Annotated in this window: 52 protein-coding genes and 3 tRNA genes (1 of these 55 cut by a window edge); 27 read left to right on the plus strand and 28 right to left on the minus strand. The window is 69.1% G+C overall.

The genetic code is table 11. The features are described from left to right. Positions 1–200: 200 nt before the first annotated feature. The 5 genes from rplI to HP507_RS16835 all read right to left on the minus strand — a co-directional run bounded on the left by rplI (position 201) and on the right by HP507_RS16835 (position 3,506). The gene (rplI, locus tag HP507_RS16815) at positions 201–653 is read right to left on the minus strand and encodes a 50S ribosomal protein L9 (RefSeq protein ID WP_175352950.1); all 453 of its coding nucleotides are present in this window, start codon (positions 651–653) and stop codon (positions 201–203) included. A gap of 14 nt (positions 654–667) precedes the next feature. Beyond that, positions 668–925, minus strand: a complete 258-nt coding sequence (gene rpsR / locus HP507_RS16820) for a 30S ribosomal protein S18 (RefSeq protein WP_017887834.1) — start codon at positions 923–925, stop codon at positions 668–670. A 47-nt stretch (positions 926–972) separates the two neighbouring features. After that, the gene (locus HP507_RS16825; RefSeq protein ID WP_175352951.1) at positions 973–1,530 is read right to left on the minus strand and encodes a single-stranded DNA-binding protein; all 558 of its coding nucleotides are present in this window, start codon (positions 1,528–1,530) and stop codon (positions 973–975) included. Positions 1,531–1,533: 3 nt separating this feature from the next. Beyond that, the gene (gene rpsF, locus HP507_RS16830) at positions 1,534–1,911 is read right to left on the minus strand and encodes a 30S ribosomal protein S6 (RefSeq protein ID WP_175352952.1); all 378 of its coding nucleotides are present in this window, start codon (positions 1,909–1,911) and stop codon (positions 1,534–1,536) included. 158 nt (positions 1,912–2,069) lie between these two features. Next, on the minus strand, positions 2,070–3,506 hold the full coding sequence (locus HP507_RS16835; RefSeq protein WP_175352953.1) for a CCA tRNA nucleotidyltransferase: 1,437 nt from the start codon (positions 3,504–3,506) through the stop codon (positions 2,070–2,072). Between the two features lie 123 nt (positions 3,507–3,629). Here HP507_RS16835 and HP507_RS18060 point away from each other — a divergent pair, with 123 nt between their 5' ends. The 8 genes from HP507_RS18060 (at position 3,630) to HP507_RS16875 (ending at position 13,588) form a co-directional block, all read left to right on the plus strand. Further along, the gene (locus HP507_RS18060; RefSeq protein ID WP_254701191.1) at positions 3,630–7,655 is read left to right on the plus strand and encodes a DUF6049 family protein; all 4,026 of its coding nucleotides are present in this window, start codon (positions 3,630–3,632) and stop codon (positions 7,653–7,655) included. A gap of 100 nt (positions 7,656–7,755) precedes the next feature. Further along, positions 7,756–8,751 carry a thioredoxin-disulfide reductase gene (trxB, locus tag HP507_RS16845; protein WP_175352954.1) on the plus strand — a complete coding sequence of 332 codons (996 nt, stop codon included), beginning with the start codon at positions 7,756–7,758 and terminating at the stop codon, positions 8,749–8,751. A gap of 65 nt (positions 8,752–8,816) precedes the next feature. Then, a complete protein-coding gene (gene trxA, locus HP507_RS16850) occupies positions 8,817–9,143 on the plus strand; it encodes a thioredoxin (protein WP_022832611.1) in 327 nt (108 codons plus the stop codon). Positions 9,144–9,294: 151 nt separating this feature from the next. Next, positions 9,295–10,599, plus strand: coding sequence for an aminotransferase-like domain-containing protein (locus tag HP507_RS16855; RefSeq protein WP_175352955.1), 1,305 nt, complete (start codon positions 9,295–9,297; stop codon positions 10,597–10,599). A 61-nt stretch (positions 10,600–10,660) separates the two neighbouring features. Further along, positions 10,661–11,623 (plus strand): D-alanine--D-alanine ligase family protein, encoded by a 963-nt coding sequence (locus HP507_RS16860; RefSeq protein WP_175352956.1) that lies wholly within the window; start codon positions 10,661–10,663, stop codon positions 11,621–11,623. A gap of 172 nt (positions 11,624–11,795) precedes the next feature. Further along, positions 11,796–12,284 carry a YdcF family protein gene (locus tag HP507_RS16865; protein WP_217508897.1) on the plus strand — a complete coding sequence of 163 codons (489 nt, stop codon included), beginning with the start codon at positions 11,796–11,798 and terminating at the stop codon, positions 12,282–12,284. 63 nt (positions 12,285–12,347) lie between these two features. Then, positions 12,348–13,001 (plus strand): ClpP family protease, encoded by a 654-nt coding sequence (locus HP507_RS16870; RefSeq protein ID WP_175352957.1) that lies wholly within the window; start codon positions 12,348–12,350, stop codon positions 12,999–13,001. Further along, positions 12,998–13,588, plus strand: a complete 591-nt coding sequence (locus tag HP507_RS16875) for a ClpP family protease (RefSeq protein WP_175352958.1) — start codon at positions 12,998–13,000, stop codon at positions 13,586–13,588. Before HP507_RS16870 ends, HP507_RS16875 begins: the two co-directional genes overlap by 4 nt. A gap of 30 nt (positions 13,589–13,618) precedes the next feature. Here the strand turns inward: HP507_RS16875 and HP507_RS16880 are convergent, their stop codons facing one another. The 9 genes from HP507_RS16880 to rpmH form a co-directional block, all read right to left on the minus strand. Next, positions 13,619–13,927: a helix-turn-helix domain-containing protein gene (locus HP507_RS16880; protein ID WP_175352959.1), complete on the minus strand. Its 309-nt coding sequence runs from the start codon at positions 13,925–13,927 to the stop codon at positions 13,619–13,621. A gap of 200 nt (positions 13,928–14,127) precedes the next feature. Then, the gene (locus HP507_RS16885) at positions 14,128–15,108 is read right to left on the minus strand and encodes a ParB/RepB/Spo0J family partition protein (protein WP_175352960.1); all 981 of its coding nucleotides are present in this window, start codon (positions 15,106–15,108) and stop codon (positions 14,128–14,130) included. After that, positions 15,108–16,001: a ParA family protein gene (locus tag HP507_RS16890; RefSeq protein WP_271207354.1), complete on the minus strand. Its 894-nt coding sequence runs from the start codon at positions 15,999–16,001 to the stop codon at positions 15,108–15,110. Before HP507_RS16890 ends, HP507_RS16885 begins: the two co-directional genes overlap by 1 nt. A gap of 81 nt (positions 16,002–16,082) precedes the next feature. Further along, positions 16,083–16,727: a 16S rRNA (guanine(527)-N(7))-methyltransferase RsmG gene (gene rsmG / locus HP507_RS16895; protein WP_175352961.1), complete on the minus strand. Its 645-nt coding sequence runs from the start codon at positions 16,725–16,727 to the stop codon at positions 16,083–16,085. Next, on the minus strand, positions 16,724–17,233 hold the full coding sequence (locus HP507_RS16900; protein ID WP_175352962.1) for a Jag family protein: 510 nt from the start codon (positions 17,231–17,233) through the stop codon (positions 16,724–16,726). The genes rsmG and HP507_RS16900 overlap by 4 nt, the downstream gene beginning before the upstream one ends. Beyond that, positions 17,234–18,196, minus strand: coding sequence for a membrane protein insertase YidC (gene yidC, locus HP507_RS16905; protein ID WP_175352963.1), 963 nt, complete (start codon positions 18,194–18,196; stop codon positions 17,234–17,236). Positions 18,197–18,204: 8 nt separating this feature from the next. Continuing rightward, positions 18,205–18,585, minus strand: coding sequence for a membrane protein insertion efficiency factor YidD (gene yidD / locus HP507_RS16910; protein ID WP_175352964.1), 381 nt, complete (start codon positions 18,583–18,585; stop codon positions 18,205–18,207). Further along, positions 18,582–18,944, minus strand: a complete 363-nt coding sequence (gene rnpA / locus HP507_RS16915) for a ribonuclease P protein component (RefSeq protein WP_175352965.1) — start codon at positions 18,942–18,944, stop codon at positions 18,582–18,584. Before rnpA ends, yidD begins: the two co-directional genes overlap by 4 nt. Before the next feature lie 61 nt (positions 18,945–19,005). Beyond that, complete coding sequence (gene rpmH, locus HP507_RS16920) at positions 19,006–19,143, minus strand: 50S ribosomal protein L34 (RefSeq protein WP_058724833.1); 138 nt, start codon at positions 19,141–19,143, stop codon at positions 19,006–19,008. Between the two features lie 520 nt (positions 19,144–19,663). Here rpmH and dnaA point away from each other — a divergent pair. The 10 genes from dnaA to HP507_RS16970 all read left to right on the plus strand — a co-directional run bounded on the left by dnaA (position 19,664) and on the right by HP507_RS16970 (position 31,020). Further along, positions 19,664–21,130, plus strand: a complete 1,467-nt coding sequence (gene dnaA / locus HP507_RS16925) for a chromosomal replication initiator protein DnaA (RefSeq protein WP_175352966.1) — start codon at positions 19,664–19,666, stop codon at positions 21,128–21,130. A 465-nt stretch (positions 21,131–21,595) separates the two neighbouring features. Then, positions 21,596–22,741 carry a DNA polymerase III subunit beta gene (gene dnaN, locus HP507_RS16930; RefSeq protein WP_175352967.1) on the plus strand — a complete coding sequence of 382 codons (1,146 nt, stop codon included), beginning with the start codon at positions 21,596–21,598 and terminating at the stop codon, positions 22,739–22,741. Positions 22,742–22,811: 70 nt separating this feature from the next. Further along, a complete protein-coding gene (gene gnd, locus HP507_RS16935) occupies positions 22,812–23,699 on the plus strand; it encodes a phosphogluconate dehydrogenase (NAD(+)-dependent, decarboxylating) (protein WP_175352968.1) in 888 nt (295 codons plus the stop codon). Positions 23,700–23,729: 30 nt separating this feature from the next. Further along, entirely contained in the window at positions 23,730–24,965 is a 1,236-nt protein-coding gene (gene recF / locus HP507_RS16940) for a DNA replication/repair protein RecF (protein ID WP_175352969.1), read from the plus strand. After that, a complete protein-coding gene (locus HP507_RS16945; protein ID WP_175352970.1) occupies positions 24,965–25,465 on the plus strand; it encodes a DciA family protein in 501 nt (166 codons plus the stop codon). Before recF ends, HP507_RS16945 begins: the two co-directional genes overlap by 1 nt. A 132-nt stretch (positions 25,466–25,597) precedes the next feature. Beyond that, a complete protein-coding gene (gene gyrB / locus HP507_RS16950) occupies positions 25,598–27,601 on the plus strand; it encodes a DNA topoisomerase (ATP-hydrolyzing) subunit B (protein ID WP_175352971.1) in 2,004 nt (667 codons plus the stop codon). 112 nt (positions 27,602–27,713) lie between these two features. Then, the gene (gyrA, locus tag HP507_RS16955) at positions 27,714–30,362 is read left to right on the plus strand and encodes a DNA gyrase subunit A (RefSeq protein ID WP_175352972.1); all 2,649 of its coding nucleotides are present in this window, start codon (positions 27,714–27,716) and stop codon (positions 30,360–30,362) included. Continuing rightward, positions 30,355–30,762, plus strand: a complete 408-nt coding sequence (locus HP507_RS16960) for a DUF3566 domain-containing protein (RefSeq protein ID WP_070417462.1) — start codon at positions 30,355–30,357, stop codon at positions 30,760–30,762. Before gyrA ends, HP507_RS16960 begins: the two co-directional genes overlap by 8 nt. Positions 30,763–30,837: 75 nt before the next feature. Beyond that, positions 30,838–30,914, plus strand: a tRNA-Ile gene (locus HP507_RS16965). Between the two features lie 33 nt (positions 30,915–30,947). Beyond that, a tRNA-Ala gene (locus tag HP507_RS16970) sits at positions 30,948–31,020 on the plus strand. Between the two features lie 455 nt (positions 31,021–31,475). Here HP507_RS16970 and HP507_RS16975 read toward each other — a convergent pair. Further along, positions 31,476–32,066 (minus strand): hypothetical protein, encoded by a 591-nt coding sequence (locus tag HP507_RS16975; protein WP_175352973.1) that lies wholly within the window; start codon positions 32,064–32,066, stop codon positions 31,476–31,478. Between the two features lie 117 nt (positions 32,067–32,183). On the opposite strand from HP507_RS16975, the gene HP507_RS16980 reads away from it, so the two are divergent. After that, on the plus strand, positions 32,184–32,723 hold the full coding sequence (locus tag HP507_RS16980) for a peptidylprolyl isomerase (RefSeq protein WP_175352974.1): 540 nt from the start codon (positions 32,184–32,186) through the stop codon (positions 32,721–32,723). An 8-nt stretch (positions 32,724–32,731) separates the two neighbouring features. Then, on the plus strand, positions 32,732–33,598 hold the full coding sequence (locus HP507_RS16985) for a rhomboid family intramembrane serine protease (protein ID WP_175352975.1): 867 nt from the start codon (positions 32,732–32,734) through the stop codon (positions 33,596–33,598). Positions 33,599–33,944: 346 nt separating this feature from the next. On the opposite strand, the gene HP507_RS16990 is transcribed toward HP507_RS16985, so the two are convergent. Further along, positions 33,945–34,199 (minus strand): cell division protein CrgA, encoded by a 255-nt coding sequence (locus tag HP507_RS16990; RefSeq protein ID WP_175352976.1) that lies wholly within the window; start codon positions 34,197–34,199, stop codon positions 33,945–33,947. A gap of 82 nt (positions 34,200–34,281) precedes the next feature. Between HP507_RS16990 and HP507_RS16995 the strand changes: the two genes are divergently transcribed. Further along, the gene (locus HP507_RS16995) at positions 34,282–34,926 is read left to right on the plus strand and encodes an anthranilate synthase component II (RefSeq protein WP_175352977.1); all 645 of its coding nucleotides are present in this window, start codon (positions 34,282–34,284) and stop codon (positions 34,924–34,926) included. A gap of 146 nt (positions 34,927–35,072) precedes the next feature. Here HP507_RS16995 and pknB read toward each other — a convergent pair whose 3' ends face one another. The 7 genes from pknB to HP507_RS17030 all read right to left on the minus strand — a co-directional run bounded on the left by pknB (position 35,073) and on the right by HP507_RS17030 (position 44,219). Further along, the gene (gene pknB / locus HP507_RS17000; RefSeq protein ID WP_271207353.1) at positions 35,073–36,878 is read right to left on the minus strand and encodes a Stk1 family PASTA domain-containing Ser/Thr kinase; all 1,806 of its coding nucleotides are present in this window, start codon (positions 36,876–36,878) and stop codon (positions 35,073–35,075) included. 121 nt (positions 36,879–36,999) lie between these two features. After that, positions 37,000–38,754, minus strand: a complete 1,755-nt coding sequence (locus HP507_RS17005) for a serine/threonine-protein kinase (RefSeq protein ID WP_175352978.1) — start codon at positions 38,752–38,754, stop codon at positions 37,000–37,002. Then, on the minus strand, positions 38,751–40,205 hold the full coding sequence (locus HP507_RS17010; RefSeq protein ID WP_175352979.1) for a peptidoglycan D,D-transpeptidase FtsI family protein: 1,455 nt from the start codon (positions 40,203–40,205) through the stop codon (positions 38,751–38,753). The genes HP507_RS17005 and HP507_RS17010 overlap by 4 nt, the downstream gene beginning before the upstream one ends. Continuing rightward, positions 40,202–41,638, minus strand: a complete 1,437-nt coding sequence (locus HP507_RS17015; protein WP_175352980.1) for an FtsW/RodA/SpoVE family cell cycle protein — start codon at positions 41,636–41,638, stop codon at positions 40,202–40,204. Before HP507_RS17015 ends, HP507_RS17010 begins: the two co-directional genes overlap by 4 nt. Beyond that, a complete protein-coding gene (locus tag HP507_RS17020) occupies positions 41,635–42,984 on the minus strand; it encodes a Stp1/IreP family PP2C-type Ser/Thr phosphatase (RefSeq protein ID WP_175352981.1) in 1,350 nt (449 codons plus the stop codon). The genes HP507_RS17015 and HP507_RS17020 overlap by 4 nt, the downstream gene beginning before the upstream one ends. Before the next feature lie 6 nt (positions 42,985–42,990). Further along, complete coding sequence (locus HP507_RS17025; protein ID WP_175352982.1) at positions 42,991–43,542, minus strand: FHA domain-containing protein FhaB/FipA; 552 nt, start codon at positions 43,540–43,542, stop codon at positions 42,991–42,993. Continuing rightward, positions 43,539–44,219, minus strand: coding sequence for an FhaA domain-containing protein (locus tag HP507_RS17030; protein WP_175352983.1), 681 nt, complete (start codon positions 44,217–44,219; stop codon positions 43,539–43,541). The genes HP507_RS17025 and HP507_RS17030 overlap by 4 nt, the downstream gene beginning before the upstream one ends. Positions 44,220–44,305: 86 nt before the next feature. Here HP507_RS17030 and HP507_RS17035 point away from each other — a divergent pair. Both HP507_RS17035 and HP507_RS17040 read left to right on the plus strand, forming a co-directional pair. Beyond that, a tRNA-Leu gene (locus HP507_RS17035) sits at positions 44,306–44,392 on the plus strand. A gap of 309 nt (positions 44,393–44,701) precedes the next feature. Then, positions 44,702–46,282 (plus strand): MFS transporter, encoded by a 1,581-nt coding sequence (locus HP507_RS17040; RefSeq protein WP_217508898.1) that lies wholly within the window; start codon positions 44,702–44,704, stop codon positions 46,280–46,282. Here HP507_RS17040 and HP507_RS17045 read toward each other — a convergent pair. Beyond that, positions 46,192–46,812, minus strand: coding sequence for a TetR/AcrR family transcriptional regulator (locus tag HP507_RS17045; RefSeq protein WP_175352984.1), 621 nt, complete (start codon positions 46,810–46,812; stop codon positions 46,192–46,194). The genes HP507_RS17040 and HP507_RS17045 overlap by 91 nt on opposite strands. Positions 46,813–46,832: 20 nt before the next feature. After that, positions 46,833–48,368 carry a PucR family transcriptional regulator gene (locus tag HP507_RS17050; protein WP_175352985.1) on the minus strand — a complete coding sequence of 512 codons (1,536 nt, stop codon included), beginning with the start codon at positions 48,366–48,368 and terminating at the stop codon, positions 46,833–46,835. A 92-nt stretch (positions 48,369–48,460) separates the two neighbouring features. Between HP507_RS17050 and gabT the strand changes: the two genes are divergently transcribed. The 4 genes from gabT to HP507_RS17070 all read left to right on the plus strand — a co-directional run bounded on the left by gabT (position 48,461) and on the right by HP507_RS17070 (position 53,095). Then, positions 48,461–49,822, plus strand: a complete 1,362-nt coding sequence (gabT, locus tag HP507_RS17055; RefSeq protein WP_175352986.1) for a 4-aminobutyrate--2-oxoglutarate transaminase — start codon at positions 48,461–48,463, stop codon at positions 49,820–49,822. After that, complete coding sequence (locus HP507_RS17060; RefSeq protein ID WP_175352987.1) at positions 49,819–51,462, plus strand: NAD-dependent succinate-semialdehyde dehydrogenase; 1,644 nt, start codon at positions 49,819–49,821, stop codon at positions 51,460–51,462. Before gabT ends, HP507_RS17060 begins: the two co-directional genes overlap by 4 nt. After that, positions 51,459–52,826, plus strand: coding sequence for a flavin monoamine oxidase family protein (locus HP507_RS17065; protein ID WP_175352988.1), 1,368 nt, complete (start codon positions 51,459–51,461; stop codon positions 52,824–52,826). The genes HP507_RS17060 and HP507_RS17065 overlap by 4 nt, the downstream gene beginning before the upstream one ends. A gap of 110 nt (positions 52,827–52,936) precedes the next feature. Next, positions 52,937–53,095 (plus strand): hypothetical protein, encoded by a 159-nt coding sequence (locus HP507_RS17070; RefSeq protein WP_175352989.1) that lies wholly within the window; start codon positions 52,937–52,939, stop codon positions 53,093–53,095. A gap of 327 nt (positions 53,096–53,422) precedes the next feature. Here the strand turns inward: HP507_RS17070 and HP507_RS17075 are convergent, their stop codons facing one another. The 3 genes from HP507_RS17075 to HP507_RS17085 all read right to left on the minus strand — a co-directional run. Next, a complete protein-coding gene (locus HP507_RS17075; protein ID WP_175352990.1) occupies positions 53,423–54,796 on the minus strand; it encodes an NAD-dependent succinate-semialdehyde dehydrogenase in 1,374 nt (457 codons plus the stop codon). Positions 54,797–54,805: 9 nt separating this feature from the next. Then, entirely contained in the window at positions 54,806–56,218 is a 1,413-nt protein-coding gene (locus HP507_RS17080) for an APC family permease (RefSeq protein ID WP_175352991.1), read from the minus strand. 145 nt (positions 56,219–56,363) lie between these two features. Continuing rightward, on the minus strand, positions 56,364–57,083 hold the 3' portion of the coding sequence (locus tag HP507_RS17085; protein ID WP_175352992.1) for an agmatine deiminase family protein. The gene runs 303 nt beyond the window's last position; the window shows 720 of its 1,023 coding nt (coding positions 304–1,023); its start codon lies beyond the right edge, outside the window — the gene reads right to left on this strand; its stop codon occupies positions 56,364–56,366.

The following is a 57,083-nucleotide window of genomic DNA, read 5'->3' on the forward strand; positions in this document are numbered from 1 at the left end:
AAAAGAGTTGACAAACGCGAACCTGAGGACAACGCTCCCAACCTGTTCCCAGCGACCGCGACCCTGTCTGAGAAGTAACCGGTCAGGTCAGAACGAGCCGCGCCTCCAGGCCGATGCGAAGCCGCGGAAGCCCACAACGCGACGACGGGCGGGCCTCCCGGAGGAGACCCGCCCGTCGTGAGCGGAGACCGCTGCCAGTGTTACTTGGCGGCGACGACCTTGAGCGAGATCACGGCAGTGATGTCCTCGCGCAGGCGCACGGTGGCCTCGTGGTCACCGACGGTCTTGATGGTCGCGGGGACCTCGACCTTGCGCTTGTCGAGCGAGCCGACGCCCTGCGCCGCAACGGCGTCGGCGACGTCCGCGGGACGCACGGAACCGAACAGGCGCCCGTCCTTGCCGGCCTTGACGGACAGCTGGATGGTCGCGTTCTCGAGCTTCATCTTGAGGTCCTGGGCCTCTTCGATGGTGGCGAGCTCGCGAGCGGCACGCGCCGCGCGGATCGACTCGACCTGCTTCTCGCCGCCCTTGGACCACGCGACAGCGAAGCCCTGCGGGATCAGGTAGTTGCGGGCGTAGCCGTTCTTGACGTCGACGACGTCACCGGCGGAACCGAGGCCGGAGACCTCGTGGGTGAGGATGAGCTTCGACATGTGAAGTCCTCCGATCAGCGGCCGGAGCCGGCGTAGGGGAGGAGCGCCATCTCACGGGCGTTCTTCACGGCACGGGCGATGAGGCGCTGCTCCTGGACGGAGACGCCGGTGATGCGACGGGCGCGGATCTTGCCACGCTCCGAGATGAACTTGCGAAGGGTCGCGACGTCCTTGTAGTCGATGACGCCGACCTTGATCGACTTCGCGGGAGCGGCGTTCTTGCCGCCCTTACCGCGAGGCTTCCGGCGGTCGCCGGTGCTCTTTCCAGCCATTGTTTGTCCTTAAGAAGAAGAAGTTGTGTCCGTTGAACCGCGGAGGATCAGAACGGGGTCTCGTCGTCGTACGTGCCGCCCGGGGTGCTCCACACGTCGTTCGACTGTGCGTTGCCACCCTGCTGGCCACCCTGCGGGGACCAGGGCGCATCCGACTGACCGCCGCCGTTGTTCCAGCCGCCGCCCTGCTGGCCGCCGCCGGCGTTGCCGCCGACCTGGCCACGACCGCCGCCGTTGCCACCCGAAGCACGGGTGACCTGGGCGGTCGCGTAGCGGAGCGAGGGGCCGATCTCGTCGACCTCGAGCTCGATGCTCGTGCGCTGCTGGCCCTCACGGTCCTGGTACGAGCGCTGACGGAGACGACCCTGCGCGATGACGCGCGAGCCCTTCGTCAGCGAGCCCGCCACGTGCTCGGCGAACTCGCGCCACACGCTCGCGCGGAGGAACAGCGCATCGCCGTCCTTCCACTCGTTCGCCTGACGGTCGAACGTGCGAGGAGTGGACGCGATGGTGAAGTTCGCCACGGCGAGCCCGTTCTGCGTGTAGCGCAGCTCCGGATCCGCGGTGAGGTTGCCCACCACCGTGATGACGGTTTCGCCGGCCACGGGTTACTCGGCGCTCGCGGTCGCGGTCGCGTTGGCAGCCTTGCGAGCCGCGCGGGCCTCGTCACGCTGCTTCTGGGCGGCGACCTGAGCGATCGCCTCCTCGGCGCGGAGGACCTTCGTGCGGAGCACGGCCTCGGAGAGACCGAGCTGACGGTCCAGCTCCTTGGCGGCCTCGGGGGAGGACGTGAAGTCCACGACGGCGTAGATGCCCTCGGACTTCTTCGCGATCTCGTACGCGAGCCGGCGACGGCCCCAGACGTCCACGTTGTCGACGGTGCCACCGTCGTTGCGGATGACCGCGAGGAACTTGTCCAGGCTGGGAGCGACGGTGCGCTCATCGATCTCGGGGTCGAGGATCGCCATCAGTTCGTACTGGTGCATGCGGAACCCACCTCCTTTGGTCTCGAACGGCTCCGGGCGGTTCCCGGAGCAGGAGGGTTGATGCATGTGTCCTGCCACACAGGTGCGTGCGGACAACCCGGCAAGCTTAGCGGACGGCCTGGAGGCGCGCCACCGGCATGTGGACGACGTCCCGTCCGTCAGGTGGTCGGGTCACGGTCGGCCCACCAGGCGCGCAGACGCGCTTCGGCGTCATCGGGGCCGAGGGGGCCCTCGTCCATGCGCACCTCGAGCAGGAATCGGTACGCCTCGCCCACGGCGCGGCCCGGGGGGATGCCCAGGATCCGCATGATGTCGTCGCCGGACAGGTCGGGGCGGATCGAGTCGAGCTTCTCCTGCTCGGACAGCTCCTTGATCCGGTCCTCGAGGTCGTCGTACGCGAAGGCGAGTCGATCGGCCTTCCGACGGTTCCGGGTGGTGACGTCGGAGCGCGTCAGCTCGTGCAGGCGCTCGAGCTGCTCGCCGGCATCGCGCACGTAGCGGCGGACGGCGGAGTCGGTCCAGGCGCCGTCGGTGTAGCCGAAGAACCGGAGGTGCAACTCGATGAGCCGGCTCACCGCGGCGATCGTGTCGTTGTCGAAGCGCAGGGCACGGAGCCGCTTCTTCGCGAGCTTCGAGCCGACGAGGTCGTGGTGGTGGAAGCTCACCGCGCCACCGGGCTCGAGCTTCCGGGTCGCGGGCTTCCCGATGTCGTGCAGGAGCGCCGCGAGTCGCAGCGTGGTGTCCGGGGCCTCGCCGGGATGCCGCTCGGCCTCGTACCCGATCGCCTGGGACAGCACGGTGAGGGAGTGCTCGTAGACGTCCTTGTGGTGGTGGTGCTCGTCGATCTCGAGCCGCATCGCGGGCAGCTCCGGCAGGAACCGCTCGGCGAGGCCGGTGTCGACGAGCAGCCGCACGCCGGGCACCGGGTCGCTCGTGTTCAGCAACTTGACGAGTTCGTCACGCACACGTTCAGCGGAGACGATGTCGATCGAGTCCACGAGGTCGCTCATGGCCTCGCGCACCTCGTCCGAGACCGCGAACCCGAGCTGGGCCGTGAAGCGTGCGGCCCGCATCATCCGCAGCGGGTCGTCACGGAACGACACCCGCGCGGCCTGCGGGGTGTGCAGCCGCTGGGCGAGCAGGTCCTCCACGCCGCCGTGCACGTCGACGAGCTCCCGTGCCGGCAGGCGGAGCGCCATCGCGTTGACCGTGAAGTCCCGGCGGAGCAGGTCGTCCTCGATGGTGTCGCCGAACGCCACCTCGGGCTTGCGGGTCTCACCGTCGTAGACGTCGCTGCGGTAGGTGGTGATCTCCACCTGCTCGCCGGCGACACGGGCGGCGATCGTGCCGAACTGGCGCCCGACGTCCCAGGTGGCGCTCGCGACGGGTTCCACGATGCGCAGGATGTCGTCCGGGCGGGCGTCCGTGGTGAAGTCGAGGTCGGTGACCGGCCGACCCAGGAACGCGTCCCGGACGGGCCCGCCGACGAGCGCCAGTTCGTGCCCGGCGTCGGCGAAGGCCCGAGCGAGGAGGGCGACGGGCTCGGTGGCGGCGAGTGCGTCGAGTCGCTCGACGGCCTGGGCAACGGACTGCATGACGGTCCTCATCCTCCCAGATCGCGTCAACGAGTTCTCCACAACCTCCGCGCGCACGGAAGCGTTCATGGTCACGCCTCATACACTCGTGGACGGCCCGAACCGACCCCGTGGCCCTCCCGCATGCAGATCTTCCGCACCACGCTCGCCGCCGCCGCGACGGCCCTCGTCGCGCTCGGCCTCGTCGTCGCGCCCGCCGCAGCCGACGGCGCGCTCGCCACGACGGCCACCACCGCGAAGACCCGGACCGCCCACCCGGCCGCCGCCGAGCAGGGGAAGACGACGATCTCGATCGCCCCGGCGAACCGCGGGATCGTCCAGCGGGACGAGGACCTCGAGCTCTCGATCACGGTGACGAACGACACCGACGCGGACGTCCCGGCGGGCACGGCCGACCTCGACGTCTTCCGCTCCGTGAGCACGCGGGACGTCCTGTCCGACTGGCTCACCGACACCAGCACGACCGGTTACCTCGGCGCCCCCATGGATTCAGTGGACATCCCGGCCGTCCCGGCGCACCGCTCCGTCACGCTCGGCTCGGTGAAGGTGGTGTCCGGCAACGTGGCGCTCGGCGGGTACTCCTCGTTCGGTGCGCGGCGGATCGCGGCCGAGTACACGGCGGGCGACACCTACGCCGTCGCCCGGTCGGCGATCACCTGGTACCCCGACTTCGACCAGACGCCCGTGAGCGTCTCGGTCGCGATGCCGATCACGGTTCCGAAGACCGGCGACGGCGTCCTCTCCTCCGGTTTCCTCGCGTCGGCCACCGCGGTCGACGGCACCCTGACGCAGCAGCTCGACGCGGCGGAGGACCACAACGTCGCCGTGGCGATCGACCCGCGCATCATCGCCTCGATCCGGCTCCTCGGCGAGAACGCCCCGTCCTCCGCCACAGCGTGGCTGAACCGCCTCGAGTCGCTCCGCAACGAGACCTTCGCACTGCCCTACGCCGACGCCGACGTGACCGGCCTGCGGCAGGCCGGTGCGAGCGGCATCCTGTCGCCGATCTCCCTCGACCAGGCGGTCGACGCGGACAACTTCCCCGGCGCATCGACCCCGACCCCGACGCCCACGCAGGACCCGGCGGACCCGACGACCGACCCCACCGCATCGGCGACATCCACCGCCTCGGCGACCCCCACCGACGACGCGACGGCCGACGCCGGAACGAAGGAGGACGAGACCCCGGCGACCCTGCCCACCACCGAATCGCTCCTCGACTTCCCGTACTCGATGGACTCGATCGCGTGGCCCTCCGACGGCACCGTCACCGCGGCGGACCTCCCCGCACTGGCCAAGGCCGGCTCGGGGACCACGATCGTGTCGAGCGGCAACACCTCCGCGGGCGCCGACACCACGATCGCGGCGTCCGAGCAGATCAGCGGCCAGCACGTCCTGGTGTCCGACCAGTCGATGTCCTCCCTCCTCCGCTCCGCCGCGACCGCGACGAACCAGCAGGAGTGGTCGACGGCGATGTCCGAGCTCACCGCGACGCTCGCGACCTCGGCCCGCGCCGGCACGGCGGACGGCCCGATCCTCCTGACCCTCGGGCGCGACTGGCCGACGAACTCGGCCCGGCTGAGCCAGGCCCTCGACGCCATCGAGAGCACCCCGTGGGTCGCTCCGGCCGACCTCTCGACGGCGTCGTCCGCGACCGCCGGTTCACTGACCCTGACCGCGGGCTCGAACGGCGACGCCCGCACCGATCAGCTCGAGCGCCTGGTCGAGGGGGAGCAGGACCTCACCGCGTTCTCCACGGCACTCGACACCCCGACCCAGCTCACCGCACCGGCACGGCTCAACCTGCTCGCGCTGTCCTCGAACGCCTGGCGGTCCGATCCGGACGCCTTCGCCACCGCGGTCGACGCACGGGTGGCGTACTGGGCGAAGGCCGTCTCCCGGGTCAGCATCCCCGACTCGAGCAGCCTCACCCTGCTGGGCGACCGCTCGTCGCTCCCCATCTCGATCCGGAACAGCTCCGACTTCCCGGTCACGGTCCGACTGTCCGTCCAGCCGTCGAACTCGGCGCTCCGCGTCGTGCGGAACGACATCGAGGTCCAGGTCCAGCCCGACTCGTCCACGCGCACCACCGTGCCGGTGCAGTCGGTCGCGAACGGCAAGGTCAACCTGACCCTGACACTCACCAGCCCGACCGGGGTCCGGATCGCCGACCCGGCGACCGTCCAGCTGAACGTCCAGGCGCAGTGGGAGACCGTGATCACGGCCGGCGCCGCGGTGGCGCTCGTCGCGATCTTCGGCTTCGGCATCTTCCGCAGCATCCGCAAGCGGATCCGCCGCCGGAACGGCGAGCTCGACGACGATGACGACGAGGACCCGAACCGTCCCCTCGAGGTCCAGCCGGCGGTCGTCGGCGCCCCGCTGCCGGACGCGACGGCGACCGGTGGACCGGCACCGCGCCTCCAGGCCGGCCCCGCACCCCGCGACGAACCGTCAGCAGCACCCGAGGAGCCGACCATCAGCGCCACCCAGCCCCAGCCGTCCGTCGATGCGGAACCCGCAGCCGAGCGCAGCCTCGGCCGGGCGAGCGCCATGCTCGCGGCCGGCACCATGGTGTCCCGCATCCTGGGCTTCGCGAAGACCTTCGTGCTCGCGTTCGCGATCGGCAACACCGGTTCGGACGCCGCGAACGCGTTCGCCATCTCGAACCAGCTGCCGAACAACATCTACGCGCTCATCGCGGGCGGTCTGCTCTCGGCCGTGCTGATCCCGCAGATCGTGCGCTCGATGAAGCAGCACCCCGACGGCGGCACCGCGTACGTCAACAAGATCGTCACGCTCGGCGGTTCGGCGTTCCTCGTCATCACGGTCGCGGCGACCCTGCTCGCGCCCGTCCTGGTCCGGATCTACAGCCAGAGCGCGGGCGACGGCGGCAAAGGCTTCAGCGCCTCCACGACGGATCTCGCGGTGGCCTTCGCGTTCTGGTGCCTGCCGCAGATCCTCTTCTACGCGATGTACTCCCTGCTCGGCGAGGTCCTCAACGCCAAGCAGGTCTTCGGGCCCTTCACGTGGGCGCCGCTGCTCAACAACGTCATCGCGATCGCCGGCCTCATCGTCTTCATCGCACTGTTCGGCGGCCGCGGCGTGAACGCGTCGCCCGACGACTGGACACCACTGAAGATCGCCGTGCTCGCCGGGAGCGCATCGCTCGGCGTCCTCGCGCAGGCCGCGTTCCTGCCGCTGTTCTGGCGTCGAGCGGGCCTGAGCTTCCGACCGGACTTCCGCTGGCGCGGTGTCGGCCTCAAGTCCACCGGTACCGCTGCGGGCTGGCTCTTCGCGATGATCCTCGTCACCCAGCTCGCCGGCATCGTGCAGGCCCGTGTCGCCTCGCTCGCGACCGGGGCCGGGAACGCGACGCTCAGCACGACCTGGCTGCTGTTCATGCTGCCGCACTCGATCATCACGGTGTCGATCGCGACCGCGTACTTCACCCGGATGAGCCACGACGCCGAACGGGGCGACCTGGCTGCCGTGCGCAGGAACCTGTCGCTGTCGCTCCGGATCGTCGGGCTGTTCACCGTGTTCGCGTCGGTGGCCCTCGTCGTCACGGCGATGCCGTTCGCCCGCATCTGGGAGAACGAGTTCGGCCACACGCAGTCGATGGCCCTCGTGCTCGTCGCCTACATGCCCGGGCTCGTGCTGTTCAGCATGCTCTTCATCATCCAGCGGGTGTTCTGGGCGATGCACGACCACCGGACGCCGTTCCTCATGCAGCTCGTGCAGTCCGGCCTGTTCGTGATCGGAGCCCTGTCCGTCGCCATGCTGCCGGGATCCGTCATCGGCGTCGGCATCGCGATCTGCACCACCGTCGCCGGGTCTGCGCAGACCATCGTCGCCCTCGTGCTCGTGCGGAAGCGTCTCGGGGGCATCGAGGGGCCGGTCGTCACCCGGTCGCACGTGCAGTTCGTCATCGCCGCCCTCATCGCCGGTGTGGCCGGACTGGTCGTCGCGAACTTCTTCGGGGCATTCTCGTCAGACGGGTTCGCGATGGCCGACGTCACCGGAGCCCTCATCACCCTCGCTCTCACGGGCGCGGTGATGATGGTCGTGTACTTCGGAGCGCTCGTCGTCGCGAAGAACGGCGAGATCAAGGGCGCGGTGGACATCCTGCGGAGCCGACTGGGGCGCTGAGCCGCCTCGCCGCCGCGGTCCCGTTCCGGTGCCTCGTGGAATGGCGCGCCGGTAGCATGTGTTGACCCGGTCAGCGATCTCTACGGAAGGGCAGCGAGGCATGCGCCAGCTCATCATCATCGGTTCCGGCCCGGCCGGGTTCACCGCCGGCATCTACGCCGCACGAGCGGAGCTCAAGCCCCTCATCGTCGCGTCCAGCGTCGAGACCGGCGGCGAGCTCACCAAGACGACCGAGGTCGAGAACTTCCCGGGCTTCCCCGAGGGGATCCAGGGCCCGGACCTGATGATCAAGATGCAGGAGCAGGCCGAGAAGTTCGGCGCGGAGGTCCTGTACGACGACGCCGTCTCCGTCGACCTCACCGGCGACGTGAAGAGGGTCACCGTGGGTTCCGGCGAGACGTACGAAGCGCTCGCGGTCATCTACGCGACCGGCTCCGCCTACCGTCACCTCGGCCTCGCCGACGAGGAGCGTCTCTCCGGCCACGGCGTGAGCTGGTGCGCGACCTGCGACGGGTTCTTCTTCCGCCAGAAGAACATCGCCGTCGTCGGTGGTGGCGACTCCGCCATGGAAGAAGCGACGTTCCTCACCCGTTTCGCCGACAAGGTCACGGTCATCCACCGCAAGGACGTCCTCCGCGCGTCGAAGATCATGCAGGACCGGGCGTTCAACGACCCGAAGATCGAGTTCGCGTGGAACAAGGAGGTCACCGGCATCACGGGTGACTCCGCGGTCGAGGGCGTCACCCTGAAGGACACGGTCACGGGCGAGGAGAGCGAACTCGCGCTCGACGGCCTGTTCATCGCGATCGGCAACGACCCGCGCACGCACCTCGTCCACGGCCAGATCGACATCGCCCCCGAGGGCACCATCGCGGTCCAGGGTCGGTCATCCAAGACGAACCTGCCCGGTGTCTTCGCGGCCGGCGACGTCGTCGACCCGACGTACCGCCAGGCGATCACCGCCGCGGGTTCGGGCACGGTCGCCGCGCTCGATGCCGAGAAGTACCTCGCCGAGCTGTCGGACGAGCTCACCGACCGGGCCGAAGGCGTGACCCCCGAGGAGCCCGTCACGGTCGACGTGACGGCCCGCGCCTGACGCAGCAGGAATACACCGGCGGCGCAGCCGTTGTACCCACAGATCGACTTCTCGAAGGAGCACACATGTCCAACGCCAAGGCAGTCACCGACGCCACCTTCTCGGACGAGGTCCTCAAGTCCGACAAGACGATCCTCGTCGACTTCTGGGCCGAGTGGTGCGGTCCGTGTCGCGCGGTCTCGCCGATCCTCGACCAGATCGCCGCTGAGCACGCCGACAAGATCGAGATCGTCAAGCTCAACGTCGACGACAACCCCCAGTCGGCGATGAACTACCAGATCACGTCGATCCCGGCGATGAAGGTCTTCAAGGGCGGCGAGGTCGTCAAGACCGTCATCGGTGCCAAGCCGAAGCCGGCGCTCGAGGCGGACCTCGCCGAGTTCCTCGCGTAGGACCGTGCCGTGAACGGCCCCGCACCCCGAAAGGGTGCGGGGCCGTTCCTCGTTACGGGCCACGCGTTCGGGATCGGCCTCGTCGCCGATCCCTGGTTTGCCGGGGCGATGTCGTAGTGTGGCGGGAATGTCCCACTGAAACGGAGCACTGATGACGAACGGCAACAGCCTCGACCCCTGGTACGACTCCTACGCCCAGCGCACCGCCGGGCTGAGCGCCTCCGAGGTCCGAGCCCTGTTCGCCGTCGCCTCGCGGCCCGAGGTGGTCTCGCTGGCTGGCGGCATGCCGTACGTCTCCGCGCTCCCCAGAGAGCTCGTCACGGGCTCCCTGGACCGCGTCATGGCCGAGGACGCCGCCATGGCACTGCAGTACGGCGGGGGACAGGGTCTGCGGTCCCTCCGCGAGCACATCGTCGACGTGATGAGCCTCGAGGGCATCCGTGCCAGCGCCGAGGACGTCGTCGTCACCACCGGTTCACAGCACGCGCTCGACCTCGTCACACGGCTCTTCATCGACCCGGGCGACGTCGTCCTCGCCGAGTCCCCGTCGTACGTCGGCGCGATCGGCGTCTTCCGCTCGTACCAGGCCGAGACGGTCCACGTGGCGACGGACGAGAACGGTCTCGTGCCCGAGGCGCTGCGTGAAGCCATCGCGAACCTGCGGACGCAGGGGAAGCGGATCAAGTTCCTGTACACGATCCCGAACTTCCACAACCCGGCCGGCGTCACGCTGAGCCGAGAGCGTCGCATCGAGATCCTCGACATCTGTCGGTCGAACAACATCCTCGTGCTCGAGGACAACCCGTACGGACTGCTCTGGTTCGACGAGCCCGCCCCGCAGGCCATCCGCTCGATCGACGAAGAGGGTGTCGTCTACCTCGGGTCCTTCTCGAAGACCCTCGCACCGGGCTTCCGCGTCGGCTGGGCACTCGCGCCGCACGCCATCCGCGAGAAGCTCGTCCTCGCGAACGAGTCTGCCGTCTTGGCGCCGAACTCCTTCGGCCAGTACGTGGTGAACGCCTACCTCGACGCTGCGGACTGGAAGGGTCAGGTCGACACCTTCCGCGGCCTCTACGCCGAGCGTCGCGACGCCATGCTGTCCGCCCTGGGGGAGTTCCTGCCGGACCTGTCGTGGACGAAGCCGAACGGTGGCTTCTTCGTCTGGCTGACGCTGCCGGAGTCCCTCGACTCGAAGGGCATGCTGCCCCGCGCGGTGAAGGAGCTCGTCGCCTACACGCCGGGCACCGCCTTCTACGCCGACGGTCGCGGTGGTGGGCACATCCGTCTGTCGTTCTGCTACCCGACGCCGGATCAGATCCGCGTGGGCGTGAAGCGCCTCGCGAACGTGGTGAACGACGAGCTCGAACTCATCGAGACCTTCGGTCCGGCGACTCGTCCGAACGCGGTGGTCCGTCCGACTTCGTCGGTGAGCGCACCGCCGCCGAACATCTCCTGATCAGCATTTTCTTCTGATCGGCACCGCCCGTCGTTCCATCGCAGTACCGGAGGTCTTCCACATGGCCGAACTGACCCGCCGTCACGTCGTCGTCGTCGCGGGAGGGATCTCGCACGAGCGCGATGTGTCGCTGCGGTCCGGTCGCCGCGTCGCGGATTCACTCACCGGCTACGGCTGGCAGGTCGACCTCCGGGACGCTGACGCATCCCTCCTCCCAGCGCTCCGGGAGACCCGCCCGGACGTCGTGTGGCCGGCACTGCACGGCGCCTCCGGGGAGGACGGCGCCCTGCGGGGCATCCTGGAGGCGCTGGACATCCCGTTCGTCGGGTCGCGTTCCACGTCGGCCCGGTTGGCCTGGGACAAGCCCACTGCCTCCGCGCTCGTCGCGCGGGCAGGCGTTCGCACGCCACGGTCGGTCACGCTGTCGCACGACGTGTTCCGTGAGCTCGGCGCAGTCGGCGTCCTCGAGAGCATCGCCGCCGAGCACCCCGTCCCGCTCGCTGTGAAGCCCGCACGGGGTGGCAGTGCTCAGGGCGTGACGCTGGTGGACGATGTCAACGACCTCCCTCGGGCCATGGTCACGGCGTACACGTACTGCGACGACGTCGTGGTCGAGCAGCTCATCCGGGGTACCGAGGTGGCGGTCGGCATCATCGACACCGGCGACGGCCCTGTTGCGCTCGCAGCGGTGGAGATCGTCCCGCGGAACGGGATCTACGGCTTCGAGGCGCGGTACAACGCGGGGGAGACGACGTTCTCCACCCCTGCGCGCCTGTCTGAGGAGCTCAGCGGGGTGGCCTCTGCAGCGGCGGTCGCGGCGCACACGGCGCTTGGCCTTCGTCACATCTCCCGCGTCGACCTCATCATCGATGCAGCAGGAACACCGTGGTTCCTCGAAGCAAACGTCCTGCCCGGCCTCACGGAGACGTCCCTGGTTCCTCAGGCACTGTCTGCGTCCGGGTTCGACCTTGGATGGACGTACGCCGAGCTTGCCGAGCAGGCCATCCGCGACCACCGGGCCTGATCCGGTGCGCGGCGGTGTTCCACGTGGAACATCCCCCGCTGTCGTCGCTGCGCTGGCGGTCGCCGCGACTTCCGCTCTCAGTTCGGCGCTCGTCTGGGGCGAGGTCGTCCACGCCCGTGCAGCCCGGCGCGCCACGGCACTCCCATCGCCTCCTCCTGGTTCGACAGTCGCCGTGGTCGTCCTCGGCTTCGGGAACCGCGGAGCCCGGATCAACTCGATCAACCGGTGGCGCGCGCGCATCGCGGTACGAACGGCGCAGCGCGCCGCCTCTCGGGGCGCTGCCGTCACGATCATCTGCAGCGGCGGATCGGTGCACGGCGCAACGCCGGAGGCCGATCTCCTAGGCGGCTACATCGCCCGTGAGCTCCACTGGCACGGTTCCGTTCTGGTGGAACGAACGAGCGTGTCGACGTGGGAGAACGTCCGAAACGTCCTCCCGCTGATCGGAGGGGCCCAGTGCGTGGTGTTCGCGTCGAACGGTCTCCACGCCGAGAAGGCTCGGAACTACCTCCGTCGTCAGCGCCCCGACCTCGCCGGTCTACTGGCCCCTGCGGATGACTATCGCCCCGGAGAGATGATCGCCGTCAAGCCGATCTTCGCCGCCGTCGGTCTCTGGAAGCTCCGCGCGATGTTCCACGTGGAACAGCCCCGGCGCTGCTGACGGCAGATCCGCTCTGAGCAGCGTGGCCGGACGTCCGGACGATCCGCGATGAGGGTGGAATGCATGACCGACGCCCCAACCCTCCCAGCATTCGACCTCACGCATCGTCGCTCGCTCCTCGAGCAGCGCGTACTCGTCCTCGACGGAGGACTCGACGACGACAACGGTGCGGTCCTCATGACCCAGCTCCTGCAACTCGCCGCTGCAGACCCGAGCACCGACATCGCGCTGTGGATCCACTCCCCGGGCGGCTCCGTGCCTGCGATGCTCGCCATCCGCGACCTCATGCGGGCCATCCCGAACGACGTAAGCACCCTCGCGCTGGGGATCGCCTGTAGCGCGGGTCAGTTCCTGCTCTCGGCGGGAACACCAGGCAAGAGGCGCGCGCTTCCCCACGCCCGGATCCTGATGCACCAAGGATCCGCGGGTATCGGCGGCTCCGCTGTCGACATCGCGCTCCAGGCGGACCACCTCCGGGACACTCGGGACACCGTGCTCCAGTTGATTGCTGACGACACCGGTCAGCCGGTCGAGCGCGTGTTCGAGGACTCCTTGCACGACCACTGGTTCTCTGCGGGCGAGGCGCTCGACTACGGATTCATCGACGAGATCGTCTCGGAGTTCTCGACGATCAGGCCTGCCGCACCCCGGGCCGGCGCGGTCGGCTTCGCAGCAGCCGAAGTGCTGCTGAATCCCGCGGGGGAGGAGGCACGATGACCAGCTACACGATACCCAACGTCATCGCGCGGGACCCTCGCGGTGAACGCGTCATGGACGTCTACTCGCACCTCTTGACCGAACGGATCATCTACCTCGGTACCCCCGTGGACGCAGGGGTCTCGAACGCCCTGATCGCGCAGTTGCTGTTCCTCGAATCGGACAACCCCGACGCCGACGTGCACCTCACGATCAACTGCGAAGGCGGGGACCCCAGCGCAATGCTCGCCGTCTACGACACCATGCAGTACATCCGCCCGGACGTGTCCACGACCTGCGTCGGACAAGCGGTTGGAGTCGGTGCAATGCTCCTCGCCGCAGGGACCGCTGGGAAGCGCTCGGCCCTGCCGCACGCTCGCGTCGTCCTTCACCAGCCTGCAGCCCAGGGTCAGGGAGCGATCCCCGAGCTGATCCTGCAGGCCGATGAGCTCGTTCGGATCCGCTCGGACATCGAAGCCGTCCTCGCCGAGCACACCGGCCGATCAGCTGGTCGACTTCGAGCCGATACGGATCACGATCGAGTGTTCACCGCACGGGAGGCGCAGGAGTACGGGCTCGTGGATCACGTGCTCGCACGTCGCCTGTGAGCGCGGCACGCCCGCCACGCGAAACCCGGGTCACGCAGCCAGCGCGAACATGCCCCGCACGGACACCGCGGGCGCGGAACTGACGACGCTCGTTCGTAGCCGCTCCGCCGCCCCGGTGGTGAGGTCCAGCAGGGATGAGTCCAGAGCTCCCGCGACAGCGGCGAGCATCTCGGACGAGGGCTCCTTGCGGCCGCGCTCGATCTCGGAGAGGTACTGCGGTGACACCCCGGCGCGGCGAGCCACGTCCTGGAGTCTGTCGCCGCGGTCCCGGCGACGCTCTCGCAGTTGTTCGCCGACGAGTTCACGCCACAGCGGCTCAGCACGGGGGGATGGGTTCATCCGCCCAGACTGGCATGTTCCACGTGGAACGTCCGCGCAGCCGCGTTCGCTGATCGCGGACAGGCGAGCGCCCGGGAGCAGCACATGACGCCTCAGAGCCGCAGGAAGGCGCTGAAGCGACGGAACCGGGTCAGGCTGGGCCGGGAGACCTGCGCGTCCGCTGCTCCCGGCAGAACCGCGCACACGGCTTCAGACGGTGCTCAGCGCGCGATGTCCTGCACACCCAGCTCACCGAGGATGCGATTGAGGTCGTCGCCGTTCGCGAAGTCGATGGTCACCGAACTCTTCCGCGCCCCCACCGCGATCTTGACTCGGGTGTTCAGGCGGTCACCGAGCCGTTCGGCGAGATCGTTGAAGTGCGCCTGACGCTTCGAGGGCTCCGCCTTCGTCTTGACCGGTGTCTTCGCTGAGAGCTGCTGAGCGATCGCCTCGGCCGCGCGGACGGACAGGTCCTCGTTCACGATCTTCTCGGCGAGGTACTCCATCGCCTCGGCGTCGGGCGCTGCGAGGATCGCGCGAGCATGGCCGGCCGAGAGCACGCCGGCAGCGACACGACGCTGCACCGGGGAGGGAAGGCGCAGGAGACGAATGGTGTTCGTGATCTGCGGACGCGATCGACCGATCCGCTGCGCGAGCTGCTCCTGCGTGATCCCGAAGTCAGCGAGCAATTGCTGGTACGCCGAGGCTTCCTCGAGCGGGTTGAGCTGGGCACGGTGCAGGTTCTCGAGCAGCGCATCCCGCAACATCGCGTCGTCGGGAGTGTCCTTCACGATCGCGGGGATCGTGCTCAGCCCAAGTTCCTTGGTGGCACGCAGACGGCGCTCACCCATGATGAGTTCGTACTGCGGCTCGGTTCCCGCAGCTCCGGCGATCGGACGGACCACGATGGGCTGCAGGACGCCGATCTCACGGATCGAGTGCACGAGCTCCTGGAGCTCCTCCTCGCGGAACTCCTTGCGAGGCTGCTGCGCGTTCGGCACGACGTCGAGCGGGTTGAGGTTCGCCAGACGGGCTCCCGGCACCGCCACGAGCTCCTCAGCGGTGAGGGAGTCACTGCTCGGCGCCGAGGCTGGCGAGCCGCCCGTGGGGAAGAAAACGTCGACGGGGCGGTCCTGCTGCTCGTTCGTTGTCGGGATGAGGGCTCCGATGCCCCGTCCGAGTCCGGTTCGCTTCGGTGCCATCAGTCCTGCGCTCCTCGTGCTGCGATCTCTGCGGCCGCCTCCAGGTAGGAGAGCGAGCCGGTGGAGTTGACGTCGTAGGCGACCACGCTCTGGCCGTAGCTCGGCGCCTCACTGACGCGAACGGATCGCGGGATCATGGCTTCGAGCACCTGGCCGCCGAAGTGCTCCCGCACGTCCGCGGCGACCTGGTTCGACAGGTTCGTCCGGCTGTCGTACATGGTCAGCAGGATGGTCGACACCCGCAGGTTCGGGTTGAGGTGGCGCTCGATCAGTTCGATGTTGCGCAGCAGCTGGCTGAGCCCTTCGAGCGCGTAGTACTCGCACTGGATCGGGATCAGCACTTCCTGCGCGGCCACGAACGCATTGATCGTGAGCAGGCCGAGCGACGGTGGGCAGTCGATGAAGACGTAGTGGTACGGCTCGTCCAGAGACTCGAGGTACTGGTCGAGTGCCGTGCGGAGCCGCTGTTCCCGTGCGACGAGGGAGACCAGTTCGATCTCCGCGCCCGCAAGGTGGATCGTCGCCGGCACGCACCAGAGCGTCTCGGACTCGGGGGACCGCTGCACGGTGTCGGCGATCGGAGCCTCGTCGACGATCACGTCGTAGATGCTCGCGACCTCGGCCTGGTGGTTGACGCCGAGCGCCGTGGACGCGTTGCCCTGCGGGTCGAGGTCGATGACGAGTACCCGGGCGCCTCCGTGCGCGAGCGCAGCGGCGAGGTTCACGGTGGTGGTCGTCTTGCCGACGCCACCCTTCTGGTTCGACACCGTGAACACGCGGGTCTTCGCCGGCAGCGGGAACTTCTGCGTCGCGATAGCACGCCGGCGCCGGTTCAGGTCAGCGATCTCACGAGCGAGCGGTGTCGACGCGTCGTAATCGGTCGATGAACTCAACGAGTGCCTCTTCCCCGGTTCGGTGTTTCACGTGGAACGCGGAGCCACTGGCGGCCGGTCGAACCGGCCCGAGCCGCAGCGTCAGTCAACTGTAGCCCGGAAGACGCGTGTGGTCTCCTCGACCACACCGACTCCGAGCTCGAGCACCTCGACGTCCGTGAGGCGCTTCCGGAGGATGACCTTCCGAGCCTTCTCCATCTCGTCCTCGACCCGTGCACCCTTCATCAAGATGAGCTGTCCACCGGAACGGACGAGCGGCACGGTCAGCGGGATGAGCTTCGACAGGGCACTCACCGCGCGAGCCGTGACCTGGTCGACGACGATGTCATCGGCTACGTCCTCCGCTCGTGCACGGACGACCTCGACATTGTCGAGCCCGAGCCGGTCCGCTTCAGCGGTGAGCCAGTCCACCCGGCGCTCCATCGGTTCGATGAGCGTGAGGTGCACGTCGGGCCGGGCGATGGCCAACACCAGGCCGGGGAGACCGGCTCCGGAACCGACGTCCGCGACGCGGCCCCGTTCCTCCAGGAGGGGAGCCAGGACGGCAGAGTTGAGGATGTGTCGTGTCCATAGCCGAGGAAGCTCGAGCGGACCGATCAGACCGAGCTCTTCCCCACGGCGTGCGAGCTCGTTCGTGAACGAGCGCGCGACGTCGATGCGGTCGCCGAACAGCATCGCGGCCGCGGCCGGCTCCGCCTCGAGCACGGGCAGCTCGGACTCAGTCATCGGGTGACGACCGTGTGGCGGTCCCGACCCTCACCCTCGGACTCCGAGTGGAAGCCCTTCTCGGCGACGAGGTCGTGGACGAGCTTGCGCTCGTAGGACGACATCGGCGGCAGGGCAGCCGACGACGATCCGGCCTCGATGCGCTCGATCGCCGTGTCGACCAGACGCTGCAGCTCGGACGCGCGAGCGTCGCGCGAACCGCCCACGTCGAGGATGAGCCGACTGAACTCGCCGGTCTCGGCCTGGACGGCGATACGGGTCAACTCCTGCAGAGCGGACACCGTGTCCGGCTTGGAGAGCACGCGGAGGGCGTCGCCCTCGTCCGCCACCGACAGGTAGACGCGACCGGCCCGCTCCTCGATCTCGATGTCACCGTCGAGGTCGCAGATGTCGAGGAGTTCCTCGATGTAGTCCGCCGCGATGTCGGCCTCGTCACGCGCGTCATCGTCGACGGCTGCGGTCTCGACGGGGGTCTCCACGGCGTCCGCGATCTCCTGCTCGGTCACTTACTTCTTCCCGTTCTTCTTGGAGCGGTTCTTGCCCACCGGCTGCTGGCGCTGCGTGGTCACGCGCACCGGCTCGATCTCAGCGGCACCGGCGCCCGCCTCGGCGAGGACCGGGGTGGCAGCTCCGCGACGCTGTGCCTTCTTCGCCAGGCGGGCCTCACGCGCGAGAGCTGCCTCGGACCCCGGCGTCGGCATGCTGCGGATGACGAAGTACTGCTGCGCCATCGTCCAGACGTTCGACGCGAGCCAGTAGAACATGACGCCGAGGGGGAAGGACAGACCCGAGATGATGAAGACCAGCGGGAGGACGTACAGCATCATCCGCTGCTGGCGGTACATCGGCGACGCCTTGGTCTCCGGCGACATGTTCTTCGCGACGAGCTGCAGCTGCGTGATGAACTGCGACGCCGTCATCACGACGATCATGAAGCCGGCGATCGCGCGGACCTCCCAGCCGGAGGCGTTCGTGAACGTCTCGTGCAGGGGAGCGCCGAAGAGCGATGCGTTGCCGAACGACGCTGCGAGGTCGTTCGTGAGCAGGCCGATGCCGGTCTTGTTGATCTGCGCCTCGTGCAGCACCGAGTACAGCGAGAAGAAGATCGGCATCTGGATCAGCAGCGGCAGGCAGGAGCTCAGCGGGTTCGTCCCGGTCTCCTTGTAGAGCGCCATGGTCTCGCGGCTCATCGCCTCACGCGAGAACTGGTCCTTCTTGCCCTTGTACTTGTCCTGGATCTTCTTGAGCTGCGGCGCCACCTCGAGCATGCGGCGCTGCGACTTGATCTGCCGCACGAAGATCGGGATGAGCGCGGCGCGGACCACGAACGTCAGGAAGATGATGGAGAGGACCCAGGTGATGCCCGCGCCGGGGTCCATGCCGAGGCTCTCGAAGATCCAGTGGAAGCCGACGAGGATGGCAGAGACCACCCACTTGAGCGGCCAGAGGATCGTTCCGATGAGGTCCATTGGGGCGGTCACGCCTTTCGAGTGCGCTGGGGGAGCAGGACCGGACGAGGTGTCCCGACCGGGGCCTGCGGCTGCTGCTGGGCCGGCGCGAGCACGAACCCGAACCGGTTGACGTCGTAGGGACGACGCCGTTCACGGACGTCGTCGATGCCCCCGGCTGCCCAGGGGTTGCACCGCGCGATGCGCCACGCCCCCATCGTCGATCCGCGGACGACGCCGTACTGCTGGATCGCTTCGAGGGCGTACCGGGAGCACGAGGGGTGGTACCGACAGACGTTGCCGTAGAGGGGGGAGATCACCGCTCGGTACGCGCGCAGCACGACGACACACGCGTTGCGCGGGAGCAACGCGATGACCCAGGCGAGCCGGGTCCACAGGTTGCGGTTCATGCTGCCTTCTCCACACCACGCGCACAGGAGCGCGAGACGTCTTCGAGCAGGGTAGGCCATCCGGCCTGCGCAGCGGCTGGCAGTGCGCGGACCACCACGTCGTACCCGACGGGGATCTCGGCGAGCAGCCCGTGCGCGATCGCCTTCAGGCGACGCCTGACGAGGTTCCGGGTCACGGCGTTGCCCACGGTCTTGGCGACGATGAACCCGAACCGTGTCGGCCCCGCGCCGGTCGACGGGTCGTCCGACGGTCGACGGACCACCGATACGACGGCGTGCGCCGTGGCGCTCCTGCGACCACGACGCACGACGGACCGGTAGTCGTCACCGCGGACGATGCGGTTGGCGCGGGCCAACACGATCGCTACCAGGTGCCCAGCGGCGAACGGACCAGACGGTGCTCGTTCAGGCGCTGCTCGTTCAGGCGCTGAGCTCGGTGCGGCCCTTGGCGCGACGCGCGGCGAGGATGGCGCGGCCGGCACGGGTGCGCATGCGGGCGCGGAAGCCGTGCTTCTTGGCGCGGCGGCGGTTGTTCGGCTGGAAGGTGCGCTTGCTCATGATGATCTCCACACGGCTGCGCCGGGGAAAAATCAGCGCGAGCCCTCACGTATGTGTCGCCGCTCGGTGCCGAACGACGCAGATGGGCGCGACCGAACGGCCGCAGTCAACTGGTTAACGGTACGTGACAGCGGCGAGCAGGTCAAACGGGGTCACGCCCACGGCCACAGGGCCTCGGCGCACGTTCATTATCCACATTGGGGAAAACGTGCGTTCGGTACCACGCGCCCCGGTCCTTTACAGTGGTGTGATCGACCCGGCTGCGGCCCGGCACGACGGGGGAGTCGCCTCGTCGTGCACCACGCGGCGGTCGTGGACAAGACTGTGGACAACCCTGTGGACCACCTCGCGGGACGACACGCGGTCCGGGCCGTCGAAGAAGCGTCCGGACACGACGACCCGCCGGGCGCATCCAGCGGTGAACGCGCTGTCCCGGCACGTCCGGCGGCAACGAGCACGCACGGCGCCACGGAGCACGCAAAGTGAAGAGCACGACACGAGACCAGGAGACGAGCGCGACATGACGATGCCGGCCGACCCCGTCGAGGACCTCTGGTCATCGGTCCTCGGACTCCTCTCGGAGGACGACCGCATCACCCCGCAGCTCCACGGCTTCCTCAACCTCGTCGAGCCGAAGGGCGTCCTCGCCGGCACGCTGTACCTCGAGGTCCCGAACGACCTCACCCGCGGCATGCTCGAGCAGCGCATCCGCATCCCGATCACCGAGGCCGTCTCCCGCATCGGTGACGACACGGTCGCGAACTTCGCCATCACGGTGAACCCGGACATGGCGTCGGAACCCCGCGTCGACCAGTCCGTGCCGACGAACGTGCCCGAGTACGCCGAGCCCGTGCAGGAAGCCGTCGAGCAGAGCGCGGCCCCCCGCCAGTACATCGAGGCACCGTTCGTCCCGAGCCAGATCGACTCCCCGGGCACCGGCGGCCGCCCCGAGTCGCGGCTCAACCCGAAGTACAACTTCGACAACTTCGTCATCGGCTCGTCGAACCGGTTCGCCCACGCCGCCGCCGTCGCGGTCGCCGAGGCGCCGGCGAAGGCCTACAACCCGCTGTTCATCTACGGCGACTCGGGTCTCGGCAAGACGCACCTCCTGCACGCGATCGGCCACTACGCCGAGAGCCTCTACCCGGGGATCCGGGTGCGGTACGTGTCCAGCGAGGAGTTCACGAACGACTTCATCAACTCGATCGCGAACAACCGGTCGAACCAGTTCCAGCAGCGCTACCGCGACATCGACATCCTGCTGATCGACGACATCCAGTTCCTCCAGGGGAAGGACTCCACGCAGGAGGCCTTCTTCCACACGTTCAACACGCTGCACGACCACAACAAGCAGGTCGTCATCACGTCGGACGTCGCGCCGAAGCACCTCACCGGGTTCGAGGACCGGATGCGCTCCCGCTTCGAGTGGGGTCTCATCACCGACGTCCAGGCGCCGGACCTCGAGACGCGCATCGCGATCCTCCGCAAGAAGGCGCAGTCCGACCACCTCCAGGTGCCGGACGACATCCTCGAGTTCATGGCCTCGAAGGTGTCGAGCAACATCCGGGAGCTCGAGGGGACGCTCATCCGCGTCACGGCCTTCGCGAGCCTCAACCGGACGGCCGTCGACATGGCCCTGGTGCAGACCGTCCTCAAGGACCTCATCACGCTCGACGACGACAACGTGATCGCGCCGACGGACATCATCAACCACACGGCGGAGTACTTCAAGCTCTCCGTGGACGACCTCTACGGGTCCTCCCGCTCGCAGGCGATCGCGACCGCACGGCAGATCGCGATGTACCTCTGCCGTGAGATGACGAGCCTGTCGCTGCCGAAGATCGGACAGCTGTTCGGCAACCGCGACCACACCACGGTCATGTACGCGAACAAGAAGATCACGGAGCTCATGAAGGAGCGACGTTCGATCTACAACCAGGTCACCGAGCTGACCTCGCGCATCAAGCAGGACCGCCGCTACCGCTGACAGGTTGCACCCCGCCGTGCACGCCTGATACGGCCTGGAGGCGCGGCCCGCGCCCGACGGATCGGCCCACTTCCGGGCGCATCCACCATCTGAGACGGTTCCATGCGCCGAACTTCCCACAGTGTGGAAAGCCTGTGGATAACTGTGGAGGACACGCCGCTCGGTTGTTCACAGCAGGAGGGTCACCTGTGGAAACTGGGGATGGAAGTGGATAGATGAGATTCCTTCATCCAGATGCCGTCAACACACGACTCACAACTCACACGCTTGTAGTTCCCTGCGGCTGAGCGGCATCAACAGGGTTATCCACAGTGTGCACAGGCGTTAACACCATTACTCCTGGTTAACGATTGATCTCAGCGGGCCAACCTTGTGGACGGCGGGATGACAAGAAATCCGGGCTCCGCCGGGCTGTGCCAGAATGGGGCGGCCGGACAGTCCAACCGATCGACAGGGGTTCCAGCTGTGAAGTTCGAGGTCAACCGGGACGTCTTCTCCGAAGCCGTCTCCTTCGCGGTGAAGCTCCTCCCACAGCGCACGACCCTCCCGATCCTCTCGGGCGTCCTCATCCACGCCGAGGGCGATCGGCTCACGCTCTCGTCGTTCGACTACGAGGTCTCGGCGCAGACGTCGATCGCCGCGCAGATCGACGATCCCGGCACCGTGCTGGTCTCGGGCCGGCTGCTGAACGACATCGCGAGCCGCCTCCCGAACGCCCCGGTCACGTTCACCACCGAGGAATCGAAGATCTCGGTCACCTGCGGATCGGCTCACTTCACGCTGCTGTCGATGCCGGTCGAGGAGTACCCGACCCTGCCGGAGATCGGCGCACAGACGGGCGTCATCCCCGGCGACGCGTTCTCCGAGGCCGTGTCCCAGGTCGCCGTCGCCGCGAGTCGTGACGACGTCACCCCGGTCATCACCGGGGTGCAGCTCGAGGTCGGCGACAACGACCTCTCGCTCATCGCCACGGACCGCTACCGCGTCGCGGTCCGTACCATCGCCTGGGACTCCGGCCGCGTCGGCTCGGACCCCCTGCACGCGCTCGTCCCGGCCCGCACCCTGCAGGAGGTCGGCCGCACGTTCGGCTCGGCGTCCACCGTGTCCGTCTCGATCAGCGGCTCGTCGGACCGCGAGCTCATCGCGTTCCACGCGGACGACAAGACGGTCACGTCCCTGCTCATCAAGGGCAACTACCCGCCGGTCCGGCGGCTCTTCCCCGAGACCGTCGAGGACCACGCGGTGATCAACACCGCGGAACTCGTCGAGGCGGTCCGACGGGTGTCCCTCGTCCTGGAGCGCGAAGCGGCGCTCCGGTTCTCCTTCACGGTCGACGGGCTCACGCTCGAAGCGATCGGTTCCGAACAAGCGCAGGCGTCAGAGTCGATCAGTGCGTTGCTGACCGGTGAGGAAACGGTGGTCTCGCTGAAGCCCGCTTTCCTCCTGGACGGGTTGAATGCGGTGCACTCCGAGTTCGTCCGGATCTCCTTCACCAAGACGGAGAACCCCAACAAGCCGGGTCCGGTGCTCATCACCGGGCAGACCTCGCAAGAGGCCCCGGCGACGGACGGATACCGGTACCTGCTGCAGCCCAATCTCCTGCTGCGGTAAGCGCAACAGCCGAACACTGCGCTGACGCGCCACCCCTGCATCAGCGCGACGACGAACAGAAGAGGAAATCATGCACATCGGTCTTGTCGGCCTCGGTCGCATGGGCAACAACATGCGTGCCCGTCTCCGCAACGCAGGCATCGAGGTCACCGGGTACGACGCCAACCCCGCCGTCTCCGATGTCGCCAGCCTCGCCGAACTCGCGAGCGCGCTCCCCGAGGGCCAGAAGCTCGTGTGGGTCATGGTCCCGCACGGCAAGATCACCGACGACGTGATCACCGAGCTCACCGACGTCCTGGGCGAGGGCGACCTCGTCATCGACGGCGGCAACTCGAAGTGGCTCGACGACACCAAGCACGCCGAGCAGCTCGCCGCGAAGGGCATCCGCTACGTCGACGCCGGTGTCTCCGGTGGCGTCTGGGGCAAGGAGAACGGGTACGGCCTCATGGTCGGCGGTGACGTCAAGGACGTCGAGTTCGCCATGCCGGTCTTCGACGCGCTCCGTCCCGAGGGCCCGCGCGAAGAGGGCTTCTCGCACGCCGGCGGCATCGGCGCGGGCCACTACGCGAAGATGGTCCACAACGGCATCGAGTACGCCATCATGCAGGCGTACGGCGAGGGGTACGAGCTCCTCGAGGCGAAGGACATCATCCACGACGTCCCCGCCGTCTTCGCCGGATGGCAGCGCGGCACGGTCGTCCGTTCCTGGCTGCTCGACCTCCTCGTCCTCGCGATCAACGAGGACCCGAAGCTCGACGAGCTCGAGGGCTACGTCGACGACTCGGGCGAGGGTCGCTGGACCCTGGAAGAGGCGATCGAGCTCGCGGTGCCGATGCCCGCGCTCTCCGCGGCGATGTTCGCGCGCTTCGTCTCGCGTCAGGGCAGCGAGTCGCCGACGATGAAGGCCGTCGCCGCGCTCCGCAACCAGTTCGGCGGCCACGCCGTCAAGAAGGCGTAGTCCCACCGGGGCAACCCGGCCACGGCCCGCGTGCACGTCGACCACCTGCAACTCACGGACTTCCGGAACTACCGGGAGGCCGAGGTCGACCTCGCACGCGGGCCGAACCTGTTCGTCGGGCGGAACGGACAGGGCAAGACGAACCTCGTCGAGGCGATCGGGTACCTGTCGACACTCGGCTCGCACCGGGTCCCGACCGACGCCGCCCTCGTGCGCCAGGGTTGCGACGCGGCGATCGTCCGCGCTCGGCTCGCTCACGAGGACCGCAGCATCCTCGCCGAGGTGCAGATCAACCGCACCGGATCGAACCGCGCCCAGGTGAACCGGGCGGCGATCAAGCCGCGCGAGCTCCCGCGGTACTGCACGAGCGTGCTCTTCGCCCCCGAGGACCTCGCCCTCGTGCGTGGCGAACCGGCGGGCCGGCGCCGGATGCTCGACGAACTCCTCGGCCAGATCGCCCCGCGCATGCAGGGGGTCCTCGCCGACTACGACAGGACGCTCCGGCAGCGGAACACCCTCCTGAAGTCCGCGCGGGCGACCGGCGCCAAGGCTGGATCGCTCGCGACGCTCGACGTCTGGGACGACCGCCTCGTGTCGTTCGGGGCCGAGATCATCGCAGCGCGCGACCACCTCACGCGCCGACTGGCGCCCTTCGTGGCGGAGTCCTACGCGACCGTCGCCGGCGAGCGGCACGAGGCCTCGATCGCCGGAGTGCTGAGCGTCCGAGGCGGTGACCCCGAGGATGCGGCGGCAACGGACGCCGTGTTCGGGACACCCGATGAGCCAGTTACAGTCGCGACAGCAGCCGATGCATTCCGTGCTGCGCTCGAGCGTCGTCGGCGCGATGAACTCGATCGCGGCTTGACGCTCGTCGGGCCGCACCGTGACGACGTGCTCTTCCAGCTGAACGGGTTACCGGCTCGCGGTTACGCCAGTCACGGCGAGTCGTGGTCGTTCGCGCTCGCGGTGCAACTGGCCAGCGCCTCGATCCTCCGGGCGGAGTCGAGCCTCGGCGACCCGATCATCATCCTCGACGACGTGTTCGCCGAACTCGACGAATCGCGACGGGAGCGCCTGGCCGGAGCGGTCGCCGACTACGAGCAGGTGCTCATCACCGCGGCGGTCTTCGGCGACGTGCCCGATCAGCTCGCGGCGCACACCGTGCGGATCGAGGCCGGCACGATCGTGACCGACGAGGCGGAGCCGAGCCGCGCCCCCCGTCCCACCGAAGCGACGGCGGACCACGAGACGGAAGTCGGCGCCTGATGCCGAAGCCGTGGAAGCCCACCGAGCCCTCCCGGGTCTACCGCCACCTCCGCGCCGTCTTCGGCGACCCGTCCAAGCGCGGTGTCGATGCCCGACGCCGTCGCGTGAACGGCCTCGACGCCGACTCGGTCCCGTACGGACGCGGCCGCGAGCCCAAGGGTCTGGGCGACGTCGTCGGCTCCCTCGCCCAGGAGCTCGGCTGGACCGAGCCCCTCGCCCGCTCCGAACTGTTCGTGGACTGGCCCGCCGTGGTCGGCGACGAGCTCGCGAAGCACTCCCGTCCGATGACCATCGACGACGGCGCACTCGTCATCCGGTGCGACTCGACGGCGTGGGCGACGCAGCTCCGGCTGATGCGCAGCACCATCACGACGACCATCGCCGAGCGGCACCCGGAGGCCGGCGTGCAGTCGATCAGGGTTTCGGGCCCGGACGCCCCCACCTGGAAACGCGGCCCCAGGACGGTCCAGGGGCGCGGTCCCCGCGACACCTACGGTTGAGCCGACGAAATCATCCTCTGGTGCCAGATTCGGCCCCTGAACGGCCGATTTCAACCCTGTACGAGGGGGTCCTGAGGTAGACTGAGAGGTGCAGTGCGCGGGTGTTCCGCGCGCAGGCAGGAGCACCCTCGAATGACATCCGGATCTGACGACGACCGACAGAACTCGTCCGGCGAGCAGACCCCGCAGAGCGAACCACAGTACGGCGCAGACCAGATCCAGGTACTCGAGGGACTCGAAGCCGTCCGGAAGCGTCCGGGCATGTACATCGGGTCGACCGGGCCCCGCGGTCTGCACCACCTCGTGCAGGAGATCGTCGACAACTCCGTCGACGAGGCCCTCGCCGGGTACTGCGACACGATCAACGTCACGATCCGTGAAGACGGTGGCGTCCGCGTGGTCGACAACGGCCGCGGCATCCCCGTCGGGATCCACGCCGCCGAAGGCGTCTCGACCGTCCAGGTCGTGCTCACCGTCCTGCACGCCGGCGGCAAGTTCGGCGGTGGCGCGTACGCGGTGTCGGGTGGTCTGCACGGCGTCGGTTCGTCGGTCGTCAACGCACTGAGCTCCGAGCTCGACGTCGAGGTGCGCCAGCAGGGCCACGTCTGGCGGCAGAGCTACACCGACGGCGTGCCCGTCGCGCCGCTGTCGAAGGACGAAGAGTCCGACGAGCACGGCACCACGATCACGTTCTGGCCGAACGCCGACATCTTCGAGACGGTCGTCTTCGACTACGAGACCCTCCGCACGCGGTTCCAGCAGATGGCCTTCCTCAACAAGGGCCTCCGGATCACGCTGCAGGACGAGCGCACGCCGGACGAGGGGGAAGAGGCCCGCAAGGACTCCTTCCTCTACGAGCGCGGGCTCGCCGACTACGTCGAGCACCTCAACGCGCAGAAGAAGGCCGACCTGGTCCACCCGGACGTCATCGGCTTCGAGGCGGAGGACCCGGAGCGCAAGATCGCGCTCGAGGTCGCGATGCAGTGGAACACCTCCTACCAGGAGAGCGTCCACACCTTCGCGAACACGATCAACACGCACGAGGGCGGCACCCACGAAGAGGGCTTCCGCGCCGCGCTGACGAGCCTCGTCAACAAGTACGCGCGCGAGGCGAAGATCATCAAGGAGAAGGACGACAACCTCACGGGTGACGACATCCGCGAAGGGCTGACGGCCGTCATCTCCGTGAAGCTCGGCGAGCCGCAGTTCGAGGGCCAGACGAAGACGAAGCTCGGCAACACCGAGGCGAAGTCGTTCGTCCAGCGCGTCGTCGGCACCGAGCTCACGCACTGGTTCGAGAGCAACCCGACCCAGGCGCGCGACGTCGTCCGCAAGGCGATCCAGGCCTCGCAGGCTCGACTCGCGGCCCGCAAGGCGCGCGAGACCACCCGTCGCAAGGGGCTGCTCGAGTCGGGCGGCATGCCCGGCAAGCTCAAGGACTGCCAGTCGAAGGACCCGACGGTCTCCGAGATCTTCATGGTCGAGGGTGACTCCGCCGGCGGTTCCGCCGTGCAGGGCCGCAACCCGATGACGCAGGCGATCCTGCCGCTGCGCGGCAAGATCCTCAACGTCGAGAAGGCCCGCCTCGACCGTGCCCTGGCGAACCAGGAGATCCAGTCGATGATCACGGCGTTCGGCGCCGGCATCGGAGAGGACTTCGACCCGGACAAGGCGCGGTACCACAAGATCGTGCTGATGGCCGATGCCGACGTCGACGGCCAGCACATCACGACGCTCCTGCTCACGCTGCTGTTCCGCTACATGCGTCCGCTGATCGAGCGCGGGTACGTGTACCTCGCCCAGCCGCCGCTGTACCGCCTGAAGTGGTCGAACGCCGCGCACGAGTACGTGTTCAGCGACCGGGAGCGCGACGCCCTCATGCAGGCCGGCCTCGCCGCCGGCAAGCGCATCCCCAAGGACAACGGGATCCAGCGCTACAAGGGTCTGGGCGAGATGGACTACAAGGAGCTGTGGGACACCACGATGAACCCGGACACCCGGACGCTCCTGCAGGTCACGCTCGAGGACGCCGCCGCGGTGGACAGCGTGTTCGCGACGCTGATGGGTGAGGACGTCGAGTCGCGTCGCCAGTTCATCCAGCAGAACGCCAAGGACGTCCGCTTCCTCGACATCTAGGCCTGGAGGCGCGGCGTGAGCTGCGCGGACCAGTCCTGACCACCTGTGGTCGCGCCCGGCGCGACTGACGGAACCACAGCCTCCAGGCTGTGCAGAAAGGGAACGAAGCCACATGGCTGACGACAACGAGAACGGCGCCGACGAGCAGCCCGAGATCGTCCACGGCGACAGCGGGGACATCGTGGTCTCCGGCGACCGCATCTCGCAGGTCGACCTGCAGCTCGAGATGCAGCGGTCGTACCTCGACTACGCGATGAGCGTCATCGTCGGTCGCGCCCTCCCCGAGGTCCGCGACGGACTGAAGCCCGTGCACCGCCGCGTGATCTACGCGATGTTCGACGGCGGCTACCGCCCGGACCGCGCGTTCTCGAAGTGCTCCCGCGTGGTCGGCGACGTCATGGGGCAGTTCCACCCGCACGGCGACACCGCGATCTACGACACGCTCGTCCGCCTCGTGCAGCCGTGGTCGCTCCGTTACCCGCTGGCGCTCGGTCAGGGCAACTTCGGTTCGCCCGGCAACGACGGCGCCGCGGCGCCGCGGTACACCGAGACCAAGATGGCGCCGCTCGCCATGGAGATGGTCCGGGACATCGACGAGGACACCGTCGACTTCCAGGACAACTACGACGGCCGCACGCAGGAGCCGGCGATCCTGCCGGCTCGCTTCCCGAACCTGCTCGTCAACGGCTCGGTCGGCATCGCGGTCGGCATGGCGACGAACATCCCGCCGCACAACCTGCGCGAGGTCGCCGACGGCGCGAAGTGGGCGCTCGAGCACCCGGACGCCACCCGCGAGGAACTCCTCGCCGCCCTCATGCAGCGGATCAAGGGCCCGGACTTCCCGACCGGCGCGCAGATCCTCGGCACGAAGGGCATCCAGGACGCGTACCGCACGGGTCGTGGCTCGGTCACCATGCGGGCGGTCGTCAACGTCGAGGAGATCCAGGGTCGCACCTGCCTCGTCGTCACCGAGCTGCCCTACCAGGTGAACCCGGACAACCTGGCGATCCGCATCGCGGAGGGCGTGAAGGACGGCAAGCTGGCCGGCATCGCGGACATCCGCGACGAGACCTCGGGTCGGACCGGCCAGCGCCTCGTCATCGTGCTGAAGCGCGACGCGGTCGCCAAGGTCGTGCTGAACAACCTGTACAAGCACACGCAGCTGCAGGAGAACTTCGGCGCGAACATGCTCGCGATCGTCGACGGCGTGCCCCGCACCCTCGCGCTCGACGGGTTCATCTCGGCGTGGGTCGACCACCAGATCGACGTGATCGTCCGTCGGACCCAGTTCCGTCTGCGAGAAGCCGAGAAGCGTGCCCACATCCTGCGCGGGTACCTCGCGGCACTCGACGCCCTCGACGAGGTCATCGCGCTCATCCGCCGGTCGCCCGACGTCGAAGAGGCCCGCACGGGTCTGATGGAGCTCCTCTCCGTCGACGAGATCCAGGCGCGCGCGATCCTCGAGCTGCAGCTCCGGCGGCTCGCCGCCCTCGAGCGGCAGAAGATCCACGACGAGGCCGAGGAACTCGAGCGCAAGATCGCCGACTTCCAGGACATCCTGGCGTCGGAGACCCGGCAGCGCACGATCATCGGTGACGAGCTCGACGAGATCGTCGACCGCTTCGGTGACGACCGGCGCACCGAGATCATGCTCGGCTACGACGGCGACATGTCGATCGAGGACCTCATCCCCGAGGAGGAGATGGTCGTCACCATCACCCGCGGCGGCTACGTCAAGCGCACCCGCAGCGACAACTACCGCTCGCAGCACCGCGGTGGTCGCGGGGTCAAGGGCGCCCAGCTGCGGGCCGACGACATCGTCGAGCACTTCTTCGTCACGACGACGCACCACTGGCTCCTGTTCCTCACCGACCAGGGCCGCGTCTACCGGGCGAAGGCGTACGAGCTGCAGGAGGGCGGCCGCGACGCCAAGGGCCAGCACGTCGCCAACCTGCTCGCGATGCAGCCCGACGAGCAGATCCAGCAGGTGCTCGACATCCGCGACTACGAGGCGGCGCAGTACCTCGTGCTCGCCACCGCACACGGTCTCGTGAAGAAGACCGCGCTCACGGAGTACGACACGAACCGCACCGGTGGGATCATCGCGATCAACCTCCGCGACGGCGACACGCTCGTGCAGGCGCTCCTCGTCGACGAGCACGACGACCTCCTGCTCGTGTCGAAGCACGGCATGTCGCTGCGCTTCACCGCGACGAACGACACGCTCCGTCCGATGGGTCGGTCGACCTCCGGCGTGAAGGGCATGTCCTTCCGCGAGGACGACTCGCTGCTCGCGGCCCGCGTGGTCTCGGACGACGGGTACGTGTGGGTCATGACCGAGGGCGGCTACGCCAAGCGCACCTCCGTCGACCAGTACCGCGTGCAGGGCCGGGGTGGTCTGGGCATCAAGGTGGCCAAGCTGGCCGCCGACCGGGGGGACCTTGTGGGTGCTCTCATCGTGGGCGAGGACGACGAGGTGCTCGTCGTGCTGCAATCGGGCAAGGTGGTAAGGTCTGCCGTGTCCGAGGTGCCCGCGAAGGGTCGCGACACGATGGGTGTGGTCTTCGCGAGGTTCGCGGAGAACGACCGGATCATCGCGGTGGCCCGGAACACAGAGCGGAACCTGGACGACCAGGACGACGCCGAGATCGAGCCTGCGGGCCCGGTGGAGACGGTCAGCCCGGACGAAGCGGCCGCCGACCCCGCCGACACAGTGCCCACGGACACCGTGGCCGGAGAGGACCAGTCAAGCAATGAGTAGTGTCGCCGAGAAGCTCCAGAAGAAGGCGAAGCGTCCCGTCGGCACCCGCCAGGTCCGACTGCGGCTCGTGTACGTCGACTTCTGGTCGATGGTGAAGCTCAGCTTCCTCATCGCCCTGGCCGGCTCGATCGTGATCGTGGTCGCCACCGCCCTGGTCTGGGTCATCCTCAACCAGACGGGTGTCTTCACCCAGATCGACGCCCTGCTGAAGGACGTCACCGGGCAGAACAACTACTCGATCATGGACCAGTTCTCGCTGGGCCAGGTGCTCGGGTTCTCCATCGTCGTGGGCATCCTCAACGTGGTCGTCGGCACCGTGCTCGGCGCCATCGTGAGCGTCCTCTACAACCTCAGTGTGCGGATCACCGGCGGCCTGCTCGTCGGCTTCACGAACAACTGACACACCCGGTCCGGATGGGCCGACCGCTCGATTTCGTTCTGCGGCATCGGTACGGTAGGCTTTCATCCGGTCTGAGGGGCTATAGCTCAGGCGGTTAGAGCGCTTCGCTGATAACGAAGAGGTCCAAGGTTCAAGTCCTTGTAGCCCCACCATCTCCCTCCGACGTCCAGTACGCTGAACGTCTCGGGGCCTTAGCTCAGTTGGTAGAGCGCCTGCTTTGCAAGCAGGATGTCAGGAGTTCGATTCTCCTAGGCTCCACTCCACTCTGGACGACCCTGCTGCGGTCGTTCCTCCCTCCGCCGGGTCGTTCCGTCGTGCTTGTCTGCGCCTTCGGCGCTCCGCTCCGCGATGGGGGCGTTCGGTAGGTCGGCGTGCCTCTGCTGGCTTTGTCCGAGGTTCGAAATCTCGGCATCTCGCGACGGGGCCGGTCCGGTTCGTGGGACCTCGGTGGACGTGAGCGGCGGGTTGTGGTGCCTCGCGGGGGGGGGGCGGGGGCGGACTGGAGGCGCGGCGCGCGGCTGGCGCGCGCCTCCCGGCCGGCGGGGCGAGACGCCGTGATCGCAGTATCTGGGGCCCTCGGTGCCACTGCGCGGCGTGTTGTGCGAACTCGGCGGATACCCGGTGGCGCGTTGTGTGAGCTCGCGTTCGCGGGAGCGCGGCGGGACGACGAAAGGCCCCGGCGGATGCCGGGGCCCTTCGTACGAACCGGGAGGTCAGGCGGCAGGCTTCTCCGCCGTGTCGGCGTCGTCCGCGACCCAGAGGTCGTCGTCGGCGCGCAGCGTCTGGTACGCCGCGTACGCGGCACCCGCGACGGCGACAACGCCGACCACGATGAGCGCGACCCCGCCGAACCCGATGCCCTTCTTCTTCTGCGCCGCGGCCGAGAAGTGCTTGGCCGCCGCCTTCTTGGCGTTCTTGCCCTTGCTGCCCTTCTTCTGGGCGTCCTTCACGATCTTCTGGACCCGGGGGTCCTTCGCGAGGTCGACCACGCTCAGCACCGAGCCAGCGGTGGACACCAGGCCCGGGACCACCTCGGACTGGAAGCGGTGCGAAGCGTTCTGCGCGGCACTCGTCGCAGCGTGCACGCCCGTGGCGACAACCGGCCGGATGCCGTTGTCGATCGCGTTCTGCACTCGCGGAGCGATGTCCTTGCGGGCGGCGTCCGCAGCGTTGGACCGGGCCTCCGCCAAGATCGCGTTCGCGTGCTCGAGGACCTTGCGCTGCTCGCCGAGGAGCGAGGCGGTCTGGCCCTTGAGCTTCTTGATCTGCTTCCGACGCTTGCGCGGGATCTCGATCGTCGTCATCTGGTACCTCCATCGGATCGGCGTGGCTCCCATCCTGCCACCCGACCGCCTGACAGGTCACGGAGCCTCACCTGTGGGATCCGTCTGACCATCAGTAGTACATGCGAGAATCGGAACATGTCTCTGCACACCGCTGTCGCAACGATCCACACGAACAAGGGCGACATCCGCGTCAACCTGTTCGGCAACCACGCCCCCAAGACCGTCAAGAACTTCGTCGACCTCGCGACGGGCAAGCAGGAGTGGACGCACCCCGGCACCGGCAAGGTCTCGACCGACAAGCTCTACGACGGTGTCATCTTCCACCGCATCATCAAGGACTTCATGATCCAGGGCGGCGACCCGCTCGGCCAGGGCATCGGCGGCCCGGGCTACCGCTTCGACGACGAGATCTCCCCGGAGCTCACCTTCCAGAACCCGTACATCTTCGCCATGGCCAATGCCGGCATCCAGGGTGGCCGCGGTACGAACGGCTCGCAGTTCTTCATCACCACGGTGGCGACGCCGTGGCTGCAGGGCAAGCACACCATCTTCGGCGAGGTCGCGGACGACGAGTCCCGCGCCGTCGTCGACGCGATCGAGGGCGTTGCCACCGACGGCCGTGACAAGCCGCTCGAGGACGTCGTCATCCAGAGCATCGACGTCGAGGACGTCTGAGCCACCACGTGAGCAACCCGGCGTACGACTCCTCCAACACCTGCTACCGACACCCCGACCGGCAGAGCTTCGTGCTGTGCCAGCGGTGCGGGCGGACGATCTGCCCGGAGTGCCAGACGCCGGCAGCGGTGGGGGTGCACTGCCCGGAGTGCGTGCGTGAGCAGCGCGCGCAGTACTCGGCGAACCGTCGAGCGGCCGGAGGCCCCAGCGGGCTGACGGTCGCCCGGCGGCGCTTCGCCATGCTCGACCAGAAGGCGACGGTGGTCATCATCGTCGTCTCGGTCGTGCTCTGGCTGCTGAACACGCTGAGCGGCGGGTACGTCAACGCGTGGCTCAGCTACTACACACCCCTGGTCGGAACCCAGCCGTGGCGCCTCGTCACGGGACTGTTCGTGCACTCGTCCTTCCTCCACATCCTGTTCAACATGTGGGCGGTGTGGATCTTCGGGCGGATACTCGAGAACATCCTCGGGACCTGGCGTTTCCTCGCGCTGTACTTCCTCGCGGGACTCGGCGGTGACCTCGCCGTCTCGTGGCTGAGCCCGGGAACCCAGGTCGTCGGCGCCTCCGGGGCGATCTTCGGCCTGTTCGCGGCCTTCTTCGTGATCCAGCGCAGCCTCGGGTACAACGCGGTGCAGCTGCTGGTCGTCATGGGCTTGAACCTCCTCGTGGGCTTCCTGCCCGGCACCGCGATCTCGTGGCAGGCGCACGTCGGCGGGATCGTGCTCGGGTTCATCACGGGGTTCGTGTACTCGAAGACCCGGAACGTCCGGCAGCGCGGGCTCCAGGCCGGGCTGCTGATCGCGGAGGCGGTCGTCGTGATCGCGGCGATCTACGCTGCGTACGCGGGTCTCCAGGTCGGCATCGGGATTTGACGCTCCCCGGTCCGCAGGGCCCCGTCGCGTGAGCGGCGGGGCCTTCGTCGTCGCCCCGGCCGGCGCTGTCGACAGGTGTGGCTTTCCACATGTGCACGAGCGAGTTGTCCACAGCTGTGGAGAAAGCGGTGAGTTACACGGGTGTGATTATCCCCATTGTGGACTCAGCTGTGGATAACTCCGGGGCGGAGGTGTGGATGGTGCTGTGGAGAGTGTGGACAAGTGTGGAGAACGGGCAGTCAGCTGGGGACAGCGCGGATTCCGCCCGCCAGACCTTGTGGAGAACGGCGGAACGACGAAGCCCGTCGTACCTTCCGGTACGACGGGCTTCGGGGATGCGCCGGGGCTACCGCCAGCGCGTGGTCATGAGGAAGCCGGCGAACATGATGCCGAAGCCGATGAGGATGTTCCACGACCCGAGGGACGGCACGGGCAGCGTCGTGTTCGAGATGTAGAAGACGATCACCCAGGCGAGGCCGACGAGCATGAAGCCGAACATGACCGGCTTGAACCACACGGGGTTCGGCTGGTCCCCCGCAGTGTCGACCGAGTCGGCTCGGGTCGTCCGGGCGGGCTTGGTGCGGTCCTTGTCCTTGGCCATGGCCGGTATCCTACCGTCAACACGTGTGTGGGAGGACTCTCAGACCGCTGCACACATCCCCCACGAGTACGGTGAACCGACCATGACCAAGATCCTCGTCGTCGACAACTACGACAGCTTCGTCTACACGCTGAACGGCTACGTGCAGCAGCTCGGCGCGGAGACCGACGTGGTCCGGAACGACGCCTTCCCCGCCGCCGAGATCGCCGAGCGCATCGCCGACTACGACGGTGTGCTGCTCTCTCCCGGCCCGGGTACCCCATCCGACGCCGGCGTCTCGATCGAGACCGTCCACGCAGCGATCGCGGCCGACAAGCCACTCCTCGGCGTGTGCCTCGGGCACCAGGCGATCGCCGAGGCTCTGGGCGCCACGGTGACCCACGCCGAGGAACTCATGCACGGCAAGACCTCCCAGGTCGACCACGACGACAGCCCCCTCTTCGCCGGCGTCCCGCACCCGTTCACGGCCACCCGCTACCACTCTCTCGCGATCGTCGACGGCACCGTCCCGGATGAACTCACCGTGACCGCGCGGACCGGTGGCGGCGTGATCATGGGCGTGCAGCACCGCGAACACCCCGTCTACGGCGTGCAGTTCCACCCCGAGTCCGTGCTCACCGAGGGCGGTTACCGCATGGTGGGCAACTGGCTCGAGACGACAGGTCTCGCCGGCGCTGCTGACCGGGCCGCCGGACTGAACCCGCTCATCGCGGGCCACCGCGCCTGATCCCGGGGCCGGCCGTCGGCACGTCGTGACGGTGCTCGGGGTGGTGGGTCGTGCCTCCAGGCGGCTTCCGTGCGCGACGTGACGGCTCTCCGGACAGGAGGCGCTGCTCAGCCCCGCCAGCAGGCGACCGTCAGGGCGCGGTCAGGTCAATGACCGTCGTCGCCGCCGTCGTTGCCACCGTCGTTGCCACCGTTGTCGTCTCCGCCGGAGGCGGGCTGCGTGGGCTGGGACGAAGCTGCGCAGTACGTGAGCACGACCGTGCTGCCCTGGGCGATGTCGCCGGCCGGGGCGCTCTGCTGCGACACGGTACCGCCGGTGCACGAGTAGGAGGGTGCGGGCGTGACCTTGAGTCCGAGGCCGGCGAGGGTCGCGTTGGCGGTCGCGAACGGCTGCTGGGTGACGTTCGGGAGTTCGACCTTGCCGTTCGACACCGTCAGGTTCACCACGGTGCCCTTGGCGTGCTGCGACGCGGCCGCGGGGTCCGTGCTCATGACGGTCCCCTCGGGGACGTCCGGCGAGTAGTCGGAGTTGATCGCGCCGAGGGTGAACCCGGCGTCCTTCAGGGTCTTCTCCGCAGCATCCTGCGCCTGACCGGCGAGGTCCGGGACCGCGACCTGCTCGGGACCGAGCGACACGACCACGCGGACGTTCTGACTGCGCCCGACGTTGGTGCCGGACCCGGGCTCGGTGCGGATGACCGTGCCCTTGTCCACGTCGTCGGAGTTCTCCTCGACCTTGACCGGCACGAGGTCGCGCTTCTCGAGCGCCGATGCGGCCGAGTCGTACGTCGCGCCGACGACGTTCGGCACGCTGACCGACGACGACACCGGCGGCTTGCCCGGCTGCAGGTTCGCGACGAAGAACACGACCGCGACGATGACCGCTGCCGTGAGGATGATCCCGACCCAGATCCACGCCACGGGTGGGCGGTTCTGGGTGCGCTGCGGGCGGTGCTCGGCGGTGTCGTCCTCGAGCTCGCGGAACGCGACGGCCGGGTTCGACGTCGTGCGCGGGTTCACCCCGAAGAGGACGGTCGAGGCGTCGTTCGCCGAGTGCTGCTGGAGCTTGCGGGTCGACGCGGGCACGTGGCCTGCCGCGGCCTGCTGCAACTCCGTGCGGAACTCGGCAGCGTTCTGGTACCGGCGCGTGCGGTCCTTGACGAGGGCGTGGAGCGTCACCGCGTCGAGCGCGGGAGAGACCCCGGGCGAGAGGGTCGACGGTGCGACCGGCTGCTCGCTGACGTGCTGGTACGCGACCGCGACGGGGGTGTCGCCGAGGAACGGCGGACGGCCGGTGAGGAGCTCGAACAGGACGACACCGGTCGAGTAGACGTCGGTACGGGCATCGACGGTCTCGCCGCGCGCCTGCTCCGGGGAGAAGTAGGAAGCGGTGCCGAGGATCGAGGTGGTCTGCGCGACCGTGGCCGAGGTGTCGGTGATGGCCCGGGCGATCCCGAAGTCCATCACCTTGACCTGGCCGGAGTGGGTCACCATGACGTTCGCGGGCTTGATGTCGCGGTGCACGACCCCGGCGCGGTGCGAGTACTCGAGCGCGGTGAGGATGCCCTCGGTGATGCGCACGGCTTCGTCCGGGGCGACTGGACCATCGCCGATGATGTCGGAGAGCGGACGGCCCTCGACGTACTCCATGACGATGAAGGGCACCTGCACCTCGGCGCCCGAGGTCTCGGTGACGGTCTCCTCGCCGGCGTCGTAGACGCGGACGATGGTCGGGTGCGCCATGCGCGCGGCCGCCTGGGCTTCCTGCCGGAAGCGCGTTCGGAACGCCGGGTCGTTCGCGAGGCTCGGCTTCAGCAGCTTCACCGCGACCTTGCGTCCGAGCCGCGTGTCGTTGCCCAGATGCACAGTGGCCATGCCGCCCCGGCCGATGACGTCACCGATCTCGTAGCGGTTGGCGAGGAGGGTGATCCCCGCGGTCACACCTTCTGGCACGTACTCCTCCGAATGTCCGTCCGGGCTAGTGTACGGCAGGCGTTGCTGGTGAGATGCTGGCTACGGGGGCTCCGACCCAACCGTTACGCAACGGTGTCGCGAGTCCCCGTCCGGGGGACGTTCAGTTGTCGTCCTGCGGGCCCTGGCTCGGGTTGTTGCCGTCGGTCGGGTCCGTGGTCGGCTCGTCGGTCGCCTGCCAGGTGTCGCTCGTGGCGGCCTCGGACGCGGCCGACGCGGGGAGGTTCCCGCAGGTCACGGTGTAGCTCAGCGAGGCGGCCTTGCCGGCCGCGTCGATCTGCACGGGGACCGAGCGGTGGTCGGCGTCGAGCGTCCCCGAGGTCTTGCTCGAGGCGTCCTTGCCACCCGTGATCGTGTACGCGTACGAGGCCACCGTGTAGCCGGTCGGGCACGTCGCGGCAGCCCAGGTGAAGGTCACCTGGCCGTCAGCGGACACCGTTCCCGGCGACGCCGAGTTGGGCTGGTTCACGGTCGGCTGCTCCGTGTACCGCTGGATCACGACGACCGAACCCACGGCGAGACTGCCGGTCGGGCTGATCGACTCGACCGTGTTCGCCTTGTCGGCGCTGGGGGCGGTGTCGCCGTCCTCCACCTGGGGCGTGAGTCCCGCCTGCGACAGCTTCGCCTGGGCATCGGCGACCGAGAGTCCCACGTAGTCCGCCGCGTTCACGAGGACACGTGTCTCCGTGGGTGTCGCGCTCGGCGTGGGCGTGTGCGAGCGCGTGGCCTTCGCGGACGACGGCGACGCGGAGGGCTCGGGCGAACCGTTCCCGTCGAGGGCGAAGGCCGCGATGAGCGCGGCGATGGCGAGCACGACGATGCCGCCGACGAGCCACCAGATCCACGCGCGCTTCTTCTTCGGCTCCTCGTCCTCGCTCGCGACCGGCGAGCCCGGGGTCCCCGGACCGCCGGCGACGACACCGGCCGACGTGCCGATGAGCGCGGTCGCGGCGTCGTTCCCCTGCGCCTGCGGGGGGTTGAACGCCACGGTGCCGCCGGCCGCCGCGATGGCCGGCACGGCGACGGTCGCCGCCGCGACGTCCCCGCGGCGGAGTGCCTGTGCCGCGCGGGCCAGGTTCGCAGCGGTGGCCGGACGATCGGCGGGCTTCTTCGCGATGCACGACATCACGAGGGCGGACACCGGCTCCGGGATGTCCCCGGGGAGCGCGGGCGGCTGCTCGTTGATGTGTGCCATCGCGATCGCGACCTGCGACTCGCCGGTGAAGGGTCGGCGACCCGCCAGGCACTCGTACGCGACGATGCCGAGCGAGTAGATGTCCGTCGACGGCGACGCCGGGTGTCCGCTCGCCTGCTCCGGCGAGAGGTACTGCACGGTGCCCATGACCTGCCCGGTCGCGGTGAGCGGGACCTGGTCGGCGATGCGCGCGATGCCGAAGTCGGTGATCTTGACGCGGCCGTCCGGCGTGATGAGCAGGTTGCCGGGCTTGATGTCGCGGTGCACGAGGCCCACGGCGTGCGCGGCCTGCAGGGCGTTCGCGGTCTGCGCGACGATGTCGAGCACCTTGTCGACCGGGAGCGTGTGCTCCCGCTCGATCATCGTCGAGAGCGCCTCGCCGGGGACGAGCTCCATCACGAGGTAGGCGCTGCCGTCCTCCTCGCCGTAGTCGAACACGTTGGCGATGCCCTCGTGGTTGACGAGCGCAGCGTGACGGGCCTCGGCGCGGAAGCGCTCGAGGAAGCCCGGGTCGCCGAGGTACTCGTCCTTCAGGATCTTGAGTGCGACGGTCCGGCCGATGACGAGGTCGGTGGCCTGCCACACCTCTCCCATGCCGCCGATGGCGACTCGGGACGAGAGCTGGTACCGCCCACCGAAGGTGAGTCCGCTGGTGGGTCTCATTTGTTCAGCACCGCCTCCATGACTTTCTTCGCGACCGGGGCCGCGACCGTGTTGCCGACTCCGGACTGCCCGAGTCCGCCGCCGTTCCCGACGACGACCGCGACGGCCACCTCGGGGTCCTTCGCCGGGGCGAAGCCCGTGAACCACAGCGTGTAGGGGTCGCCCGTGCCGCCCTCCGCCGTACCCGTCTTCCCTGCGACGTCGACACCGTCGATCTTGGCATTGGTGCCGGTCCCGGAGCTGACGACGCTCTGCATGGCCTCGGTGAGGTCGCTCGCCTCGGACGGTGAGAGCGGGTTGCTGTACTGCTTCGGGGAGAAGGACTCGACCGTCTTCAGGTCGCTCGTGGTGATCGAGTCGACCAGCGAGGGCTGCATGACCTTGCCGTCGTTCGCGATGCCGGCCGACACCATGGCCATCTGCAGCGGGGAGACCCGGACGCTCGCCTGGCCGAACGAGCTCAGCATGAGCTGCGCGGTCGAGTCGACGTCGGGGTACTGGCTGGCCGTGGCGCGCATGGGCACCTCGATCGCGTCGCCGAAGCCGTACTTGTCCGCCATGCTCTTGATCGCGTCGTACCCGAGCTTCTGCCCGAGCTCCGCGAACGGGATGTTGCACGAGTACTGGATCGCCGTGCGGAGCTTCACGGTGTCGCCGCCCCCGCAGGAGCCGCCCTCGGCGTTGTTGATGTACGTGCTGGTACCGGGGAGCTGCAGGCGCGACGGGTTCGGGAACTCGGAGTCGAGGTTGTACTTGCCGCCCTCGAGCGCCGCCGACGCGACGATGAGCTTGAAGACCGATCCCGGCGTGTAGAGGTCGCCGCCGATCGCCCGGTTCTGCAGCGGCTTCGCGGCGTTCGACTCGAGCGACTTGTACTGGTCGATGACGTTCTGCGTGTCGTGCGACGTCAGCGAGTTCGGGTCGTAGCCCTGCTTCGACACCATCGCGAGGATCTTGCCGGTCTTCGGCTGGATCGCGACGACCGCGCCGGTGTTGTCGCCGAGGGCGTCGTACGCGGCCTGCTGCACGTCCGGGTCGATGGTCAGGTTGACGTTGTCGCCCTGGACGTCCTGGCCGGTGAGGATCGCGTTGAGGTTCTGGAAGAACGAGGCGTCCGAGTTGCCGGAGAGAACGGTGTTCTCGGCGCTCTCGATGCCGGCGTTGCCCTGCCCGATCGTGAAGTACCCGGTGACGGCCGAGTACAGGTCGCCGTTCGTGTACTTCCGCTGGTACTGGTACTGGTCGTCCACCGGGGTCGACTCGGCGATCGGACTGCCGTTCACGAGGATCGCGCCGCGCTTCGTGGAGTAGCTGGCGAGGATCGTCCGGGAGTTCCGGGAGTCGGCGCGGAGCGAGTCCGCCGAGAAGAACTGGATCGAGGTCGTCGACACGAAGAGCGCGACGAACATGAGCACGATGACGGTCGAGACACCGCGGAGCTGTCGGTTCACCGGCTGCGCTCCTTCCTGGTCGTACCGCGACCGCGCGCTGCGGGGATCGCACCCTGCTGCACGCGCTGTTCGGGAGGGATGGCGTCGGTCAGCCGCAGCAGCATCGCAGCGATGATCCAGTTGGCGATGAGGGACGAACCGCCCGCCGCCATGAAGGGTGTGGTGAGACCGGTGACGGGGATGACCCGGGTGATGCCGCCGACGACGACGAACACCTGCAGGGCGATCACGAAGCCGAAACCGACGCCGAGCAGCTTGCCGAAGTCGTCCTGCGCCATGAACCCGACGCGGAGGCCGCGGGACGCCAGGATGATGAACAGGGCCAGGATCGCGAAGACGCCGATGAGCCCGAGCTCCTCGCCGAGCGAGGCGATGATGTAGTCCGCGTTCGCGACCGGGGTGATGTACGGGCGCCCCTGGCCGAGACCGGTGCCGGTGATCCCGCCGTTCGCGAAGCCGAAGAGCCCCTGGACGAGCTGGTAGCTGCCCTGCGTCTGCCGCGCGAAGATCTCCTGGTTGAACGGGTCGAGCCACTGCTCGAAGCGTCCGTGCACGTAGACGAGCGCGTTGGCCGCGATCACCGCGCCGCCGACGAACAGCACGAGTCCGATGAGCACCCAGCTGAGCCGGCCGGTCGCGACGTAGAGCATCACGAGGAACAGCCCGAAGTACAGCAGCGCGGTGCCGAGGTCGCGCTGGAAGACCAGCACGCTCATCGCGGCGCCCCACATCACGAGGATCGGGCCGAGGTCGCGGGCGCGCGGGAACGTCATCCCCAGGAACTTCCGGCCGACGATCGACAGCGAGTCCCGGGCGGTGACGAGGTACCCGGCGAAGAACAGCGCCATGGTGATCTTCGCGAGCTCACCCGGCTGGAACGAGAACGGGCCGATCTTGATCCAGACCCGCGCGCCGCCGACGTTCTCGCCGATGCCCGGCAGCATCGGCAGCAGGAGCAGCGCGATCGTCAGGAACATGAAGATGTAGCGGTACCGCTGCAGGAAGCGGTGGTTCCGGACGACGGAGACCGTGATGATCGCCAGGACCATCGCGAGCATCGTCCAGACGATCTGCTTCACGCCGATCGCCGACCACCCGGACAGGCCGTTGTGGATGTCGATCCGGTAGATCTCGGCGATGCCGATGCCGTTCAGGACGAGTGCCACCGGGAGGACGAAGGGGTCCGCGTTCTTCGCCACGATCCGCAGCACGACGTGCATGACGAGCGCCAGCCCGAGGATCCCCGAGCCGACCCACAGCACCGAGGTGTCGAACAGACGCCCCTTCGTGCCGAGCTGCACGAGGACCATCGCGCCGGCGCAGATGCCGCACGCGATGACGAGCAGCACGAGCTCGAGGTTCCGGGCGCGCGCGGGCTCCCGCAGCTTGATCGTGATCGCCTGCGTGAAGGACTGGGCCGTGGCGTTGCTCATCGCTTCGCCCCGTGCGACGAGGACGGCGTCGGCGACCCGGTCGGCGTCGGCGACGCCGACGAACCGGCGTCACCACCCGTGCCGGCCTGGTCCTGGCCCGTCTCGGCGGCCTTCCGGAGCCGGTCGACGATGTCGCGCGCGTCGTCGAGGGACTGCGCGTTGATGGTCGACCGGACGTTCTCCCGCGTGTAGTCCGGCAGCGACGACACGGTGATGTCGGTGTCCTCGTACACGTCGGACAGCGCGATCGGTCCGATGGACTGCTGCACGCCCTTGTAGATCGCGACGGTGCCGCGGTCGGTGCCGACGTAGTAGTGGTCCTGGATGATCCGCCAGCCGAGGAAGACCGCACCGACGAGGGCGGCGATCGCCACGACGAGGGCGATCGTCCACGAGATGCGACGGCGGATCCGGCGACGGCGGTCCTCGGCGATGAGCTCGGCGAAGAACTGGTCGGACTCGGGCTCGAAGTGCGAGTCCTCGGGCGCCGTCGTGACCTTGAGCGGGTGCAGCAGGATCGTGGGGAGGCGGATCGGTTTGCGGCCGGTCGACGCCTCGAAGGTCAGGGGTGCCGCGGCGGAACCGACCGTGGTCGCCGCGTCGTCGTCGTCGGCGGGCTCGGTGTCCGTGACGTCCATCACCACGACGGTCACGTTGTCGGGCGCGCCGTGGTCGAGCGTCTCCTTCACGAGGCGCTGCGTGACCTGGTTCGCGTCCATGTTCGACGCGAGCGCGTGCCGGATGCGCTCCTCGGCGAGGTACGACGAGAGGCCGTCGGAGCAGAGCAGCCAGCGGTCGCCCGGCTGGATGTCCATGATGGCGGTGTCGACCTCGGGCGCGGCGTCGACGTCGCCGAGCACGCGCATGAGCACCGAGCGCCGGGGGTGGACGGCGGCCTCTTCCGGGGTGATGCGTCCGCTGTCCACGAGGCGCTGCACGAACGTGTGGTCCGACGTGATCTGCTGCAGCTCGCCGTCCCGGTGGCGGTAGATCCGCGAGTCGCCGATGTGTGCGATCGCGACCTGGTCGCCGACCCGGATCATCGCGGACACGGTCGTGCCCATGCCGGTGAGTTCCTGGTGCTCGAACACCGTCTCGGTGATCAGCTGGTTCGCCGCGATGAGCGCCGACTGCAGCGCGAACTCCGCGTCGTGCGCCGACGGGAACTCGCGGTCGACCTCACGGATGCGGCGGATGGCGATCGCCGAGGCGACGTCACCGCCGGCGTGCCCGCCCATGCCGTCCGCGACCGCGAACAGGTGCTGCCCGGCGTAGCCGGAGTCCTGGTTGTTCGCGCGGATGCGTCCGACGTGGGACACAGCGGCGCTCAGCGTGCGAGCCGTCATCCGGGGCTACCGCCGCAGCTCGAACGTCGTCGTCCCGATCGTGATCGGCGTCCGCTCCGCGACGGTCACGGGAGCGGTCACCTTCTGACCGTTGACGAACGTGCCGTTCGTGGACTCGAGGTCGGTGAGGAGCCAGCCGTCGGCGCGCAGGTCGAGGCGGGCGTGGTTCGTCGAGGTGTAGTCGTCGCGGATGACGACGTTGGACTCGCTGGAACGGCCGATCGTGATCGGTCCGCCGCCGAGCGGCATCTCCATGCCCTCGCGCGATCCCTCGGTGATCACGAGGCGGGTGGCCACCGGCGCGGCGGACTGCTGCGCGCCTCCAGGCTGACCGATGACGTCCGTGAAGGCACCGGCCGATGCCGGGGCCGGTGCCGCTGCTGCCGGCACTGCGGGGGTCGTCGGGCCGGACGCGCCGGCCTTCGGATCGGTCGGGATGGTGCGCACGCGTTGCCCGAACAGGTCGCTCCGCAGGGCGAAGACGATCACGAACACGAACAGCCACAGCACCGCGAGGAACGCGAAGCGCAGGACGAGCAGGGTCAGCCCTGTGGTCACCTGACACCTCCGTCGTTCTCGGGGATCACCCGGAACACCATACGGGTACGACCGATCTCGATCGTGGAATCCGGCTCGACGATGGCCTGCTGGAAGCGCTCGCCGTTCAGTTTCGACCCGTTCGTCGACCCGAGGTCGTTGGCCTGGGCGTGCTTGCCGTCCCAGATCACCTCGACGTGCTTCCGGCTCGTGCCGGTGTCCGCGACGGTGATGTCGGCGTCCGTCCCGCGACCGATGACGGTCCGTCCGCGCTGCAGCTTGTGCCGCTGCGACCCGATGTCGAGGACGGCGATCCAGGAGACGTCCCGCTGCACCGTCGTCGAGTCGATCTGCAGGATGCCGGTCGAGAGCGTGCCGTCCTGCTGGAGCCGGATCGTGACCGGCCCGGAGAAGGAGTAGTTCTGCGCGACGGCGTGCTGCTGCACCCTCTGCGAGAGCTCGTCGATGAGCGGCCGCCCGACATCGTTCATGCGGGTGAAGTCCGGCGGAGCGAGCCGCACCGTGAACTCGTTCGGCACGAGGATGCGCTCGCGGGACACGACCGCAGCCTTCGTGTCGAGCTCGCGGCGGAGTGCGCTCGAGATCTCGACGGGCTGCACGCCGGAGCGGAAGGTCTTCGCGAACGCGCCGTTCACGGCGCGCTCCAGCCCTCGCTCGAAGCTGTCCAACAGGCCCATGGGTCTCCAGTGTTCTCGGTCGTCGACCTCTGCATGGTAGTGGTTGGCGTCTGGCACCGTCTGTGCATGGTAGTGTTCCAGGGCTGGCGCGAGTGGCGGAATTGGTAGACGCGCACGGTTCAGGTCCGTGTGCTGGAAACGGCGTGGGGGTTCAAGTCCCCCCTCGCGCACCAGAGGTTGTTCGGATGTCTCCCGATCGTGATCGGAGAACCGGACAGCAGAGAAGAGGGCCCTCGTCCGGAAGGACGGGGGCCCTCTTCCCGTCTGTGGGCCCTTCCGGTGATCGCTGACGAGGAGCCACGGCGCTCTGCTATCGTCGCTCTGCCTGAACCAAGGGGGTCGTCCGTCGCGCGAGTTCGCCGGACGGCTCGTGCATCGCCCCGATCGGTGTCACCCCCGCGTCCTTCGGTTCGCACCCCTCGTGCCACTCGCCGTGCGGCTTCCCGCCGGAGCACGATCCGTGTCGTCCGAAGGAGTCCCCCGTGGGCACTGCCATGCCTGGAACCCGCCGCCCCCTCCGCGGCCACCCGACCGCCACCCTGATCGCCGTGTGCTTCGGCTTGTTCATGGTCGGCCTCGACGCCACCGTCGTCTCGATCGCGAACCCCGCGATCGCCGCCGATCTCGGCACGACGTTCAGCCAACTGCAGTGGGTCACGAACGCGTACCTGCTCGCCCTCGCCGTGTTCCTCATCCTCGGCGGCAAGCTCGGTGACCGCTTCGGTCGACGCCGCATGTACTTGATCGGGATCGTCGCGTTCGCCGTCACGTCGGTCGCGATCGGACTCGTCGGCACCGCTTCCGGTGTCGTCGTGTTCCGCGCCCTGCAGGGTCTCAGCGCGGCGTTGCTCATGCCGCAGACCCTGGCGCTGCTGCGCGCCACGTTCCCGAAGGAGCGGTTCGCTCTCGCCGTCGGCGTCTGGGGAGGCGCGTCCTCGGTCGCCATCGCCGCCGGACCGATCGTCGCCGGCATCCTGATCGCACGGCTCGGATGGGAGTCCGTCTTCTTCGTCAACGCCCCCATCGCCGTCATCGGCGTGGTGCTCGGTGCCCTGGTACTGCAGGAGTCGACGGCTCCGCACCGTGGACGCTTCGACGTGATCGGCGTGGTGCTCCTGGCGCTCGGTCTGTTCGGCATCGTCCTCGCCGTCGTGCAGTCCGAGTCGTGGGGCTGGACGAGCCCGCTCACACTCGGCGTCCTCCTGGGAGGACTGGTGCTGCTCGTGGTGTTCATCGTCGTCGAGCTCCGTGTCACCGCGCCGCTGCTGCCGATGTCGCTGTTCCGTTCGTCCTCGGTGTCCATCGGCGGCCTGGCCGTCGGCGCGAACTTCTTCGCGATGCTCGGCGTCACGTTCTTCCTGTCGCTCTACATGCTCAACCTGCGAGGCGCGACCGGACTCGAAGCCGGTCTGATGCAGCTCCCGCTGAGCGGCGTGTCGATCGTCGCGTCGCCGATCGGTGCTGCACTGGTGCGCCGATGGGGTGTCCGTCGGATCCTCACGGTCGGCCTGCTCATGATCGGGGCAGCGCTGTTCGCGCTGACGGGGACGACCCAGGATTCGCCGTACATCGGGATGGCGATCCCGTTCGTCGTCTTCGCCCTCGGCGCCGGCTTCACGATGACGGCCGGGGCGGAGGCGGTCGTCGGAGGAGCGCCGGTCCACCTCGCCGGTGTCGCCGGCGGTTTCCAGGCGACGTCGCTGCAGTTGGGCGGTGCGCTGGGCACCTCGGTGCTGTCCGCCGTCGTCAGCGCTGGAGTGCTCTCCGGAACTGCGGGCCTCGGCCTCGACACCGCCGCGCGACAGGGCCTCGCGCAGGGCATCGTGCCGTCTCACCTCGGCGCGGCCGGTGCGCGCGTCGCACGCGATGCCTTCCTCGGAGGTCTCCACACCTCGTTCATCGTCGCCGGCGTCGTCGCGGTCGTGGTGGCGCTGTTGGCGGCATTGCTCGTGCGGCCCGAACCACGAGCCGGTCAGGAGATCACGAGCGCCGAGTCGTCGAGTCCGACGGAGCGGGCGATCGTCGAGCGGACCAACCCCTCGCGCGCCGGGCGGTCGAGGTAGCCCACGAGGGCGTACCCGTTCGTGGCGTCGACGAGCGCGAACAGCAGCCGGCCGACCTCCTCGGGGTCGTCGGTCCGCATCACCCCCGCGCGGACACCGTCGACGACCACCTCGGTCGCGAGCGACTGCCAGTCGTCCATGACGTCCCGCGCCGCCGCGGCGAGCACGGTGTTCGTCCGGCCGAGGCTCCACGCGTCGGCCCAGAGCGCGGCGACGTCGTCGCGGGCAGGGTCGGCGATGCAGGACAGCAGTGTGGCGAGCCGTGCGACCGGATCCGTCGCGGCGCCCACGATGGCCCGCACGTCCGCGACCTCGGCGCTCGCGACGGTGCGGAAGGTACCGCCGACCAGGTCCTCCATGCTCGGCCGGTAGTGCGCCACGAGGGACGGTGCGACGCCGATCGCGCCGGCGACCCCGCGGAGCGTGACGGCCGCGAGTCCCTCCGTCCGGGCGACCTCGATCGCGGCGGCGGCGATCTGGGACTCCCGTTCGGCCGGGCTGAGGCGCCGGCGGGCCGGTGTCGTCGGCACGTTCCCAGCGTAGGCGTGTCTCAGGCGCCCTCGACGACGAACGCCGCCCAGAGGTCGGCCCGGGTGGCGAAGACAGACAGGTCCCGTTCCAGCAGACGCCCAGCGTGTTCGACCCGTGCGCGGGCCGTGTGGCGGTGGATGCCGAGCGCCTGCGCGGTCCGGTCGTACTCGCAGTTCTGCGCCAGCCACTCCCGGACGGTGCGGGTGAGCTCGGTGCCGGCGCTGCGGTCGTGGTCGAGCAGGGGTGCGAGGAAGGCACGGGCGACGGCGCCGGCATCGACGTCCACGTGGGCGAGGTGTGCGAGGACCCCTTCGCGGGCGAGGTCGCCGAACTCGGTGATGCCGGGGCGTCCCTCGCGCCGGCGGTCGAGCGCCTGCACCGCCTCGGTGCGGGCGCGCCCGAAGTACCGGTACGAGGCCCCGTCGGAGAGTCCGGCGTGCAGGTCGTACCGCGTGACGAGTTCCTCCACGACCGCGGTGTCGTCCGCGCCGACGCAGAGGAACAGCGCGTCGTCGACGGCGAAGAAGAGGTGTCCGGGACGGTCCTGGACCCACAGTTCGAGCAGGTCGACGATGGTGTCGAGGTCCTGGTCGGGGACGTCGACGGCCGCGATCCGTACCGGCTCCGACGGGAGCGGCCCCCACACCTCGCGCGAGGTGGAGTCCACGACGGCGGGGTCGCCCACGGACAGCATCGTGAGCAGGCCGGTGCGCAGCAGACCACGGGCTCGAGCGAGCTCGCGGTTCTGCTGCAGCGCGAGACCGGCGAGGGCGATCACGGCCGTGACGACCTCGCGTCCGGCGCGGTCGAGCGCACCGCCGTTCGCGATGGCGAGCACCCCGATGAGGTGTCCGCCGCTCCCGAGCGTCTGCAGCGTGAACCCGGTGCGGTGTTCGGTGGTGACGGGCAGACTGGCCCGCTGTCCGGCCCGGAGGAGTCGCAGCGACTCCGTGCGGAGCAGCTCCAGGTCTTCCGGCGGGATCCCGTCGGCCGGGTGGACGCGGTCGAGTCGTCCGGAGACGTCGAAGAGCCCGACCCACCCGTCGAGCTGCCGGGACAGTTCGGCGATCGTGGCGCCGAGGCCGTCCGGACGCATCGCGGCGAGGGAGATCGCCCGCTGTGCCGACAGGGCCCAGGCGTTCCGCGCGTTGGCGTCCCGGGCGACGGCGTCCGCGTTCGCCTGGGCGACGGCGATGAAGGACGTCTCGTACGGGACCTCGAAGAGCGGGAGACCCTGGGCCGCGCACGCGTCGACGAGCTGCGCCGGTGTGCCGGCGCGGACCACCTGGGTGCCGAAGCCGAGCGCGACGACCCCGCGATGCCGGAGTCGTGCGACGTAGTCGGTGGCGACCGCCTCCGTCACCTCGGTGTCGACGCCGAACTGGGTGCCCGTCGTGAGCAGCCCCTGTCCGTCGGCCAGGAACGGAGTCGGGTCCTCGAGGTCCGAGCTGTGCAGCCAGGACAGTGGTTCGTCGAGGGCGGCGGCCTCGGCACCGGTCAGCAGTCGGAGGTGCAGGTCGGCGCGGTGCAGCAGGGAACGCAGGGTCGCGGGCATGGAGGAACCTTATCCGCAGAGTCGATCACCACCCCGTCCGATGTACACGGTGGACAGTGGGGGCTGCGCTCCGACGCTCCTACCATCGCCGCATGTCCTCCACCGCTGCACCCTCGATCAGCGCCGCTGCGGGCGGCCCCGCGCTTCCCCAGGAACGGCGGCTCGTCACGGCCGTCCCCGGCCCGCGCTCCCGCGAGCTGTTCGAACGGAAGTCCGCCGCCGTGGCCGCCGGTGTCGGCGTGGCCGTCCCGATCGCCGTCGTGGCCGCCGGGGGCGGTGTGGTCGTCGACGCGGACGGCAACTCCTTCGTCGACCTCGGCTCCGGGATCGCCGTGACGAGCGTCGGCAACGCGCACCCCGGCGTGGTCGCCGCCGTGCAGGAGCAGGTCGCGGCCTTCACCCACACGTGCTTCACGATCGCCGCCTACGACGGGTACGTGGCGGTCGCCGAGGCGCTCAACCGGCTCACCCCGGGCGACCACGAGAAGCGGACCGCCCTGTTCAACTCCGGTGCCGAGGCCGTCGAGAACGCGGTGAAGATCGCCCGCAAGCACACCGGTCGGCAGGCCGTCGTGGTGTTCGACCACGCCTACCACGGGCGGACGAACCTCACGATGGCACTCACCGCGAAGAACCAGCCGTACAAGAACGGCTTCGGTCCCTTCGCCCCCGAGGTCTACCGCGTCCCGATGTCCTACCCGTACCGCGACGGTCTGTCAGGCCCCGAGGCGGCGAAGCGCGCGATCACGCAGATCGAGAAGCAGGTCGGCGCCGAGAACACCGCCGCCGTGCTCATCGAGCCGATCCAGGGTGAGGGCGGCTTCGTCGAGCCCGCCCCGGGCTTCCTCGCCGCCCTGTCGGAGTGGACCACGGCGAACGGCGTCGTCTTCATCGCGGACGAGGTGCAGACGGGCTTCGCCCGCACGGGCGCGATGTTCGCGAGCGAGCACGAGGGGATCGTGCCGGATGTCGTCACCACGGCGAAGGGCATGGCCGGTGGCCTCCCGCTGTCCGCGGTGACCGGCCGAGCCGACATCATGGACTCCGTCCACGCGGGCGGCCTCGGCGGTACCTACGGCGGGAACCCCGTCGCGTGCGCCGCCGCGCTCGCCGCGATCGAGGCGTTCGAGCACGACGGGCTGATCGATCGTGCCGCGGCGATCGGTGCGGTCCTGCTCGGCCGACTCCGCGCGGCCCAGACCGCCGATCCGAGGATCGGCAACGTCCGGGGCCGCGGGGCGATGGTCGCGATCGAACTCGTCGACCCCGTCACCGGCGAACCGGACGCGGCGCTCACCGGCAGCATCGTCCGGTACGCGTACGAGCACGGCGTGATCGCCCTGACCGCGGGCACGTACGGCAACGTGGTGCGCTTCCTGCCCCCGCTCGCAATCAGTGACGACCTGCTCCGTGAGGGCCTCGACGTCGTCCTGGAAGGACTGGCCGCAGCATGACCACCCAGACGACCGCGGCGACCACCCCGACCACCCCGACCGCCCCGGCGACCGCGGCGACCGCCACCGCGACCACGGCCACCCGCGCCGCCGCCGCCGCGTGGCCCACCGTCCCCGACGCGACCGGACCCGCCGCCGAGCAGGCCGTCCTCGACCGCGTCCCCACGGGCCTCCTGATCGACGGGACCTGGCGGTCGGCGGCCGACGACGCCACGTTCCCCGTCGTCGACCCGGCCACCGGCGAGACGCTCCTGCGGGTCGCCGATGCAACCCCCGAAGACGGTGTCCGTGCGCTGGCCGCCGCCGACGCAGCACGAGCGGGCTGGGCACGCACGGCACCGCGGCAGCGCGCCGAGGTCCTGCGCCGTGCGTTCGACCTGCTGCAGGACCGCCGCGAGGACTTCGCGCTCCTCATGACGCTGGAGATGGGCAAGCCCCTCGCCGAGGCCCGCGGCGAGGTCGCGTACGGCGGCGAGTTCCTCCGCTGGTTCTCCGAGGAGGCCGTGCGCATCGGCGGCTCCTACAGCACGAACCCCGAGGGCACCGGCCGCGCGGTCGTCACCCACAAGCCGGTCGGTCCCGCGTTCCTCATCACCCCGTGGAACTTCCCGCTCGCGATGGCGACCCGCAAGATCGCCCCCGCGCTCGCCGCCGGGTGCACCGTCGTCGTGAAGCCCGCAGAGCTCACCCCGCTCACCACACTGCTGTTCGCCGACCTGCTGCTCGAGGCCGGAGTGCCGGCGGGGGTCGTCAACGTCGTCCCCACCACGAGCGCAGCAGCCCTCTCCGAGCCCGTGATCGGCGACCCGCGCCTGCGGAAGCTGTCCTTCACGGGGTCGACCCCGGTCGGTCGGACACTCCTGCGACAGGCCGCCGGCACCGTGCTCCGGACCAGCATGGAACTCGGCGGCAACGCCCCGTTCCTGGTGTTCGAGGACGCGGACCTCGAGCTCGCCGTCGAGGGGGCCCTGCTCGCCAAGTTCCGGAACACCGGGCAGGCCTGCACCGCGGCGAACCGGTTCCTCGTGCACGAGGACGTCGCCGAGGAGTTCGCGCGTCGGATCACCGAACGCGTCGCCGCGATGCCGGTCGGCCGCGGCACCGAGGACGGCATCGCCATCGGCCCGCTCATCGACTCCCGCGCCGTCGACAAGGCCCACCGCCTCGTCACCGACGCGCTCCACCGTGGTGCGACCCTCCGGACCGGCGGACACCCCGTCGACGGATCGGGCACGTTCTACGCGCCCACAGTCCTCACCGACGTGCAGCCCGGCAGCGACCTGCTGCGCGACGAGATCTTCGGCCCGGTCCTGGCGATCCGGACCTTCCGCACCGAGGACGAGGCCGTGACGGCGGCGAACGACACCGAGTACGGTCTCGTCGGCTACGCCTTCACCGAGGACCCGGCCCGCGGACAGCGCCTCATGGAGCGGCTCGAGACGGGCATGCTGGGACTCAACACCGGCGTCGTGTCGAACGCGTCCGCGCCGTTCGGCGGCGTGAAGCAGTCCGGCCTCGGGCGCGAGGGCGGTGGCGAGGGCATCGCCGAGTACCTCGAGACCATGTACACGCTGACCCCGGACCCGTTCCGGGAGCGACGGACGCCCGCCAGCAGGACCAACGAAGGAGCAGCACGATGATCGAGAGAGACGTCGTCATCATCGGAGCCGGCGTGACCGGCCTGACCGCCGCGAACCGCCTGGTCGCCGAGGGGAAGAGCGTCGCCGTGCTCGAGGCCCGGGACCGGGTCGGCGGCCGCACGTGGACGAACGACATCGAGGGCGTCACGCTCGAGATCGGCGGCCAATGGGTCTCCCCGGACCAGACCGCGCTGCTGGAGACCCTCGACGAGCTCGGTCTCGAGACGTACGACCGCTACCGCGAGGGATCGAGCGTCTACATCGATGAGCACGGCACCCGCACCGAGTACACCGGTGACATCTTCCCGCTGCCCGAGGCCAGCGCCGCCGAGATCGAACGCCTCGTCACCGTCGTCGACGAGTACGTCGCGAAGGTCGACCCGGCACGCCCGTGGGAGACACCCGGCGCCGCCGCGCTCGACGAGACGTCGTTCCGGGCCTGGCTCCACACGCTCAGCGACGACCGGGTCGCGACCGACAACGTCGAGCTGTTCATCGCGGGCGCCATGCTGACGAAGCCCGCGCACGCGTTCTCCGCCCTGCAGGCCCTGCTGATGGCCGCGTCCGCCGGGAGCTTCACCAACCTCGTCGACGCGGACTTCATCCTCGACAAGCGCGTCGTCGGCGGGATGCAGCAGGTCTCCCAGCGGCTCGCAGCACGCCTGGGCGATGACGTCCACCTCAACGCACCGGTGCGCACCCTGTGCTGGGACGACGAGGGCGTCGTGGCGCTCGCCGACGGTGGGATCGAGGTGCGCGCCCGGCAGGCGCTCGTGGCCGTCCCGCCGCCCCTCTACTCACGCATCTCCTACGAGCCGCCGCTGCCGCGCCGTCAGCACCAGCTGCACCAGCACCTGTCGATGGGGTTCGTCATCAAGGTGCACGCCGTCTACGACCGGCCGTTCTGGCGTGGCGCCGGACTGTCGGGCACCGCGTTCAGCCCGTACGAGCTCGTGCACGAGGCGTACGACAACACGTCGTACGGCGAGGAGCAGGGCACCCTCGTCGGGTTCGTCTCCGACGTGCACGCCGACGACGCCTTCGCGCTGTCCGCCGAGGAGCGCAAGGCCCGGGTCCTCGCCTCGCTCGCGCACTACTACGGCGACGAGGCGCTCCGGCCCGTCGTCTACTACGAGAGCGACTGGGGCACCGAGGAGTGGACCCGCGGTGCGTACGCGGCGAGCTTCGACCTCGGCGGCCTCGTCCGGTACGGCGCCGACCAGCGTGCGGCCGTCGGTCCGATCCGGTTCGCGTCGAGCGACCTGGCCGGGCACGGGTACCAGCACGTGGACGGGGCGGTCCGGATGGGCCGCGAAGCGGCCGCGGAGATCCTCGCCGCGCTGCCGCAGCCGGCGGTGCAGTAGACCCGCACCCGAGACGGACTGGAGGCGCGGTGCAGGCTGGTGTCGCGCCTCCAGTCCGTCATCGGGTCGCCTGTACGAACGTGGCGCTGGCCGCGCGTAGCGTCCCGGCCATGAGCGACACGACTCCCAACGGAAGCAGTGAGCCGACGGACGACGAGCGGCAGTACACCGAGGACCTCCCGGATGGGTCGCCGTCCGGGAACGCCACGGAGGACCCGGCCCAGGACAGCGACCACGACTCCGGCGGTGAGCCGGCCGACCCGCAGTAGCGGAGGGGCCGCTTCTCGGCCTAGCGGGCGGAGCGGTTCCTCGAACTCCTCAGACGATTCGTGTCTCAACAGCTATGGCAGGACTTGTTCGGCTTGCTTGTGCTCGGCGCCGGTGTGCTCGCGGGTCTGGGTCTGATCAGTTCAGGTGCGCGAGCACGAGGGCAGGTGCGGAATCAGAACCACCGCAGTACGCGCACCGAGATGGTTCTCATCTCCCTCGGGGTTCTGCTCATGATCGCGGCCTTCGTGATTGCCGGAAACAAGGCGTTCGTCTGAGAAGGCACGCCTCGCAGATGCTGGATCGCGGTGCGATCCAGGGATCCGCGGTCAGGCGCCGATGCGGATCAGCTTCTTGTTGACGAACTCGTCGGCGCCGAGCGGGCCGAGCTCGCGACCGAAGCCGCTCGCCTTCACGCCGCCGAAGGGCAGCTCGGGGCTGTCGGCACCGACGATGTTCACGTAGACCATGCCGGCCTCGATGCGGTCCGCGACCCGGAGTGCCTGCTCGGCGTCGGTGGTGAAGAGGTACGAGCCGAGGCCGTACGGGGTGTCGTTCGCGAGCTCGATCGCGGCGTCTTCGTCCTCGACGCGGTACACGGCGGCGACCGGGCCGAAGAACTCGTCGCGGTAGGCGTCGTTCTCGGGCGTGACGTCGGTCAGGACGGTCGGCGTGAAGGCGTTGCCCTCGCGCTCGCCACCGGTGACGACGGTCGCGCCCTGCGCGGTCGCGGCCGCGAGCTGCTCCTGCAGCCGGTCGGCGGCCGCCGGCGACGACAGCGGACCGAGTTCGGCACCCGGGGTGGTCGGGTCGGTCGGGGAGACCGCCGACATCCCGGCGGTGAACTTCGCAAGGAAGTCGTCGTACAGGTGGTCGGCGACGAGGAAGCGCTTCGCAGCGTTGCAGACCTGCCCGTTGCCCTCGAGGCGGGTCGCGACGGCGGATTCGACCACGGCGTCGAGGTCGTCCGTGGACAGCAGGATGAAGGGGTCGGAGCCACCGAGCTCGAGGACGACCTTCGTCAGGTTCCGACCGGCCACTTCGGCGACGGCGGCACCGGCGCGCGCCGAACCGGTGAGGGAGACGCCCTGGACGCGCGGGTCGGCGATGACGTCAGCGGCCTGGTCGTTGGTCGCGAAGACGTTCGTGTACGCGCCCTCGGGGAAGCCGGCGTCGTGGAAGACCGCCTCGATCGCGAGCGCCGACTCGGGGCACTGCGGAGCGTGCTTGAGCAGGACGGTGTTGCCGATGAGCAGGTTCGGGCCGGCGAACCGGGCGATCTGGTACGCGGGGAAGTTCCACGGCATGATGCCGAGCAGCACCCCCACCGAGGACTTCCGGATGAAGGCGCTGCCCTCGCTGCCCTCGGCCAGGGTGATCGGCTGGTCGGCGAGGAACTCCTCGGCGTGGTCGGCGTAGTAGTCGTAGATGTCGGCGCAGAAGTCGACCTCGCCGACGGCCTGGTCGATCGGCTTCGCCATCTCGCGGACGATCGTCGCGGCGAGGTCGTCCCGCCGCTCCCGGTACAGCTCGGCCACGCGGTGCAGGAGCGCGGCGCGGTCGGCGACGGTGCTGGTGCGCGACCACTCGGCGTGCGTGCGGTCGGCGCGGGCGATCACGGCGCGGAGCTCGTCGTCGGTGATCGTCGGGAACGTGCGGAGCACCTCACCCGTGGTCGGGTCGGTGACGGCGTAGTCGGTCATGCGGTCCTCTCAAACCTGGTCGGTGAGCTGCTTGTTCACACCCGTCACGGGCTGGTTCTCGTCGAAGCCCTTCGGTTGGATCCGGAACCCCTTCGTGATGACGAGCAGGTACACGAACCCGATCGCGGCCCAGACCCCGCCGGCGATGAGGGCGTCGGCGTGCAGCTGTGACCAGAGAACACCCGTGAGGAGCATCGCGACGCCGGGCAGCACGATGAAGGTGAAGCGGTCGCGAGCGGTGTGCCGGCGGCCCTCGCGCCAGGCGAAGTGCACGATGACCGTCAGGTTGACGAACGTGAACGCGATGAGGGCGCCGAAGTTGATGTACGACGAGATCGTGTCGAGCGAGAACGTCATCGCGAGGAGCGTGACGGCCCCGACGATGATGACGTTCGGGATGGGCGTGCGGGTACGGGGGCTGACGTAGCCGAACACCTTCTTCGGGAGGACGTTGTTCCGGCCCATCACGAGCAGCATGCGGGCGACGCTCGCGTGCGACGCGAGCCCCGAGGCCAGAGCGGCGACGAACCCGGCGGCGACGAGGATCGCCTGGAACACCCTGCCGCCGACGAGCAGGCCGATCTGCGGCAGCGGGTCGTCGGTGAACTCGCCGAACGGGCCGTTCGTCGGGAAGCGCAGCTGCGCGAAGTACGCGGAGACCAGGAAGATGAGTCCGCCGATGAGGACCGTCAGCAGGATCGCCTTCGGCATGATCCGGACGGACTTCGCCTCCTCCGTGTACATCGTCACGGCGTCGAAGCCGATGAACGAGAAGCAGACGACGGTCGCACCGGTCAGCAGCGCCGACATCGTCACCCCGTCGTGCACGAACGGTTCCGTGCTGACGACGGTTCCCGCCCCGGCTCCGCGGACGAGCTCGATGACGGCGAAGACCACGAACGCGATCATCGCGAGGATCGCGCCGATGAGCAGCACCATGTTGAGGTTCGAGGTGCCGCGCATCGACAGGCAGATCACGGTCGTGACGAACAGCGTGTAGACGACGACGGTCACCCACGCCGGCAGGGACGGGAAGACCTGCTCGAGGTACAGCCGGATGATGAGCGCGTTCACCATCGGCAGCAGCAGGTAGTCGAGGAGCGAGGCCCACCCGACCATGAAGCCGGCGTTCGGGTGGATCGACTCCCGCACGTACGTGTACGCGGAACCGGCCGCCGGGTAGACGCGGACCATCTTCCCGTAGCTCACGGCCGTGAGGAGCATGATCACGAGCGCGATCACGTAGGCGCTGGGGACGGCGCCGTTCGTCTCGCCGGAGACGATGCCGAAGGTGTCGAAGACGACGGTCGGGGTCATGTACCCGAGCCCGAGGCCGACGATCGCCCAGAGCCCGAGGCTCCGCTTCAGTGAACCGCCGCGCGCCGGGGCGACCGGGGCGGTGACCGCGATGGGTGATGCCATGTGCGTTGTCTTCCCTGTGGTTCGGGGCCGGGCTTCGTCGCCCGGTCCGGTTCGGAGCACCATATCCGCGTGCGTCGGGGGAGCGGACCGGACGCGGTGTACAGGGGATCAGGACGTGCTGTACACCGCGTCAGGTGCGGAGTCGCTACCGCCCGGCGGCCGGCTGCTGCTGGGTGATGCAGTGCAGGCCGCCGCCGCGGGCGAACACCTCGCGCGCGTCGACCGTGCGTACCTCGCGCCCCGGGTACGCGTCCGCCAGGATCCCGCGAGCACGGTCGTCCGCCTCCGGCTCACCGAACCCGCAGGCGATGACCGCTCCGTTCACCACGACGTGGTTCACGTAGTTCCAGTCCACCGGGCCGCCGTCGTCCGTCAGCGTCGCCGGTGCCGGGAGCTCCACGATCGTCGCGTCGGTCGCCGCTTCGAGGGCCCGCCGGATGATCGGCATGACGAGGTGGTCCGGGTGCCCCGGGTCCGGCTGCGCGTGCAGCAGGATGGTGTCCGTTCCGGCTCCGGCGAAGGTGGCGACCATGTCGACGTGCCCGCGGGTGCCGAGGCCGTCGTAGTCCCGGGTCAGGCCGCGGGGCAGCCAGATCACGTCGGTGGCGCCGATCGTCCGTGCGAGTTCATCCTCGACGCGAGCGCGGTCGGCGTACGGGTTGCGCCGGGGGTCGAGCTGCACCGTCTCGGTGACCAGTACCGTGCCGGTGCCGTCGACGTGGATGGCCCCGCCCTCGTTGACGAGGAGTGACGGGATGCGCTGGACGCCCGCGGCGCTCGCCACGGTCGCTGCCACGTCCGCGTCGCGGGTCCAGGTCGACCACGAGTTCGCGCCCCAGCCGTTGAAGATCCAGTCGACCGCGCC

The organism is Curtobacterium pusillum, assembly GCF_013359865.1.
Taxonomy (GTDB): domain Bacteria; phylum Actinomycetota; class Actinomycetes; order Actinomycetales; family Microbacteriaceae; genus Curtobacterium; species Curtobacterium pusillum.

What these genes read in the sequence shown, in the direction of transcription:
- HP507_RS16860 (WP_175352956.1), top strand. Translation starts at nt 10,661, where the DNA reads ATGGCCGAACTGACCCGCCGTCACGTCGTCGTCGTCGCGGGAGGGATC.
- HP507_RS16945 (WP_175352970.1), top strand. Translation starts at nt 24,965, where the DNA reads ATGCCGAAGCCGTGGAAGCCCACCGAGCCCTCCCGGGTCTACCGCCAC.
- HP507_RS16975 (WP_175352973.1), bottom strand. Translation starts at nt 32,066, where the DNA reads ATGACGACGATCGAGATCCCGCGCAAGCGTCGGAAGCAGATCAAGAAG.
- yidD (WP_175352964.1), bottom strand. Translation starts at nt 18,585, where the DNA reads ATGAACCGCAACCTGTGGACCCGGCTCGCCTGGGTCATCGCGTTGCTC.
- dnaA (WP_175352966.1), top strand. Translation starts at nt 19,664, where the DNA reads ATGACGATGCCGGCCGACCCCGTCGAGGACCTCTGGTCATCGGTCCTC.
- HP507_RS16870 (WP_175352957.1), top strand. Translation starts at nt 12,348, where the DNA reads ATGACCGACGCCCCAACCCTCCCAGCATTCGACCTCACGCATCGTCGC.
- gyrA (WP_175352972.1), top strand. Translation starts at nt 27,714, where the DNA reads ATGGCTGACGACAACGAGAACGGCGCCGACGAGCAGCCCGAGATCGTC.
- HP507_RS16835 (WP_175352953.1), bottom strand. Translation starts at nt 3,506, where the DNA reads ATGCAGTCCGTTGCCCAGGCCGTCGAGCGACTCGACGCACTCGCCGCC.
- HP507_RS17070 (WP_175352989.1), top strand. Translation starts at nt 52,937, where the DNA reads ATGAGCGACACGACTCCCAACGGAAGCAGTGAGCCGACGGACGACGAG.
- HP507_RS17020 (WP_175352981.1), bottom strand. Translation starts at nt 42,984, where the DNA reads ATGACGGCTCGCACGCTGAGCGCCGCTGTGTCCCACGTCGGACGCATC.
- HP507_RS16885 (WP_175352960.1), bottom strand. Translation starts at nt 15,108, where the DNA reads ATGGCACCGAAGCGAACCGGACTCGGACGGGGCATCGGAGCCCTCATC.
- gyrB (WP_175352971.1), top strand. Translation starts at nt 25,598, where the DNA reads ATGACATCCGGATCTGACGACGACCGACAGAACTCGTCCGGCGAGCAG.
- rsmG (WP_175352961.1), bottom strand. Translation starts at nt 16,727, where the DNA reads ATGACTGAGTCCGAGCTGCCCGTGCTCGAGGCGGAGCCGGCCGCGGCC.
- HP507_RS17030 (WP_175352983.1), bottom strand. Translation starts at nt 44,219, where the DNA reads ATGGGCCTGTTGGACAGCTTCGAGCGAGGGCTGGAGCGCGCCGTGAAC.
- gnd (WP_175352968.1), top strand. Translation starts at nt 22,812, where the DNA reads ATGCACATCGGTCTTGTCGGCCTCGGTCGCATGGGCAACAACATGCGT.
- HP507_RS17080 (WP_175352991.1), bottom strand. Translation starts at nt 56,218, where the DNA reads ATGGCATCACCCATCGCGGTCACCGCCCCGGTCGCCCCGGCGCGCGGC.
- HP507_RS16880 (WP_175352959.1), bottom strand. Translation starts at nt 13,927, where the DNA reads ATGAACCCATCCCCCCGTGCTGAGCCGCTGTGGCGTGAACTCGTCGGC.
- HP507_RS17005 (WP_175352978.1), bottom strand. Translation starts at nt 38,754, where the DNA reads ATGAGACCCACCAGCGGACTCACCTTCGGTGGGCGGTACCAGCTCTCG.
- HP507_RS17015 (WP_175352980.1), bottom strand. Translation starts at nt 41,638, where the DNA reads ATGAGCAACGCCACGGCCCAGTCCTTCACGCAGGCGATCACGATCAAG.
- HP507_RS16960 (WP_070417462.1), top strand. Translation starts at nt 30,355, where the DNA reads ATGAGTAGTGTCGCCGAGAAGCTCCAGAAGAAGGCGAAGCGTCCCGTC.
- gabT (WP_175352986.1), top strand. Translation starts at nt 48,461, where the DNA reads ATGTCCTCCACCGCTGCACCCTCGATCAGCGCCGCTGCGGGCGGCCCC.
- trxB (WP_175352954.1), top strand. Translation starts at nt 7,756, where the DNA reads ATGCGCCAGCTCATCATCATCGGTTCCGGCCCGGCCGGGTTCACCGCC.
- HP507_RS17060 (WP_175352987.1), top strand. Translation starts at nt 49,819, where the DNA reads ATGACCACCCAGACGACCGCGGCGACCACCCCGACCACCCCGACCGCC.
- yidC (WP_175352963.1), bottom strand. Translation starts at nt 18,196, where the DNA reads ATGGACCTCATCGGAACGATCCTCTGGCCGCTCAAGTGGGTGGTCTCT.
- HP507_RS16855 (WP_175352955.1), top strand. Translation starts at nt 9,295, where the DNA reads ATGACGAACGGCAACAGCCTCGACCCCTGGTACGACTCCTACGCCCAG.
- rpsR (WP_017887834.1), bottom strand. Translation starts at nt 925, where the DNA reads ATGGCTGGAAAGAGCACCGGCGACCGCCGGAAGCCTCGCGGTAAGGGC.
- rpmH (WP_058724833.1), bottom strand. Translation starts at nt 19,143, where the DNA reads ATGAGCAAGCGCACCTTCCAGCCGAACAACCGCCGCCGCGCCAAGAAG.
- HP507_RS16875 (WP_175352958.1), top strand. Translation starts at nt 12,998, where the DNA reads ATGACCAGCTACACGATACCCAACGTCATCGCGCGGGACCCTCGCGGT.
- rpsF (WP_175352952.1), bottom strand. Translation starts at nt 1,911, where the DNA reads ATGCACCAGTACGAACTGATGGCGATCCTCGACCCCGAGATCGATGAG.
- HP507_RS17075 (WP_175352990.1), bottom strand. Translation starts at nt 54,796, where the DNA reads ATGACCGACTACGCCGTCACCGACCCGACCACGGGTGAGGTGCTCCGC.
- HP507_RS17065 (WP_175352988.1), top strand. Translation starts at nt 51,459, where the DNA reads ATGATCGAGAGAGACGTCGTCATCATCGGAGCCGGCGTGACCGGCCTG.
- HP507_RS18060 (WP_254701191.1), top strand. Translation starts at nt 3,630, where the DNA reads ATGCAGATCTTCCGCACCACGCTCGCCGCCGCCGCGACGGCCCTCGTC.
- HP507_RS17050 (WP_175352985.1), bottom strand. Translation starts at nt 48,368, where the DNA reads ATGCCCGCGACCCTGCGTTCCCTGCTGCACCGCGCCGACCTGCACCTC.
- HP507_RS16990 (WP_175352976.1), bottom strand. Translation starts at nt 34,199, where the DNA reads ATGGCCAAGGACAAGGACCGCACCAAGCCCGCCCGGACGACCCGAGCC.
- rplI (WP_175352950.1), bottom strand. Translation starts at nt 653, where the DNA reads ATGTCGAAGCTCATCCTCACCCACGAGGTCTCCGGCCTCGGTTCCGCC.
- HP507_RS16995 (WP_175352977.1), top strand. Translation starts at nt 34,282, where the DNA reads ATGACCAAGATCCTCGTCGTCGACAACTACGACAGCTTCGTCTACACG.
- HP507_RS16980 (WP_175352974.1), top strand. Translation starts at nt 32,184, where the DNA reads ATGTCTCTGCACACCGCTGTCGCAACGATCCACACGAACAAGGGCGAC.
- trxA (WP_022832611.1), top strand. Translation starts at nt 8,817, where the DNA reads ATGTCCAACGCCAAGGCAGTCACCGACGCCACCTTCTCGGACGAGGTC.